Below are 57,671 nucleotides of genomic sequence, written 5' to 3' on the forward strand. Positions count from 1 at the left end.
CCACCCCGTGTGCATTTTCGTCGCGCACGGATCTCGGGTGCCGCCGGCGCCCGGCCTTCCCTGCGCCCTCTGGTAATTGATGGGCGCAAGCAACGAAGCAAAGCTCGGGCGAAACAAGCCGCGAGAATGCGAACCCACGTCTGTCACCACACACTCACTGTCATCGCCCGCCTTGTGCGCACTTGCGCACTGGGGCGGGCGATCCAGTATTCCAGAGACGGCTGTGATTGAACCGAGAAGCCGCGGCGTACTGGATTCCCCGCCTTCGCGGGGAATGACAGTGTTATTGGAGAACGAGATATCGCCTCATACTCCGTCATTGCGAGCGCAGCGACGTGTCCGCCGAAGCCTCGGCGAAGGCGGAAGCAATCCAGAATTTTCTCCGCAGAGGCAGTCTGGATTGCTTCGTCGCATCTGCGCAAAATTGCTACGCAATTTTGTCGCTGAGCTCCTCGCAATGACGGCGTGGAGAGAGCAAGCGACACACTCGCGCCGCGTGCCCCGGACGCAGCGCAGCGTCCCTTCGACGGTGCGCTGCAGAGCCGGGGCCCATGAATCGACACGGCTCGCGGCTGCTGGGTCCCGGCTCTGCGCAGCAGCGCTATGGAAGCGCTGCAGCGCGTCCGGGACATGGTCGGCACAACGGTCCGCAAAGACAAAGGCCCACAAAAGAAAAGGCCCGGTCGCGATCGCGGCCGGGCCTTCGTGGTGAGAGTTGATCGTGCGCGCTTTACGCCGCTGTCGAAGCCTTCTGTGCGGCCTTCGCGGCAGCGGCTTCGGCCTCGTCCTTGCGGATCTCCGACAGGCGCTTCTGCACTTCCGCCGAGAAGATGTACTGCGCCGGGCGCTGCTTGCTCATGTCGATCTCCGGCGCCATCGGACCGGAGGTCCTGATGCCGCGCAGCGACACCCACATCGCCTTCAGCGGGTTGTTGAGAGCCGCCGTCGCCGCGGTCGGCTCGTAACCGCAATGGGCCATACAGTCGGCGCACTTCTCGTAACGACCGGTGCCGTAGGTCTCCCAGTCGGTGGTCTCCATCAGCTCCTTGAAGGTCTTGGCGTAGCCTTCACCGAGCAGGTAGCAGGGCTTCTGCCAGCCGAAGATGTTGCGCGCGGGCATGCCCCAGGGCGTGCACTCGTATTCCTGGTTGCCGGCGAGGAAGTCCAGGAACAGGCCGGAATGCATGAAGTTCCACTTCTTGCCCTTGCCCATCGCGAAGACGTCGCGGAACAGCTTCTTGGTCTTGGTGCGGTTGAGGAAGTGCTCCTGGTCCGGCGCGCGCTCATAGGCGTAGCCCGGCGACATCGAGACGCCGACGCCGAGCTCGACGGTGAGGTCGAGGAATTTGGCGATCTCCTCGGCCGGGTGGCCGTCGAAGATGGTGGCGTTGACGTTGACGGTGAAGCCGCGCGCCTTGGCCGCCTTGATCGCGGACACCGCACGGTCGAACACGCCCTTCTGCGACACCGCCTTGTCGTGGTGGTCACGCAGGCCGTCGAGATGGACGGAGAAGAACAGGTAAGGGGAGGGCTCGAACAGATCGAGCTTCTTCTCGAGCAGCAGCGCGTTGGTGCAGAGCGAGACGAACTTCTTGCGCGCGACGAGGCCGCGCACGATCTCGCCGATCTCCTTGTGGATCAGCGGCTCGCCGCCGGGAATCGCGACCATCGGCGCGCCGCACTCGTCGGCGGCGTCCCAGCACTCCTGTGCGGTCATGCGGCGGTTGAGGATCGCATCCGGGTAATCGATCTTGCCGCAGCCGACGCAGGCGAGGTTGCAGCGGAACAGCGGCTCCAGCATCAGCACGAGCGGATAGCGCTTGCGGCCAAGCAGTTTCTGCTTGAGCAAATAGCCGCCGATACGCATTTCCTTGAAGAAGGGGATAGCCATTACAAAGTTTCTTTCTGGGCTTTGAATTCAGGTGGGTCAGCTCGCAGCCAATTGGGCCGGAAGCCGGAATTCGATGTTTTCCTCGCGGCCCGGCAGCACCTGGACCTTGACCGGTCCGATCCGCCGCATCGCTTCGATCACGTCATCCACGAGTACCTCAGGCGCCGAAGCGCCGGCCGTAACACCGACCGTCCTCGCACTCTTCAACCACTCCGGATTGAGCTCGCTGCCGTCGGCAATCAAATAACTCGCGACGCCGGCCTCGGTGCCGATTTCGCGAAGCCGGTTCGAATTCGAGCTGTTGGCAGCGCCCACCACCAAGATCACGTCGACCAGCTTGCTCAAGTCCCTTACCGCAGATTGGCGGTTCTGTGTCGCATAGCAGATATCCCGGATATCCGGACCTTGAATATCTGTAAAGCGCGCCTTGAGGGCGGCGATGATGTCCTTGGTGTCGTCCACCGACAGGGTGGTCTGGGTAATATAGGCCACTGGCCGATCCGCGGGCAGGGTGAGGGCCTTAACCTCTTGAACGCTTTGAACAAGCAGCACGGGGGCGGGAACCTGGCCCATCGTGCCCTCGACCTCGGGGTGCCCGGCATGGCCGATCAGGATCAGCGTGCGGCCGGTGCCGACGTAGCGCTTCCCCTGATTGTGAACTTTCGTGACCAGGGGACAGGTCGCATCGAGCACCGGAAGGCTGCGTGCGGCGGCCTCTTCCTCGACGGTGCGGGCGACGCCATGGGCGCTGAAAACCGTGACCGCCTTCGGTGGAACCTCGGACAGCTCCTCGACGAAGATCGCGCCTTTGGCTTTCAGGCTCTCGACGACGTATTTGTTGTGCACGATCTCGTGGCGCACGTAGACGGGCGGGCCGTATTTCTCCAGCGCCCGTTCCACGATCTCGATCGCACGCACCACGCCCGCGCAGAAGCCGCGCGGTTGCGCCAGATAAACTTCCATGGGACGCCCGTCACGCAAGTTGCACCAATCCGCTTTCCAGTTCCCGGCGGCACCCGATACTGACCAATGAGTTGCAATATCCGCACCATTGGTTCGCGCACGCGGTAGCCACCCACCCCCGTGGGGCTCCGGCGCATGGAGGCGCAATTCTTTGTGTCAAAAAATCGGCAGCAAGGAAAGGTCGAATGAAACCGTTAGCCCCGGACGCGGTTGATTCCAAGGTATTATAGTAGGGGGGTGGGTGCCGGCAAGACGTGCGACACAGCTGCTCAACCTTTCGTCACTTTCCCGCCTCAACTCCCCGGCTATACCGACCGCCCCGCATGAATTTGCCCGGTCTCCCGCCATTTACTTCGAACCTTGTTCCCGGGAGAGCCACCCAAAACAGCAATAGGTTTCGCCCGGGAACTCCGATAAACAGCGGGCGTTTCCGGCAAGCTGTTAACCGCAGAAAGAAAAGAAGTGCTGCAAAGCGTCGTCGTTGCCATCGTCAGGGCCTGCACCCGGTTTGCCTCCCTCGTCGTCGTTCTCGGGCTGCTGCTCTCGGTGGCTGCGGGCTATTACGCGTCCCAGCACTTTGCCATCAACACCGACATCAATTCGCTGATTTCTCAAAACCTCGACTGGCGCAAGCGTGACCAGCAATTCGACAAGGCATTCGACCAGAATGAGCTCATCCTTGCCGTGGTCGAAGCCCGAACGCCGGAGATGGCGAGCGCCGCCTCGGACGCGCTCTTTGCCAGGCTGAAGGGCGACAAGACCAATTTCCAGTCGATGCAGCAGCTCGGCAGCGGCGAGTTCTTCGAAAGAAACGGCCTGCTGTTCCTGCCGACCGAGGAGGTCGGCAAGATCACCGGCCAGTTCGAATCCGCAGCGCCCCTGATCGAAATCATGGCCGGCGATCCCTCGATCCGCGGTCTGACCGGCGCACTGGAGACGGGACTTGCCGGCGTCAAGCGCGGCCAGGTCAAGCTCGACAACACCGCGCGGCCTTTCAACCAGATCGCAGAGACCGTCGAGACCGTGCTGGGCAAGGGCAATGCGAGCTTCTCGTGGCGCGGGCTCGTCAGCGACGAGCCGCTGTCGGACAGCGACAAGCGCGCCTTCATCGAGTTCAAGCCGATCCTCGACTACAATGCGCTCGAGCCCGGCAAGGATGCCACCGACGCGATCCGCAAGGCCGCGGCCGATCTCGATTTTCCGACCAAGTACCAGGCGCGGGTGCGGCTGACCGGCCCAATTCCGATCGCCAACGAGGAATACGCCACCGTCCAGGAGGGCGCCGTCATCAACGGCGTCGGCACGGTTCTCGTCGTGCTGGTCATCCTGTGGCTCGCGCTGCACTCGTCGAAGATCATCTTCGCCGTGTTCGTCAATCTGTTCGTCGGTCTTGCGATCACGACCGCAGCCGGCCTGATGATGGTCGGATCGTTCAATCTGCTGTCGATCGCGTTCGCGGTGCTGTTCGTCGGTCTCGGCGTCGATTTCGGCATCCAGTACAGCGTCCGTTATCGCTCCGAGCGCTACAAGCACAACGATCTCGCGGGCGCGCTGGTGCTGGCGGCGAAGCGCTCGGCGGTGCCGCTGTCGCTCGCGGCGATGGCGACGGCCGCCGGCTTCCTCTGCTTCATGCCGACCGACTACAAGGGCATCGCCGAGCTCGGCCAGATCGCCGGCGTCGGCATGCTGGTGGCGTTCCTGTCGTCGATCACCGTCCTGCCGGCCATGCTGAAGCTCCTGAACCCGCCCGGCGAGAAGGAGCCGGTCGGCTATGCCTTCCTGGCGCCGGTCGATCACTTCCTGGAGAAGCACCGCGTGCTGGTCGTGGGCGGCACGCTGCTGCTCGCGCTCGCCGGCCTGCCGCTGCTCTATTTCATGAAGTTCGACTTCAACCCGATGAACCTGCGCAATCCGAAGGCCGAATCGATCGCGACCTTCCTCGATCTGCGCAAGGATCCCAACACCGGCGCCAATGCCATCAACGTGATGGTCACGTCCGAGGAGCAGGCAAAGCAGGTCGAGGCGAAGCTGGAGAAGGTGCCCGAAGTGCTGCGGGTGATGTCGCTCGACAGTTTCGTGCCGCAGGACCAGCCGCCGAAGCTGAAGCTGATCGCGCAGGGCGCCAAGGTGCTGGGCCCCGCGCTCAATCCCGAGCAGATCGACGAGGCGCCGACCGACAAGGAGAACGTCGAGTCGCTGAAATCCTCGGTCGACAATCTCAGGCGGACTGCGGGTAACGAGAAGGGCGCGGGCGCCGTCGCCTCGCGCCGCCTGGCGGACGCGCTCGAGAAGCTCGCCAACGGCGACGAGGCCACGCGCAACAAGGCGCAGGACGTGTTCGTCGCGCCGTTGAAGATTGCGTTCGGCCAGCTCCGGAACGCGATCCAGGCCGAGACGGTCACCCTGAAGTCGCTGCCGCCGGAACTCGTCAGCGCCTGGAAGAGCAAGGACGGCATCATCCGCATCGAGGCGCTGCCCAAGGGCGATCCCAACGACAACGACACGCTGCGCAAATTCGCGGCGGCGGTGCTCGTCGCCGAGCCGACCGCGATCGGCGGGCCAGTCTCGATCCTGAAATCCGGCGATACCGTGGTGCGGGCGTTCATCCACGCCGGCATCTATGCGCTGCTGGTGATCGGCCTCCTGCTCTGGATCACGCTGCGCCGCTTCGTCGACGTGCTGATGACGCTGGTGCCGCTCCTGGTTGCGGGCGCGGTGACGCTCGAGATCTGCGTGTTGATCGGCCTGCCGCTCAACTTCGCCAACATCGTCGCGTTCCCGCTGCTGCTCGGCGTCGGCGTCGCCTTCAAGATCTATTATGTCGTCGCCTGGCGCTCGGGCAGGACAAACCTGCTGCAGACCAGCCTGACGCGCGCGATCTTCTTCAGCGCGCTGACGACCGCGACCGCGTTCGGCAGCCTGTGGCTGTCGAGCCATCCCGGCACGTCCAGCATGGGCAAGCTGCTTGCCCTCTCGCTGGTGACGACGCTCGCGGCCGTGCTGCTGTTTCAGCCGGCCCTAATGGGCAAACCCCGCAATCTCAGGGAGTAGGCAGATGTCGCCGACCGGATCAGTGGCGCCCTTCTGACCGGGCTTGGCGGCGCCGGCGGGCTTCGGGGCTGCAGGTGCGGGCGCGGGCGCGGCGGCGACCGTCGTGCCTGCAGCTTTGGGCGCCGCACCGGCGGGCTTCGCTGCGCTCTTGGCCATGGCATTGGCCGGGCTCAAGGGAATCGGCGGTCCAACGCGGGTCCAGGTCTCGCCTCCGCACAGGAATCCCATCACGCAGCCCTTGATTTCGAGCTGGTCGGTCCCGACAGGCGTGATGGTCGCGCTGTAAATCTGGCCGTCCTGGGCGTTGTAGACCTGTCCTTCCCACTGATCGGCGCCGGGCTTCTTCTTCATGTCGATCAGCGTCGCCATGCCCAGGGTGGGCCTGTTCTTTTTCGAGACATCCGGATTGTTCTCGTCACGCCCGCCGGGCTGCTTTTCCCAGGCAACGGCGCCCCACATGCTGCCATTGCATTGGGCGACACGGATGTTGGCGACGCCGTCGGCGACGCGCCAGTCGCCGGTGGGATCGGCGGCGAGCGCCGGGGTCAGGCAGGCGTAACCGCCAGCCAGTATTAGTCCGGTGTAAAGGGCTAAACGCATGATAGTTCCTCGGCAGTGCAACATGGTTTAAAGCTGTGCTTGCGAAGATGGTCCGAAAAAGGGCAAAAGGCCGCACAGACCGTTTTCAGTGACGGTCCCTTTTCAGTTGACGACACGACCCTCAACCGAAGTATGTAACGGATGCACAGCCCAAATCCAGACATGTCTCAGCTATTCGCGGACCGTCAGGCCCAGCGCAGCACCCTGCATAATCGGTATCTGAACGAGCAGTTCGTTCGGGTCCTCAAGACCATCGGCTACGATGTCGGCTTCCAGAAGGGGCAGGGGCAGTATCTCTACGATCGCGACGGCGCGCGCTATCTCGACCTGTTGTCCGGCTTTGGCGTGTTTGCGATCGGCCGCAATCATCCGGTCATGCGCGAGGCGCTCAAGAGCGTGCTCGATGCCGACCTGCCCAACCTCGTCCAGTTCGACGTCTCGGTGCTCGCCGGCGTGCTGGCCGAGCGGCTGCTGAAATACGTTCCCTATCTCGACAAGGCGTTCTTCGCCAATTCGGGCGCCGAATGCGTCGAAGCCGCGATCAAGTTCGCGCGCGGCGCGACGGGCCGTCCCGGCATCGTCTATTGCGCCCACGGCTATCACGGCCTGACCTATGGCGCGCTGTCGCTGACCGGTGATTCGAACTTCCGCACCGGCTTCGAGCCGCTGCTGCCGGGCTGCACCTCGATCCCGTTCAACGATCTGGCCGCGCTGGAAAAGGCGCTGGCCTCGCGCGAGGTCGCGGCCTTCGTCGTCGAGCCGATCCAGGGCAAGGGCGTCAACATGCCCACCGACGAGTTCCTTCCGGGCGCTGCCGCACTCTGCAAGAAATACGGCACGCTGTTCGTCGCCGACGAGATCCAGACCGGCATGGGCCGCACCGGCCGCTTCCTCGCGGTCGAGCACTGGAACGTCGAGCCCGACATGGTGCTGCTGTCGAAGTCGCTGTCCGGCGGCCACGTGCCTGTCGGCGCGGTGCTGACGCGCAAGGCCATCTTCGACAAGATCTTCAACCAGATGGACCGCGCGGTGGTGCACGGCTCCACCTTCTCCAAGAACGACCTCGCCATGGCCGCGGGCATTGCCACGCTCGATGTCATGGAGTCCGAGAAGCTGATCGAGGCCGCCGCCAAGCGCGGCGCCGAGTTGCGCCTCGCGCTGACGCGCATGGTGCCCGGCTACGAGCTGCTCAAGGAAGTGCGCGGCAAGGGCCTGATGATCGGCATCGAGTTCGGCCCGCCGAAGTCGCTGCGCCTGCGCGCCTCCTGGAACGTGCTGGAGACCGCCAACAAGGGCCTGTTCTGCCAGCTCATCACCGTCCCGCTGTTCAAGGATCACAAGATCCTGACGCAAGTCGCCGGCCACGGCAGCCATACCATCAAGCTGCTGCCGCCGCTCACCATCACGGAAGAAGACTGCACCTGGATCGAGAAGGCGTTCGACGACGTCATCGCCGGCAGCCACAAGGTCCCCGGCGCGATCTGGTCGCTCGGCAAGACGCTGGTGGACAACGCGGTGCGGCGGTCGGCGTAAGGCTGGTCGCTCAAGCGGTGATCGGCTTCTTCGCCGCTTCGATGTGATCGAACGCCATGGCGGCGTGCGTCCGCTTCAGTGCCCAAATACCGTATTGAAAAGCGGTAGAACGTCGCCGTCCTTTTCGACCGCGAGGATGGCGCGGCGTTGCATTGCATAGAGGATCGGGATGTCCATCCAGGCTCGGCTTCGGATCAGAAGCGAGTTGTTGGATGCATCTTGTGGCACAGCGGACAGGCCGATCAGGAAATGGCTGTCGTCAATTCTCACCGTCAGCGCGGCGATGGGCGCGCCTTTGGCCTGTTCGTTGACCTTCATCAGCAGGCCCATCACCTGTTTGATCTTGCCGGCCGCGAAGTCTGGGGCGACATCGATCTGCATCGTGTGAGTGGCAGGCAGCGTGGGGTCGAAATTACGCCGGATGGAGAGCGTCATCCGCAGATTTCGCGAAGGCACCTCGATGTCGCCGCGTATCGTGACGTCGCCTGACGGTGCGGCAGCATCGGTCGTCGGTTCTACCCGCCAGATGATCTTTCCGTCTGCGCGGTTACCCTTCGGATTGCTGAGATCTTCCTCGTAGAGGACGGCACGCATCGTGGTGGCGAGTCCGTCGCGGGCTGTTGCCGGCAGGGAAGCGGCGATCGTCCAGGCAAGAGCGGCGGCAAGGAAAAGAGGGCGCATCATGGCGCTGAATTAGCAGCCCCCTCCTGGCCTCGCAATCAAAAGTTGTGAGCCGGTCTTGCGGGAAGCGTCGCTCTTTCTCCGCATCCGTCTTCATCGCCGCCTCGAACTTCTCGACGTACTCGTCGCCGCCGACAGCGCTGACGGCCCAGAAGTTCAAGCTGCGATCGCCCCGGCGCGATCCGGTCGGTATGAAGGTCGGCTTGACCTTCCGCCGACTGCGCCTCAGCAACGTCCGGCGTATTCCCAGATGTGAAGCATGTTCAGCGTGAGCAGGCCGGCAAAGCCGGCAATGACGGACAGGAGCGCGAACCAGATCCATTGCTTGCGCTCCCTGAAGGCCAGCAAGGCAGCGCAGCCCGCAGCGAACATCGACGGCAGCGTGGCGCAGATAATCAATAGCGGAACCATGTCTGTCCTCCCAGTGGAGCTGCAATCTGCCGAATTGCGCTCGCGAGGACTGTGAGAGGCATCACCTCTGAACCATGACGCGGAGCTTCATCCGCTGCCGGCGGTTACCCCTCCACATTCGACTTCATGGCCGCTTCGAACTTGTCGACGAACTCGGCGAGCTCGTCGGCGCCGATGTCGCTGACGGCCCAGAAATTCAGGCCGCGCTCACCCCAGCGGCGGCAGTTGAAGCCCTGCATGGTCTGCGTCTTCGGCGGCCGGTGTTCGGTGCTCGAGGTCTGTGACACGAACAGGTTGATCACGTGCTGCCGGCGCTTGTAGACGACCGCGCCGATGGCGCGCGCGTCGATATAGTCGAGGCGGCCGCCGACCAGCGTAAAGCCCTGTGCGGTGAGGTCGATCACGGGCGGGGCGACATCCAGCTTGCCGTTGAACCAGGGCTTGACCGTGTGCTGGTCGGTGGAGACCACGTCGATGAGGTGACCGGCCTGGAGCGAGCGCAGATGCGCGGAGACGACCTCCGAGAGGATGCGCTGCTGGTCGTCCTGGCGCAGCACCACGGCGACGACGCCTGTGGCGGCGAGCGCGGAGACGGCCGAGCCCATCGCAAAGCCGCGCAGCACGGAGCGGCGGGTCGGCTGCTGGCGCTGCGGCTGCGGCAGCGAGGCCTCGATCCTGTTGCGCAGGCTGGCGGGCGCGGCGTAGCGCAAATTGGTGTCGGCGAGCACGCGCTGCATGTCGCGCTGTGCGGCCAATTCCGCAGCGCAGCCGGGGCAGCCGGCAATATGGGCTTCGACCTCGCGCGCATGGCCGGCGTCGAGCTCGCCGTCGAGCAGCGCGTGAAGCATGATCCTTGCTTCGTCGCAGGTCATCTGGAGTGCTCCTCTTCCGCCGTCCAGGCCGCGCGCAGCATGGCGCGGGCGCGGGCGAGGCGGGACATCACGGTGCCGACGGGGGCGCCGACGGCCTCGGCGATTTCACGATAGGACAAATTGTTGATCTCGCGCAGCACGAAGGTTTCCTTGAACGGTTCGGCGAGCGCGTCGATCAGCTTGCGGATGGCGCCGGCGTCGCGGCTGCGCAGCACCTCGGTTTCCGGGCTCGCTTCGCTCTCCTGCCAGATCGGCGTCTGCTCGGCGGCGCCGGGGGTATCCTCGATTGCACTGGGCCTGTGTGCGCGCCTTGCGTATTCTGCGTTGCAGACGTTGCGCAGGATCGCGAACAGCCAGGGTTTCATGGCCGGGCCGCGATAGCTGTCGAAGTGCTTCAGCGCGCGCAGGTAGCACTCCTGCACCGCATCTTCCGCATCGGAAGCGTCCCGCAGCAGGTAGCGCGCGAGCGTATAGACGTCGTCGAGATAGGGCAGCGCCGCCTCGCGGAAGCGCTGCGCCTTCTGCATATCGTCGTTGGCGGGCATCGCTCCTCGCTTTGCCTCTTGGTCCGCGCGTTGCGCTGTTTCGTCCCTGTTCGTTGTGTCGGCGCGTGTGACCGAGGGCACACGGGCCCGGCCGGCGTGGGACCACCGGCCGGGCAAGACGTTGATGCCTTGGTTGGAGACGTTACTCAACCTTGATCATCCCCGTCATGTGCGGGTGCAACGAACAAAAATATTTGTAGTCGCCCGCATTGGTGAAGGTGAACGAGAACTTGTCGTCGGTATCCAGGGTCTTGGACCTGAACTTGCCGGCCGACACCACGGTGTGCGGGATGTCGTCGCGATTGGTCCAGGTCACGGTGGTGCCGACCTTGATCTTGAGCTCGGCCGGCTGGAACACGAAATTGTCGATATGAACTTCCAGATCGTCGGCACGGGCTGTCGTTGCAGGCAGCAGGATGGCCGCGGCCAACGCGAGACCGAGGTCGACAGCGAAGTCGCGGCGGTTGAGAGTCTTCATTGTCAGCTTCCGCACCTTAGCCCTGGAGCGGCGTGTCGATGATCGCCAGCCGCTGCTCGTTCTGCTTGAAGTTGATGCTGGCAACGCCGAGCATGCTCCGGAGCCTTGCGTCCTCGACCTTCATCGGACCGGGCGAGGGGGCGGCGCCCGGCGCCGGCTGCGGGAAGGCGGTGGAGCGCGCGGTGTGGAAGGTGACGTTGCCCTCGACCTTCTGCATCACCTGGTGGATGTGTCCGTTGAGCACGGTGACCGAGCCAAAACCCTTGACGTATTCGAGCGCACGGCCGCCGTCCTCGGTGCCCCAGCCCCATTCGGGATAGACCGTCCAGAGCGGGATGTGCGCGAACAGCACGATGGGCGTCGATTTCGACTTGCCGCGCAGATCGTCCTCGAGCCAGGCGAGCTGCTCGGCGCCGAGATTGCCGAGGCCGCCGGCCTTGAGGTCGACGACGTTGACGAGGCCGACGAAGTGCACGCCGCCGGCGTCGAACGAATACCAGCCGTGGCCCTTGGTGCCGCGGCCGTAGCGCTCGCGATAGAGCTTCACCTCCTCGTCGATGAAGTCGTGCTCGCCGGGCACGTAGTGCACGTCGAGCTTGGTCTGCGAGATGATGCGCTCGGCGTTGTCGAACTCGGCGGCTTTGGACAGATGCGTGATGTCGCCGGTGTGGATCATGAAGGACGGCTTGGCCGGCATCGCGTTGATCTTGTTGACGGCCTCCTCCAGCGTACCGAGCGCGTTGGGATTGGCCGGCTTGTCGAAGCCGACATGGCTGTCGCTGATCTGCAGGAAGCTCATGCCGGGCGCCGCTGCAGTCGCGGCCTCAGCCGAATCGATGATGCCGAGCGAGCGCGGCACGCCCCCCGTGACGGTCCAGAGCACCCCGGTGCCGGCCCAGGTCATGCATTCCAGCACCTTGCGGCGGCTGACGCCGTCGCCTTCGTGATCGTGTCCGCTCATCGCAACGTCTCCACTTCACCCGGAATTGGGCTTCGGGGAGCTGATCGGGGGAGGGAGGGACTTATTCCCGGATGCGATGACGTTTTCGTGAGGCGGCTCTCATGTCCCGGACGCGCTGCAACGGTGAGATGGGCCCCGGCTCTGCGCAGCAGCGTTGCACGCTGCAGCGCGTCCGGGGCACGAGACCTAGTTCGCGAAGTCCAGCACGGCTTCCACTACAGCCGCCGGCACTTCCTGAGCCACGCAGTGGCCGGCGCCTTCAAAGACCAGCGGGCTCACCTGCGGAATCAGCGAGACCGCCCGCGAGGCCATCTCCTTGTAGATTGGCCCCGACTTCGCGGCCGTCGTCACCCGCACCGGGCAATCGATCTCGGCGAGCATGCCAAACGGATTGCCACGGGCATCGCCAATGTAGACCTGCTCCATCGCCTCGTAGATCGGACGGAGGATTGCGGATTCGATCTCGGGCGTGCAGCAGAGCCTCACCCGGCCATCGTCGAGCGTCGTGAAACCGTGACGCACATATGCCCGCAACGATGCTTCTGTCCAATCCGCGAACGCCGGCGCCGTTCGGTAGCGCTCGTACACCGCCTCGGCACTCTCGAACTCGGCACGCCGGCGCAACGTACCCTGCACGCGGGCGATGGACTCCTCGTTCAACTCTCCGGCGCGCGCCGCGCGCGGGTCCATGATGGTGGGCTCCATCACGAACAGGCGCGTGAAACGCCCGGGCAAGAGCTTGGCCGCAAGCAGGAGATCAGTCGCGCCCGCGCTGTGGCCGATGCCGTAGACGTCGCGCAGCCCGAGCGCGTCGATCACCCGGCAGACATCCTCCGCATAGTCCAGGAAGTGATAGGCGCCGGGCTTGTGGCTGGCGCCGTGGCCGCGGCGGTCGAGCCCATAAACGGTGTAGGTCGACGCCAGCTCGCGCGCGACCTCGTCCCAGACGTCGGCGACGAAACCGGTACCGTGCACGAGCAGGGCAGGCGGCTTCCCGCTCTCGCCCCACTGCAACATGGCGATCTCCGTGCCGGCGGGGCCGATGGAAAAGCGGTGCGGGGTGATCATGAAGACACGATGCTACTTCGCATCCTCCAGGATCATCGTCGCACCCTTCTCGGCGATCATCGCGGTCGGCGTGTTGGTATTGCCCGACGTGATGGTCGGCATGATCGAGGCATCGACAATGCGCAGGCCGTCGAGGCCGTAGAAGCGCAGGCGCTCGTCGACCACCGCCATGGGATCGCTCACCGCACCCATTTTCGCGGTGCCGACGGGATGGAAAATGGTGGTGCCGATATCGCCGGCCGCCTTGGCGAGCGAGGCGTCGTCGTCACCGACGGTGGGGCCGGGCAAATATTCGCTGGGGCGATATTTCGCCAGCGCCTTCTGCTGCATCAGGCGTCGCGTGGTGCGAATGGCATCGGCGCCGACCTGGCGGTCGTCGTCGGTCGAGAGGTAATTCGGCGCGATGATCGGCTTCTCGTCGGGGCTCGCCGAGCGCAGCCGCACGGTGCCGCGCGAGGTCGGCTGCAGATTGCAGGCGCTGACAGTGATGGCGGGGAAGCGGTGCAGGGGATCGCCGAACTTGTCGAGCGACAGCGGCTGCACGTGGAACTGGATGTTGGCGCGCGCCCGCGTCGCGTCGGAGCGGGTGAAGATGCCGAGCTGCGACGGCGCCATGGTCAGCGGACCACGGCGGCGGAAGGCGTAGTCGAGGCCCATCAACCCGCGGCGAAACAGATTGTAATAGGTCTCGTTCAGCGTGCGCACACCCTCGACCTTGTAGATCGCGCGCTGCTGCAGATGGTCCTGCAGATTGCGCCCCACACCGGGCTTGTCCATGACGATGTCGATGCCGAGCGGCGACAGCCAGTCGGCGGGACCGATGCCGGAGCGGTGCAGCACCTGCACCGAGCCGATCGAGCCGGCAGAGAGCACCACCTCGCGCTTCGCACGCGCCTCGATGACCTCGCCGTTCTGGATGAAGCGCACGCCGACGGCGCGGCCCTGCTCGATGATCAGGCGGTCGACCAGCACATGCTTCTCGAGCCGCAGATTGGGGCGGCTCAGCGCGGGCTTGAGGAAGCCGCGCGCCGAGGACCAGCGCCGGCCGCGCTTCTGGTTGACGTGGAAATAGCTGGTGCCTTCGTTGTCGCCGGTGTTGAAGTCCGGAATGCGCTTGATGCCCATTTCTTCGGCGGCATCGCCGACGGCATCGAGAATGTCCCACGACAACCGCGGCGCCTCGATGCGCCAGCCACCGCCGGCGCCATGATGCTCGCTGGCGCCGAGGAAGTGGTCCTCGAGCCGCCGAAACAGCGGCAGCACTTCGTCGTAGCCCCAGCCCGTCATACCGAGCTGTCGCCAATGATCGTAATCGGCGGCCTGGCCGCGCATCGAGATCATGGCGTTGATCGCCGAGCAGCCGCCGATCACCTTGCCGCGGGGATAGGAGAGCGCGCGGCCGTTCAGGCCCGGCTCGGCCTCGGTCTTGAACATCCAGTCCGAGCGCGGATTGCCGATTGCGAAGAGGTAGCCGACGGGAATGTGGAACCAGATCCAGTTGTCGTCGCCGCCGGCCTCAAGGACGAGCACGCGGTTCTTGGGCTCGGCCGAGAGCCGGTTGGCGACGATGCAGCCGGCGGTCCCGGCTCCGACGACGATGTAGTCAAATTCACCTTCGAGCCGCCTTGGCATCTTGCTTCCACCCAGATTGGCGTGTGTCCGGGCTTGTCCCGGGCGTCCACGCGCTTTCTGTCCTAATAGTCAGACGGGGATGGCCAAGACAAGTTGGAGACAAGCCCGGCCATGACGAGAGGACAGGGCTACCCTCGATCTGCGGGAGTTAGGTGGACTGGCGCTTGCATGGTAGACAGTCCTGTATTTTCAACCAAGCTTGAGACCCCTTCATGCCCATCGTGAACCGCGTCGCCGACCTCCAACCCGATATTCAGGCCTGGCGCCGGGACATCCATGAGCATCCCGAGCTGCTGTACGATGTTCATCGCACTGCAGCATTCGTGGCCGATCGGCTGCGCGAGTTCGGCTGTGATGAGGTCGTGACCGGCATGGGCCAGACCGGCGTGGTTGGCGTGATCAAGGGCAGCAAGCCCGCCGGTGACGGGCTCAAGGTGATCGGCCTGCGCGCCGACATGGACGCACTGCCGGTCGAGGAGCAGACCAACCTGCCTTATGCCTCCAAGACCCCGGGCAAGATGCACGCCTGCGGCCATGACGGCCATACCGCGATGCTGCTGGGGGCAGCCCGTTACCTCGCCGAGACCCGCAACTTCGCCGGCGATGCGATCGTGATCTTCCAGCCGGCCGAGGAGGGCGGCGCCGGCGGCGCGGCCATGGTCAAGGACGGCCTGATGGAGCGCTTCGGCATCGAGCAGGTCTACGGCATGCATAATGGCCCCGGCATTCCGGTCGGCTCGTTCGCGATCCGCCAGGGCCCGATCATGGCGGCGACCGACGAGGTCGACATCATGATCGAGGGCGTTGGCGGCCACGCTGCGCGTCCGCACAAATGCATCGATTCCTTGCTTGTCGGTGCGCAGGTGATCACGGCGCTGCAGTCGATCGTCGCACGCAGCGTCGATCCCCTGGAATCGGCGGTGATCTCGATCTGCGAATTCCACGCCGGCAACGCCCGCAACGTCATTCCGCAGACGGCGACGCTGAAGGGCACCATCCGCACACTCTCGCCCGAGGTGCGCAAGCTGGTCGAGAAACGCGTGCACGAAGTGGTCGCGGGCGTCGCCCAGATCACCGGCGCCAAGATCGACCTGCGCTATCAACGCAATTATCCCGTCGTGAACAACCATGCCGCGGAGACCGAGGTGGCGCGGCGCATCGCCAGGCAGGTCGCTGGCGATGCCAATGTGCACGAGATGCCGCCGCTGATGGGGGGCGAGGATTTCGCCTATATGCTCGAAGCGCGGCCCGGCGCCTTCATCTTCTGCGGCAATGGCGACAGCGCCGGCCTGCATCACCCCGCCTACAATTTCAATGACGAGGCGATCGTCTACGGCACGTCGTACTGGGTGAAGCTGGTCGAGGAATCGCTCGCGGCGTCATAAGGCCGAGGCGGAAGCACAAATTGGAAAGGGCCCGTGCATCGCGCGGGCCCTTTGTTTTTGCGGGATCTGGTATCTTCTCAGAAGATCCGCGAGAAGATCACGTACAGTGTGGCCGACAGCATGATCGCGCAGGGCAGCGTCAGCACCCAGGCCATCAGCAGGTTACGGATGGTGGACCATTGCAGGCCCGAGCCGTTCGCGGCCATGGTGCCGGCGACACCGGACGACAGCACGTGGGTGGTGGAGACCGGCAGGCCGAACACGTCGGCGGCGCCGATCGTGGCGGCCGCCACGAGCTCGGCGGAGGCGCCTTGTGCGTAGGTGAGGTGGCTCTTGCCGATCTTCTCGCCGACGGTGACGACGATGCGCTTCCAGCCGATCATGGTGCCGAGACCGAGCGCGATGGCCACCGCGATCTTCACCCAGGTCGGGATGAACTTGGTAGCCGCATCGAGCGAGCCCTTGTAGGCGTTCAGGGTCGCGATCTCCTCCTTGCTGAGATCGTTCTCCTTGTCCTTCATCAGGAAGCGGATCGCTTCCGAGGTCATGTACATGTCGTTGCGGGTGTTGCCGACGGCTTCGGCGGGCACCTTGTTCAGCGTGCCGTATTTGGCGACCTGATCGCCGACGTCCTTCACCAGCACGGCGAGCGAGGGGTAAGTGCCTTCGTTGATCTGACGCAGCGCGATGTACTGCGTCACGGCCGGGCGGGGATCGCCGATGATGCTGTGACCGGCGCCTTTGGCCGCGACCACCTTGGAAGCGGCATCCGAGGTCTTCTGGAACTGGGCGACCTGGGATTCCGGCAGGGCACGGTTGAGCGCATAGGCGGTCGGCACGGTGCCGATCAGGATCAGCATGATCAGGCCCATGCCCTTCTGGCCGTCGTTGGAGCCGTGCGCGAAGCTGACGCCGGTGCAGGTGGCGATCAGGAGGCCGCGGATCCACAGCGGCGGCGCCTTGTTGCCTTCCGGCGCGGCATAGAGCGCCGGGTTGCGCACGATGAACTTGAGCACGAGCAGCAGCGCGGCGGCGCAGGCAAAGCCGACCAGCGGCGACAGCAGCAGCGCGTAGCCGATCTCGGTGGCCTTGCTCCAGTCGACGCCCGAGGTGCCGTCGCGGCCGCGCATGACGGCGTTGGCGATGCCGACGCCGATGATCGAGCCGATCAGCGTGTGCGAGGAGGAGGCGGGCAGGCCGAAGAACCAGGTGCCGAGGTTCCACAGGATCGCGGCAATCAGCAGCGCGAACACCATCGCGAAGCCGGCGCTGGAGCCGACCTGGAGGATCAGCTCGACCGGCAGCAGCGAGACGATGCCGAAGGCGACCGCGCCTGAGGACATCAGCACGCCGAGGAAGTTGAAGAAGCCCGACCACATCACCGCGACTTCAGCCGGCAGCGAGTGAGTGTAGATCACGGTCGCCACCGCATTGGCGGTGTCGTGGAAGCCGTTGACGAATTCGAAGCCGAGCGCGATCAGCAGCGCGACGAGGAGCAGGATGTAGGGCAGATAGGTCGTCACCTTCGTGCCGGTGGCATTGACGTCGGCATAGATGCTGTAGGCGACGAACAGCAGGCCCGCGGCGAGGATGCCGAAGAACAGGATCATCGTCAGCGGATTGAAGCCCTTGTCGAGATTCGGCCGCGAGGCCGGCTGGACTGGCGCGGGATCGGCTACCGCGCGGTCGAATGCAACATCGGTCATGTCTGGACGCCCCTTCACTTGCAGTTGAGGGGCATTGTCTGCGATGGATTTGAAGGCTGGATGACAAGCGGCGGTTGAAGGCCGTTTTCCCACCACTCTTCAGGCGGCGCGCGCAGCTTTCCTCTGCAGCCCGGCGGCAATCTTCAGGTCTTCGACAAAGCGCCGATATTCCAGCACCTTGGCTTCCGGATCGGGAAGCCGCAGCAGATAGGAGGGATGCACGGTCACCAGCACCTTGCGTCCGTCTTCGAGGTCGATGAGCCGGCCGCGGGTCTTGCCGACCGGGGTGATCTTGCCGAACACGCTTTGCGCTGCGGTTGCCCCCATCGCCACGATCAGATCGGGCTGGATCGCCGCGACTTCCCGCTCATACCATTGCCGGCATGCCTTGATCTCCGGCGTTGCCGGCTTCTGGTGCAGGCGGATCTTGCCGCGCGGCACGAATTTGAAGTGCTTCACGGCGTTGGTGACGTAGACCTTCTTGCGGTCGACGCCGGCTTCCTCCAGCGCACGGTCCAGCATCTGGCCGGCCGGGCCGACGAAGGGGTGGCCGGTGAGGTCTTCCTTGTCGCCGGGCTGCTCGCCGACCAGCATGATATTGGCGTCCTTCGGGCCCTCGCCGAACACGGTCTGGGTCGCGTCCTTGTAGAGCGGACAGGCGCGGCAATGGGCTGCCTCCTCGCGGAGCGCGTCGAGATCATCGGCGGCAGGCTTGCGCGTCATCGGGGCCTCCGGTCGCTTCTGAGGCTTGTGCGGATCGGTTGCGGCGTTGGCGATCATGGCGCCGGTCATGCGCTCGGCGTCCTCGATCAAGGGCTTAATGATCGAGGCCTCGGGCAGGTTCCTCCAGTATTTCTTCGGCATCTCGGCCTGCATCGCCTTCACTTTGAGCCGCGCCGGATTGAAGATGCTGGCGTAATAGCGCCGCCAGGTCTCCTCCAGCCGGTCTTCGCCCGGCGCCTCGCTCTTGCTGACGCCCGGCGTGAACGAGAGCGCGTGGCCGTCCCAATGCGCGCAGAGGTCCGGCGTCAGGATCGACCAGGGCATGTCGGCAAATCGCTTGGCGAAGAACGGCGCTGCTAGCTCGACGATGTGATGCTCCGGCTCGAACCAGGCGACGTAGTGCGCTTCGCGTTCCCGGCCGATCTCGCGGAAGCGGACGAAGGCATGCATCTTGTGCTCGTCGCGATGAACCGCTCGCGCCATCGCAATGACCTGCGCGACATCGACGTCGGTCGCGACGTCGATGAGATCGTGATGGTCCTTCAGGCGCCAGAGCAGGCGATAAAGAATCGCAAAGCGCTCGGGATCGCGGTGCAGGATCGCGGCCCTGGCGAGATCGACGAATTTGCCTGACACATTGAAGGTGCCGTCATTCACCTCGAGGATCGGAGACGGCGCTTGCGGTGCGAACAGCTCCGCATCGCGGCCTTGCACGGTCCAGGTGACATCGGCGGGCTGCACATGATGCAGCACGAGGCTGCGTGCTGCTTTCCGCCAGCCGTCGAAATCGGTTTCGGTGTCGAGGGTGATGTACTGCATCAGAAGCCAAATCCCAGTTGCGTTGCTTTCGGCTTGAAACGTTCGATCAGCCCGGCGGCATCGAGGCGATGCGGGGAGGGGCGGTGATCGCTGAGAACGATGAACGGCAGCGCCTTGTGCTTGGGTACGTGCAGCCGCGCCAGATCGGAGAGGCGGATCGTGGTGGTGCGACGCGTTGCGATGATGCGCTCGACCGCCTTGGTGCCGAAGCCCGGCACGCGCAGCAGCTCCTCGCGGCTGGCGCGGTTGACGTCGAGCGGGAAGCGATCGCGGTGGCGCAGCGCCCAGGCGAGCTTCGGGTCGATGTCGAGCGGCAGCATGGCGCTGTCGTCGACGATCTCGCCGACATCGAATCCGTAGAACCGCATCAGCCAGTCAGCCTGGTAGAGCCGGTGCTCGCGCAGCAGCGGGGGCTGCACCAGGGGCAAAGCACGGCTCGCATCGGGGATCGGGCTGAAGGCGGAGTAATAGACGCGCCGCAGCTTGTACGAGCCATAGAGATTGGAGCTGGTGTGGAGAATGGTGTGGTCGGAGGCCGCGTCGGCGCCGACGATCATCTGCGTGCTCTGGCCTGCGGGCGCAAAGCGCTGCGGCCTGGCCTTCGTCTTCGCTATGCGGTTCTCTTCGGCCTCGTCGAGTTTCAAGCGCAACCGGCCCATGGTGCGGCGGATCGCGCGGACGTCCTTCTCGGGGGCGAATTGCTGCAGGCTCGTCTCCTCGGGCATCTCGATGTTGATGGAGAGGCGATCGGCATATTTGCCGGCCTCCGCGATCAGCGCATCGTCGGCCTCGGGAATGGTCTTCAGGTGAATGTAGCCACGGAAGTGATGCGTCTCGCGCAAGGTTCGCGCGACGCTCACCACCTGCTCCATGGTGTAGTCGGGGCTGCGGATGATGCCGGAGGAGAGAAACAGTCCCTCGATGTAATTGCGCCGGTAGAAGTCGAGCGTCAGCTTGACCACTTCGTCGATGGTGAAGCGGGCGCGGGCTACGTTCGAGGAGGCGCGGTTGACGCAATAGAGGCAGTCGTAATTGCAGGCGTTGGTCAGCAGCACCTTGAGCAGCGAGATGCAGCGTCCGTCCGGCGCGTAGGAATGGCAGATGCCCATGCCGGGCGCGGTCGAGCCCATGCCCTTGCGATCGCTGGAATCCCGCTTTTCGGTGCCGCTGGAGGCACAGGACGCGTCGTACTTGGCGGCGTCGGCCAGGATCTCCAGCTTGCGTTGCACGTCCATTCTTGAATCCCTTTGATTCCACGTATGAATCCGGGAGAGCACCAATTCGATTGACTCCCCGGCCGGCGTTAGCTTTATATTAGAACATATCATGAACAAATGAGCCAGCCGCTGGTTCTTATTTTTGAGAGCCACGGCCATCATCTCTGAAGGAGCGGCCTTGTATGAGCGGCGCACGAACAAGCGCGCTTGCGAGCTTGCGCGGCCAGATCGAGCGCATCGAGACGGCGGAGATCGTGCACCAGCACGATCGCGTCGCGCTCGGTCATGGCGAGGCCGACGCCGTGCTGAAGGGCGGGCTCGCGCGTGCGGCGATCCACGAGGTGTTTTGCGAGGGGCGTCAGGGCGCGGCCGCGACGGGTTTCGTCATGGGTCTTGCGGGGCGCGTCTCGGCGCAGCGGCCGCTGCTGTGGGTGCGGCAGGATTTTTCGGAACTCGAAACCGGCGCGCTGTCGATGAGCGGGCTTGCCGAGCTCGGCCTCGATCCGCGCCGCGTGGTGATGGTGCGCGCCGCCGATGTCGAGAGCGCGCTGCGCAGCTCGGCCGATGCGCTCGCCTGCGACGCGCTGGGCGCCGTCGTGCTCGAGCTCTGGGGCGATGTCAGGCAGTTCGACCTCGTGGCGAGCCGCAAGCTGACGCTGGCCGCGCAAGGCTCCGGCGTCACCGGGCTGATGCTGCGCATGGCCGCGCAGCCGCTACCCTCGACCGCGGAGACGCGATGGATGCTGCGGGCAGCGCATTCGCCGCCGGGGCCAGTGTGGGACGCCTGGGGCGCGCCGCGCTTCGATGCCGAACTCTTGCGTCATCGTCATGGCCAATGCGGCCGGTGGATCATGGAATGGAATTGTGATGAGTGCCAGTTCAGTGAACCGTCGACGTATTCTCAGCCTGTGGCTGCCGCGCCTGCCGATCGACCGGATCCAGCGGTTCTTTGGGAACGTCGGACTGCATAAAAACAATGAGCCCAGCATCGTCGTCATCAAGGACAACAATGCGCTGGTGATCCATGCGCTCGACGAGGCCGCCGAGCGCCTCGGTCTGTACATTGGTCAGCCGCTCGCCAATGCGCGGGCGATGTGTCCGGATTTGCGTGTGTTCGACGCCGATACCGTGGCCGATGCCAAGACGCTCAGCGACATCGCCGACTGGTGCGACCGCTTCACGCCGCTGGTGGCGCTCGATCCGCCGCACGGGCTGTTTCTCGATATCACCGGCTGCGCGCATCTGTTTGGCGGCGAGGCCGCGCTGCTCAAGACGCTGGTTCGTGCGCTCGGCCGTCAGGGCTTTGCCGTGGGGGCGGCGATCGCCGGCACCTCGGTCTGTGCCCGCACGCTGACGCGGCAGGCCTCCGGCAGCATCGTTCCCGATGGCGGCGAGGCGGCGGCGATCGGCCGGTTTCCGGTGTCCGCGCTCGGCGCGGAGGAGGCCGTCACCACCGGCCTGCGTCGCGCCGGCCTGAAGACCATCGGCGATGTCGCATCGCGCAGCGCCTCCGAGATCACGGCGCGGTTCGGCGCCCGCTTCTCCACGCTGCTTGCGCATGCGCTGGGGCAGGGCGATGCGCCGATCAACCCGCGCAAGCCGCTGCCCGATTACATCGTCGAGAAGCGCTTCGCCGAGCCGATCGCGACCGACACCATGATCGCGATGACGCTGTCACGGCTGGCGGACACGCTTGTTACGTCCATGGAGAAACAAGGCAAGGGCGCGCGGCGGCTCGAAGCCGCCTTCTTTCGCACCGACGGCGTGGTGCGCGCGATCATGGTCGAGACCGGACGTCCCGTGACGCGTAGCGCGGTGATCGACCGCCTGTTCCGCGAGCGGCTCGATGCGCTGGCCGATCCGCTCGATCCCGGCTTCGGCTTCGACATGGTGCGTCTGTCGGCGAGCCGCACCGAGATCGTGGTTCAGGAGCAGCGCGATCTCGACACCCATATCCACGACAATGACGAGCTCACCGCATTGATCGACCGCATCGCCGCGCGGATCGGGGGAAAGCGCGTGATCGTGCATCTGCCCGAGGATACCCATATCCCCGAGCAGGCGGTGCTGGCCGCGCCCGCGCAGCAGCATCTCACGGCTGCCATGCAGGCCGAATGGCCCGCACGTGCCGAGAGCGAGCCGCCGCTGCGCCCTTTAAGGCTGTTCGACAAGCCGGAGCCGGTCACCGTGCCGTTCGCGACCGTGCCCGACGGGCCGCCGCATCAATTCACCTGGCGGCGCGCCAAACACGCGGTGGTGCGGGTGGAAGGACCCGAGCGCATCGCGATGGAATGGTGGCGGCAGGACGGCAAGCAGCTGACGCGGGATTATTTCCGTATCGAGGATGCCGAGGGCCTGCGTTTCTGGATCTTTCGCGACGGTCTCTACGAGGGCGAGGTATTCGACGCCGACGGCAAGCCCGCGCCGCCCAACTGGTATGTGCACGGTCTCTTCGCATGACTGCTCCCGCCTATGCCGAGATCGGCATCACCACCAATTTCTCTTTCCTGCGCGGCGGCTCGGATCCGCGCGCCTATGTGCATCAGGCGAGCAGGCTCGGCATTCCCGCAATCGGCATTGCCGATCACAACACGCTCGCCGGCGTGGTGCGGGCCTGGAACGAACTCGGCAATGAGAAGGTGCTGCACAAGCCGAAACTCCTGATCGGCGCCCGCATCGTCTTCGTCGACGGCACGCCCGACATTCTTGTTTATCCGCGCGACCGCGCGGCCTATGGCCGGCTGTGCCAGCTTCTCACCCGGGGCAAGCGCGGGGACGACATCACGCGGATCGAGAAGGGCGAGTGTCATCTCGGGCTTGCCGATCTTCTCGAATTTTCGGAAGGCCAGCTTCTGACCCTGACGCTGCCGCATCGTTTCGAATCCGGGCAGGTGCTGGATATTCTTGCCAAGCTCAGGGCAAGCCGCGCCGAGGGCGTGTGGCTGGCGGCGAGCCTCGTTTATCGCGGCGACGACCGCCGCCGCCTGGCGCGACTCGACGATCTCGCGGCAAAGGCAAAGGTCCCGCTGCTCGCGACCAACGAGGTGCTCTATCACGATCCCAGCCGCCGCCCGCTTCAGGACGTGCTGACCTGCATCCGCGAGAAGACCACGATCGCGGCGGTCGGGAGGCGGCTGGAAGCCAATGCCGAGCGTTTTCTGAAGACGTCTCGCGAAATGTCGCGGTTGTTCCGCGATTTTCCTGATGCGATCAGGGAGACGATGCGTTTTGCGGGCAAGATCGAGTTCTCGCTCGATCAGCTCAAATACCAGTATCCTGACGAGCCGGTGCCGCCGGGCAAGACCGCGCAGGGGCATCTGGAGGACCTGACCTGGGCGGGCGTCGGTAAATACTTTGGTGGTATCGAGAACATTGATGCGAAGCTGCATGCGACCCTCAACAAGGAGCTCGCGCTGATCGCCGAGCTGAAATACGCGCATTATTTCCTCACCGTGCACGACATCGTCCACTACGCGCGCAGCCAGAACATCCTGTGCCAGGGCCGCGGCTCGGCGGCGAATTCGGCCGTGTGCTACGTGCTCGGCATCACCTCGGTCGACCCGACCAAGGTCGACCTGCTGTTCGAGCGCTTCATCTCCAAGGAGCGGCTGGAGCCGCCCGACATCGACGTCGATTTCGAGCATTCGCGGCGCGAGGAGGTGATGCAATATGTCTACCGCCGCTACGGCCGGCACCGCGCCGCGATCATCGCCACCGTCATCCATTATCGCCCGCGCAGCGCCATCCGCGACGTCGGCAAGGCGCTGGGCCTGACCGAGGACGTCACCGCCGCGCTCGCCGACACCGTCTGGGGCAGCTGGGGCAAGGGCCTCAACGACATGCAGGTCCGCCAGGCCGGGCTCGATCCCAGGAATCCCATGATCAATCTCGCGGTCGAGCTTGCGACCGAGCTGATCGAATTTCCGCGCCATCTGTCCCAGCATGTCGGCGGCTATGTGCTGACCCAGGACCGGCTCGACACCTATGTCCCCATCGGAAATGCCGCGATGGACGACCGCACTTTCATCGAATGGGACAAGGACGACGTCGATGCGCTGAGCATGATGAAGGTCGACGTGCTCGCGCTCGGCATGCTGACCTGCATCCGGAAATGTTTCGATCTGATCGACCGGCACAAGGGCGAGCGTTGGGTTCTGGCGAGCGTCCCGCAGGACGATCCCAAAGTCTATGACATGCTGTGCGCGGGCGAGTCGCTCGGCGTGTTCCAGGTCGAGAGCCGCGCGCAGATGAACATGCTGCCGCGCCTGAAGCCGCGGACCTTCTACGATCTCGTCATCGAGGTCGCGATCGTGCGGCCCGGGCCGATCCAGGGCGACATGGTGCATCCTTACTTGAGGCGGCGGAACGGCCAGGAGAAAGTAAGCTATCCCTCGCCGTCGCCCGAGCATGGTCCCGCGGACGAGCTCTACAAGGTGCTGCACAAGACCAAGGGCGTGCCCCTGTTTCAGGAGCAGGCGATGCGCATCGCGATCGAGGCGGCGAAGTTCACTTCCGAGGAAGCCAACGGCCTGCGCCGCTCGATGGCGACCTTTCGCAATGTCGGCACCATCGGCCAGTACGAGGAGAAGCTGATCGGCAACATGGTGGCGCGCGGCTACGATGCCAATTTCGCCAGAAGCTGTTTTGACCAGATCAAGGGCTTTGGCTCCTACGGCTTCCCGGAGAGCCATGCCGCGAGCTTCGCGCAGCTGGTCTACGTCTCGTCATGGCTGAAATATCATCACCCCGACGCCTTCTGCTGCGGCCTTCTGAACTCGCAGCCGATGGGCTTTTACGCCCCGGCACAGATCGTCGGCGACGCCCGCAAGAACGGCGTCGAGGTGCGTGACATCGACGTGTCCTACAGCTTTGCGCAGAACACGCTGGAGGAGGGAAGCGGCAGATATTGCGCCGTGCGCCTCGGCTTCCGCCAGATCGACGGCTTTCACTGGCTGGATGAAGATGAAGAGCGTCTCAAACGTTCTCAATCGTCATTCCGGGGCGCGCGCAGCGCGAGCCCGGAATCCATAACCACGATCGGGAGTAGGGATTCTCAGATGCGCAATTGCGCATCAGAGCTCGCGCCAACAGGCGAGCCCCGGAATGACGATGTCGAGAGAGCCGAAGACTGGGCCGACCGCATCGTCGCCGCCCGCGACCGCCGTCCCTTCACCTCGCTCGAAGACTTCGCCCGCGACACCAGGCTGCCGAAGCGCGCGCTGATCCTGCTCGCGGATGCCGACGCCTTCCGCTCGCTCGGGCTCGACCGCCGCGAGGCGCTGTGGCAGGTGCGGCGGTTGCCCGACGACGTGCCGCTGCCGCTGTTCGAGGCGGCGACCGCGCGCGAGCAGCCGGACGAGCATGCAAAGCCGCTGCCCGAGATGCCGCTCTCCGAGCAGGTGGTCGCGGATTACCAGACCATCCGGCTCTCGCTGAAGGGCCATCCGATGGAATTTCTGCGCGAGATGTTTGCGCGCGAGCGCATCGTCGCCTGCAAGGAGATCAGCCACGAGAACGAGCGGCGCCGCGTCCGCTGTGCCGGCGTGGTGCTGGTCCGGCAGCGGCCGGGCAGCGCCAGCGGCGTCGTGTTCATGACGTTGGAGGACGAGACCGGCATCGCCAATGTCGTGGTCTGGCCCAAGGTCATGGAGCAGTATCGCAAGGAGGTGATGGGCGCGCGGCTCATCGAGGTCCAGGGCTATATCCAGAGCAGCCCCGAGAAGGTGACGCACCTGATCGCCCAGCGCATGGTCGACCGCTCGCACGATCTGGTCGGCCTCGCCAACGACGCGCTGAGCCGCAAGCATCCGGTGCCGACAGGGGCCACATTGGTCGAACCGCTCAACGAAGACCCCCGTGCGCTCACGGACATGCCCGCGCAAAAACACCGCCACCCCCGCAACGTCCGCATCCTGCCGCCGTCGCGGGATTTTCATTGAGGGCGTGGCGCAGGATGTCGTCACACTCTCGATGTCATACCCCGCGAAGGCGGGGTATCCAGTACGCCGCGGCCTCTCGGTTCCAGCCGCTGCGTCTCGGAATACCGGATCGCCCGCCTGCGCGGGCGATGACAGCGCGCCTCAAAAATTCACCCGGTTCGAGATCGCGCCGTCGACGACGAGATTGGACCCCGTCGTGAACCCCGACACCGGGCTCGCCAGGAACACTGCCGCGCTCGCGATGTCCTGCGGTGTTGCCATGCGTCCGGTCGGATTGCGCTTCATCGCGTCGTTGTAGCGGTCGGGCATGTTCTTCTCGATCATCTCCCAGACGCCGCCCTTGAAATAGACGGTGCCGGGCGAGACGACATTCACGCGGATCTTCTTCCTGGCATATTGCCGCGCAAGTCCCTTGGCCATGTGGATCAGCGCGGCCTTGATCGGGCCGTAGGAGCTGGCCGTGTCGGCCTGCGCCGCCGAGATCGAGGAGATGATGACGAAGGCGGCGTCGCCGCTGCTCGCGCCGCCCGCTTCGAGGAACGGCCGCGCGGCGTCGAACGCGTGCACGGCGCCGAGAACGTCGAGCTGGAAATTCTGCTGCCACGATGCGGGATCGTGGCCCTGCGCCATCGCGCCGGCATTGGAGAACAGCAGGTCGATGCCGCCGAGTTCCTTGGCGACGCCCTCGATCCAGGTCTTCAGCGCCGCGCCGTCGGTGACGTCGACGGCGCCGCCGGTCGCCTTGATGCCGCTCGCCTTCAACTCGGCGACGGTGGCCGCGACCTGATCGGCATTGCGTGCGCACACCGCGACATTGGCGCCTTCACCGGCCAGCGTTGCCGCGATCGCCCGCCCGATGCCACGCGTGCCGCCGAGCACGACGGCGTTCTTTCCTTTGAGACCGAGATCCATTGTTTGGTAGTCCTTGTTGTTGGTGGTGCGCAGCTTAATTGTTTGAGCGGGGATGTCGAATTCGTTCTCGGTGTCATACCCCGCGCAGGCGGGGTATCCAGTACGCCGCGGCCTAGCGGTTTAATCACAGCCGTCTCTGGAATACTGGATCATCCGCTTTCGCGGATGATGACATCGTGCTTGATGGCGAAGACCTCGCCCGCCTCACTCCGGCGCAGCCCCCACCGGCGGGCCGCCGGGCGGGCGGTGCAGGAAGGTCAGCGAGGCATAGGCACCGGCCCAGGAGCCGATCGCAGCGAAGGCGACGTAGGCGGCGTTTTCGGTGTAGCTGATCACCGCGTAGGATGAGAGCAGGTACCAGACCGCGCTCCAGTTCGCCGCCGGGATGCGCTTGCGGGCGATCACGGCCGAGGTGAACATGACATAGACGGCGTCAGTGGCCGCCGTCGCGATGAACACGGCACCTGCGATGAGGGGATCGATGGCGGCCATTGCATTCCTTTCTGCGATCATGACATGGTCGAGAAAAGTACAGCAAATGACGAGGGAGAGAAGCGGTCATGCAAAGCCCCGCCGATATTCTCGAGAACATCTGGACCTCCGCCGGCGGCGATAAGGCCGCGCTCGAACGCGTGAGGCTGACCGGCGAGCAGCCGCAGATTCCGTCCTCGTTCCGTGTCGCCGTCGCCGGACAGACGACTATCGCCGCCGCTGGCCTCGCTGCGGCCGAGATCTGGCGGCTGCGCAGCGGGCAGGTGCAGGACGTCTCCGTCGACCTGCGCCATGCCGTCGCCGAGTGCCGCTCCGAACGCTATTTGCGTCTCGACGACAAGCCTCCGCCGCCGGCCTGGGACGCCATCGCCGGAGTCTACAGGACCGGCGACGGCCGCTTCGTCCGCTGTCATACCAACTTCCCGCATCATCGCGACGCCGTCTGCAGCGTGCTGGCTTGCGAGCCCGAGCGCGAGAAGGTGCAGGCGGCACTGATGCAATGGAAGGGCGAGGCGTTCGAAACTGCGGCTTATGCCGCGGGCGGTGTGGTCGCGCTGATGCGCTCTTACGACGAATGGTCGGCGCTGCCGCAGGCGCACGCGCTCGCGCAATTGCCGCTGATCTCGATCGAGAAGATCGGCGAAGCCGCGCCGAAGCCGTGGCCGCAAAGATACGCGAACGGCGATCGTCCGCTCGCAGGTCTTCGCGTGCTCGATCTCTCCCGCGTCATTGCAGGTCCCGTCGCGGGCCGCACCCTTGCCGCGCACGGCGCGGATGTGCTGCTGGTGTCGGGTCCGGACCTGCCCGCCATTCCCTGGCTCACCATCGACACCGGCCGCGGCAAGCTCACCACCTTCATCGAGCTGAAGACGGAGACGGGCAGGGCGATGTTGCGCGAACTGCTGAAAGACGCCGACATATTCTCGCAAGGCTATCGCCCGCGTGCGCTCGCAGCGCTCGGTTTTTCACCGCAGGATGCTGCAAGCCTCAATCCCGGCATCGTCTATGTGACGCTGTCGGCGTACGGTCATGCCGGCCCCTGGGCCGAGCGGCGCGGCTTCGATTCCCTGGTGCAGACCACGACCGGCTTCAACCATGCGGAAGGAAGGGCCGCCGGCGTCGACGGCCCCAAGGAATTGCCGGCGCAGATGCTCGACCATGCCACCGGCTATCTGATGGCGTTCGGCGCGATGATGGCCAAGCTGCGCCAGGCCCGCGAAGGCGGCAGCTGGCACGTGCGCGTGTCACTGGCGCAGACCGGGCGCTGGTTGTGGAATCTCGGTCGGCTGGACGGCGGACTGAACATCCCGGATCTTTCGGGAGAGGCCGTACATGCTGCGTTCATCGAGAGCATGCCATCTGGCTTCGGCATGTTGAAGGCGGTGCGTCATGCGGCGCTGCTGTCGGCGACACCGGCGCAATGGTCGCGTCCGGCGATGCCGCTCGGCAGTCATCCGGCACAGTGGCCGGCGCGAAGCTGACGTGAAGCTGACGCGTCGCAAAATTTTAACGCAAACCGAAAGCCGATCGGCACTTTTTAGGTTGTTTGCAATCCCAATTCGGCACTATTAGCGCAACCGATAAGGCAGGGACCTGCCGAGATCGTCGCAGACACGACCGGGCTCCATGGTAGTTGAAAATACCAAGCGATTGCAGGTGTTTACAAAACAACGGGTGATCACATCCGTAGTTCTACTAGCTCTTGCCGGTGCCGGCGCCTATGGCTTCCTCTCTTTGGGGCCCAAGGAAAAGAAGCACTCCGAGATCTCCAGCCAATCGCGCCGGAATGCTCAGAACTTCACGCCGACAGCGTCCGAATGGGCGACGCTGACGATAGAGCCGGTCAAGGCCAGGGCCTTCCGCGCCGAATATGTCACCGAAGGCAAGGTCGCCGTCGACGAGGATCGTTCGACGCCGGTGTTCTCGCCCTATGCCGGCCGCGTCACCAAGCTGCTGGCCAAGCCGGGTGAGATGCTGAAGCAAGATCAACCGCTGTTCACAATCGAGGCCGCCGACACCGTGCAGGCCCAGAACGACTTCATCGCGGCGATGACCTCGCAGAACAAGGCGAAGTCGGCGCTCGAGCTCTCCGACATCCAGTTCAAGCGTGCCAAGGACCTTTATGAGGGCCACGCCATCCCGCTGAAGGATTACCAGCAGGCGGAAGCGACCCAGGTGCAGGCGCGCAACGACATGCGTTCCTCGGGGACCGCGCTGGAAGCCGCACGCAACAAGCTGCGCATCCTCGGCTTCACCGACGAGACCATCAAGACGTTCCAGGACAAGGGCGCTATCAATCCGGAAGTCACGATCTATTCGCCGATCGCCGGCACGGTCGTGCAGCGCAAGATCGGCCCCGGCCAGTACGTCAATTCCGGCGCCAGCGATCCGGTGTTCGTGGTCGGCGACCTCTCCACCGTGTGGCTCACCGCCTTCGTGCGCGAGAGCGACGCGGCCGCGGTGTGTATCGGTCAGGATATCACCGTCAACGTGATGGCGCTGCCGGGCCGCCCCCTGACGGCCAAGATCAACTACGTCGCCGCCGCGATCGATCCCACGACCCGCCGTCTGCTGGTCCGCGCCACCATCGACAACAAGGACGGCCTGCTCAAGCCGGAAATGTTCGCCAACGTCACGATCTACTCGGCCGGCGACCGCGCCGCGCCGGCCGTGCCGAAACAGGCTCTGATCTATGAGGCCGACAAGGTCCGCATCTGGGTCGCGCGCGACGACAAATCGGTCGAACTGCGCGAGATCAAGATCGGCCTCATCAACGGCAACCTCGTCGAAGTCACCAGCAATCTCCGACCCGGCGAGCAGATCGTGGTCAAGGGCAGCCTGTTCATCGACCGCGCGGCGTCCGGTAGCTGATCGACGACCCAATAAACTCAAGACAAACCGAAGCTTGAATGGATCGTCTCGTCGCCCTTGCCGTCAACCGGCGCTTTCTGATGGTTGGGATGTTCGTCGCCGTGCTGATCGGCGGCGTGATCGCATTCAACCAGCTCAACATCGAGGCCTATCCCGATCCGACCCCGCCCATGGTCGACATCGTGACGCAATCGCCGGGTCTGTCGGCGGAAGAGATCGAGCGCTACATCACGATCCCGATCGAGACCCAGGTTGCGGGCCTGAAGAACATCACGACCATCCGCACCATCTCGCTCTACGGTCTGTCCGACGTCAAAATCCAGTTCTCCTTCGCCTACACCTATGACGAGGCGTTGCAGCAGGTGTTGAACCGCCTGGCGCAGCTCGCGCCGCTGCCCGGCAACGTGCAGCCGCAGATCTCGCCGCTCAGCCCGATCGGCGAGATCTTCCGCTACCGCCTCGTGGGTCCGCCGAACTACAGCGTGCTCGATCTCAAGACCATTCAGGACTGGATCCTGCAGCGCCGCTTCCGCGCAGTGCCCGGGGTCATCGACGTCACCGGATGGGGCGGCAAGAGCAAGACTTACGAGCTGCAGGTCGACTTCAACAAGCTGGTCGCCAACGGCCTGACGCTGCCGCAACTGCTGCAGGCGGTCGGCAATTCCAACGTCAATGTCGGCGGCAACACCGTCAATATCGGCCAGCAATCGGCGGTCGTGCGCGGCGTCGGCCTGATCCGCTCGATCGACGACCTCGCCAACACCATGGTGGCGCAGACGGGCGGCAATCCGGTGCTGGTCAAGGACGTCGCCACCGTCACCGTCGGCCAGAAGCCGCGCCTCGGCATTGCCGGCCTCGACGAGGACGACGACATCGTGCAGGGCATCGTCCTGATGCGACGCGGTGAGCAGAGCTCGCCGACCATCAAGCGGGTCCACCACCTCGTCCAGGTCATCAACAATTCCAGCATCCTGCCGCCCGGCGTGCGCATCGAGCGCATCTACGACCGCGGCGATCTGATCGAGCTCACCACTCACACCGTGCTGCACAACATGGTGGTGGGCATCCTGCTGATCGTGCTGCTGCAATGGATCTTCCTCGGCGACCTCCGCAGCGCGCTGATCGTCGGCGCCACGATTCCGTTCGCGCTGTTTTTCGCTGTCATCATTCTCGTGCTGCGCGGGGAATCGGCCAATCTGCTGTCGGTCGGTGCGATCGATTTCGGCCTGATCGTCGATGCCACGGTCATCATGGTGGAGGCGATCTTCCGCCGCCTGACCCAGACGACGCCGATGTCTGAATCCGAGCACATGTCCAACGAGACGCTGTTCGGCATGAAGAGCCACGCCATCCTCAGCGCGGCCGCCGACGTCTCGCGCTCGATCTTCTTTGCCGCGGCGATCATCATCGCGGCCTTCCTGCCGCTGTTCACGCTGTCCGGCGTCGAGGGCAACATCTTCGGGCCGATGGCCCGCACCTACGCCTATGCGCTCGCCGGCGGGCTGCTTGCGACGTTCACGGTCACGCCGGCATTGTCCGCGATCATCCTGCCCGCGCATGTCGAGGAAACCGAGACCAGGGTCATGCGGATCCTGCATCGCGTGTACTCGCCGCTGCTGCAATGGGCGGTCACCCATCGCGCCATCGTGCTCGGCGGCGCGGTCGGGCTCGTGCTGATGACGGTGGCGCTGGCCCGGCTGCTCGGCCTCGAATTCCTGCCGAAGCTGGAAGAGGGCAATCTCTGGATTCGCGCCACGCTGCCGCCGACCATCTCGCTCCAGGAAGGCAACAGCTACGTCAACGAGATGCGCAAGCTGATCCGCGCCCGGCCCGAGGTCGAGTCCGTCGTATCGCAGCACGGCCGTCCCGACGACGGCACCGACGCCGCCGGCTTCTTCAACGCCGAGTTCTTCGCGCCGCTGAAGCCGATCAGCCAATGGCCCGGGACCCGCGACAAGGAAGAGCTGACCGCGCAACTGCTCAAGCAGCTCGACGACCGCTTCCCCGGCGTCGAGTTCAACTTCTCGCAATATCTCCAGGACAACGTCTCCGAGGCCGTCTCGGGCGTGAAGGGCGAGAACTCGATCAAGCTGTTCGGCAGCGATCTCCAGGCGCTCACCGACACCGCCAACAAGATCAAGCAGGTGCTGTCGACCGTGCAGGGCGTCACCGACCTTGCCGTGTTCACCTCGCTCGGGCAGCCGACGGTCCAGATCGACATCAACCGCGCCAAGGCCGCGCGCTATGGCCTCGCGCCGGGCGACATCAACGCCACCATCAAGGTCGCGATCGGCGGCGACACCGCCGGCGACCTCTACGAGCCCGGTTCCGACCGTCACTTCCCGATCATCGTCCGTCTCGCGCCGGAGTACCGCCGCAGCGCCGAGGCGATTCAGAATTTGCGCATCGGCGCCCCCGGACCGAACGGCACCGTCACCCAGATTCCCCTCAGCGAGGTCGCCACCATCAGCCTGGTCTCGGGCGCGGCCTACATCTATCGCGAGCAGCAGGAACGTTATCTGCCGATCAAGTTCTCGGTGCGCGAGCGCGACCTCGGCAGCGCGATCCGCGAGGCCCAGGACAAGATCGCCGAGCAGGTGCAACTGCCGCCCGGCTCGCACATGGAATGGGTCGGCGAATTCGGCAATCTCCAGGATGCGATCCGCCGCCTGTCGATCGTGGTGCCGATCTCGCTGGCGCTGATCGGCGTGCTGCTCTGGTTCAATTTCGGCTCGATGGCCGACACGCTGCTGGCGATGAGCGTGATCCCGATGGCGATCTTCGGCGGCGTGCTGGGTCTCTTGATCTCCGGCACCGCGTTCAGCGTCTCCGCGGCGATCGGCTTCATTGCGCTGTTCGGCATCGCCGTGATGGACGGCATCATCATCCTGTCGCAGTTCAACCAGCTCATCGAGGAAGGCATGGACCGCATGAGTGCGGTGGTGCGCACCGGCGAGCTTCAGCTCCGGCCGGTGCTGATGACCTGCGTCGTCGCCGGCGTCGGGCTTCTGCCGGCGGCGCTGTCGGAGGGCATCGGCTCGCAGGTGCAAAAGCCGCTCGCCGTCGTCGTCGTCACCGGCATGATGCTGGCGCCGGTCGTGATCCTCGTGACCTTGCCGGTCCTGATCTCGTTCTTCTCGCGCCGCGCGCGCTGACGTCAAAAGCCGTAAAGTCGCGCCGGGTTGTCGACCAGGATCTTCTTGCGCACGGCGGCGTCGGGTGCCCACACCGGCAACTGGTTGAGCAGACGCCCGTCGTCGATCTGATAGAGCGGCGCGATGTCGGTGGCCTTGCGTCCTTCGACGCGACTGGAATCCGGATGCGGCCAGTCGGTGCCCCAGACGATGCGGTCGGCATTTGCCGCGATCAGCGCCTGCGCATAAGGCACCATGTCCTGAAAATCGGGCGCGAGCTTCGACGAGCGATAGGCGCCGGAGATCTTCACGTAGGCCTTGCCGGATTTGACGAGCGCGATCAGGTCGGCAAATCCCGGCTGCTCCAGCCCGAGCGAAGCCTCGAGGCCGCCGAAATGGTCGAACACGACCGGCACCGGCGCCGCCAGGGCGAGGTCCTTGATCGCCGAGATCATGGCGAGCGTGGTGTAGAGCTGCACGTGCCAGCCGCGCGCCTTCATGCGCTCGACGGCTGCGGTGAAGCGGGGGCGGCCGACATTGGGGTCATTGACGCCCCCGGTCGCGAGATTGAGGCGGATGCCGCGGAAGCCTTCCTGGTGCATCGAGTCGAGCTGCGCCTCGGTTGTCTTGTCGTCGATCACCGCCACGCCGCGCGCGGTCGCGCCGCGTGCCTTCATGCCGAACAGGGTGGAGGAGTTGTCGGTGCCGTAGACGCTCGGGGTCACGATCACCACGCGCTCGATATGCAGCGCCTTGTGCAACGCGGCCATTTCCTCCGGGCTCGCCGGCTCCGGCGTATAGACGCGTCCTGCGAAGAACGGAAACTTCTCGACGTCGCCATGGATGTGGGTGTGGCAGTCGCAGGCGTGCGCGGGCACGTCGAAATTCACCGGCGTTGAGGGTTGCGACGCACGGGCGTGGGCTTTGCTGGTCATGGCTACTCCGGCGGCAAGGGAGGCAAGCAGGACGCTGCGTCGGTTGAGCACGGTTTCTCTCCCTGTTCTGTTTTTTGATCGTCGTGCGGAACAGTATCACATCAGCCCGGCAGCCGCCGCTGCGCTTCGCTGCATAGCTGCTCGACAAGGTCCGCAAGCGGCCGTGAGCCGTCGACGCGTACGACCGGGCAGGCGAGGCCCGTGAGCCAGGCTTCGTGCTTGGCGAGGCTGCGGCCCTCGCGATCTCCGGCCTCGTAATGGGAGGCCCAATCGATGAAGGCTTCGGTCTCCTCGTGACGCCAGCCGCCGGGTGCGACGGCATCAGCACCGAAATGCGCGGCCTCGCGGGCGCGCAAACGCTGCATCCGCAGCTCGCGCGGCGTGACCACGAAGATGACGAGATCGAAATACGCGACGAGTTCGTCGCCCCAGCCGGTGGCGGTTCCGCTCAGCACCCAATCGCGGCGCGGCAGGAACATCTCGCGCATCAGGCGCAGCCGATCCGCGGCCGGGCGCGTGGTCTGGTAGGGCGGCACGGTTGGCAGCCAGAAATAGTCGTCGCTGTCATGATGCGGCAGCGCAAGCTGGCCCGCGAGCGCGCGGCCGAGCGTCGTCACGCCGGCCCCCGAAGCTCCCGTCAGATGGATGCGGCGGCTTTTCATCGGCCCCGTCCAGATGATTTGAGACTACTGCCCCGATGGCGTGCGCAGGCCGTGCCAGGCATCGCGGACCTGGTGGTAGTGCACCTCCGGCAGGTAATCCGGCGTGTTCAGGTTCAGCGTCTTGACGTCGAGATGGCCGATGGCGCTGAGCAGCGTGTAGGAGGCGATGACGCGGTCGCGTTGCGCGCCGATCAGGCGCGCCTTGGCCTGGATCAAGTCGGCCTGCGAGTTCAAGACATCGACTGTCGTGCGTTGCCCGCCGGCGGCCTCGCGCTGGACGCCCTGCAGCGCGACGGTCGCGGCCTTGACCTCGGACTCCGAGGCGGAGACCGCGACCCTGGCCCCCTCATTGGAAACCCAGGCGCTGATCGCCGCCGTGCGCGCCTGATTGCGGACCTGGTCGAGCACGAGCCGGCTCTGCGCCGTAATCTCCTTGGCCTGTCGGGTCTGCGCGGCGGCCTGTCCGCCGTCGTAGATCGGCGCGGTGACGCTGGCGACGATCGAGGCCTGGTCCTCGGCGAAGGTGCCGAGCGTGGGATCGTTGTTGCGGCTCTTGCTGGCGCTGCCCTGGATGGTGGCGCTCGGCAGCAATGCGCCTTCTGCGATGCGGATGTTGGTGGAGGCGACATCGACGTCGAAACCGGCGGCCATCACCGCCGGGTGCTGGCGGATCGCCATCGTCATGGCGTCTTCGCGGCTCTTCGGCAGATAGCGGTCGACGACGTCGGCGGGCCGCAGCTGCGACGGCGAATTGCCGATCACTTGCGCATAGGTCGCCTGGCTCACGGCCAGCGCGACTTCGGCGGCGTTGAGATCGGCAAGACCGCGATTGAGGCGCGCCTCGGCCTGCGCGCTGTCGGTCGGGGTGACGTCGCCGGCATTGAGGCGGCGCTGGGTGACCGCGAGCGTCTCGCGCAGGAAGGCGACGTTGGAGCGCTGCGCCTCGACCAGCGACTGGTTGGCGAGCACGTTGGTATAGGCGGTGACCGCGTCGAGCAGCACGCCCTGGCCGACATTGCGCAGCGCCTCGCGGCCCGACTGCACCTGGAGCTCGGCGGCGCGCACGTTGTTGGCGGTGCGGAAGCCGTTGAACAGCGTCTGCGTCACGGTGACGCCGATGATCCACGGCTTGAGGTTGCCGGTCTGGATCGTGTTGTCGGGCAGCAGATTGCGAACCGTTTGCAGGCCGGCGCTGAGGCTGGCCACGATCTGCGGGCGGTAACCGGCGAGGGCCGCCGGCACGTTCTCGTCCGTGGCGCGCTGCCGCGCACGTTCGGCATTGAGCTGCGGATTGGTCTGGTAGGCCTTGGCGAGCGCCTCCGGCAGGGCTTCAGCCCGCGCGGCGGCGGGCAGGGCGCAACAGAGCGCCAGCGTGGTCCATGTCGCAAGCACCGGACCCACGCCCGATCGACGCCGCGTCATCACGCGACCAGCTCTGGCGGTACGCCCAATCATGTAATCCCGCTTAACCCCGGCTGTCCGCCCCCGCCGACGGGGCCTCTTAACTGTTTAACCAGCCGAGGTCCCGCAGGCAAACTGCCGCGGGGGAAACCCCCATGAAATCGGTGCTTGTTGCAGCTTCGTCACAGGGATTTTGCGGGAACGCGGCCGAGCCTTACACCAGCCTGACCGTTCGCCGACATTACCGGTTCTTGTTCACCGGCTTGCGCTTCTCGATGAACGCCGCCATGCCCTCGGAGCGGTCCTCCAGCGCGAAGGTCGCGTGGAACAGGTTGCGCTCGACGCTCATGCCCTCGGCGAGCGTGGTCTCGAAGGCGCGGTTCACCGCTTCCTTGGCCATCGCGACCGCGGGGCGCGACATCGACGCGATCTTCTCGGCTGCCGCCATCACTTCGTCCATCAGCTTGTCGGCGGGCACGATGCGGCTGACGAGGCCCGAACGCTCGGCTTCCGCCGCATCCATCATGCGGCCGGTGAGGCACAAATCCATCGCCTTGGCCTTGCCGATCGCGCGCGTCAGGCGCTGGGTACCGCCGATGCCGGGAATGGTGCCGAGCGTGATCTCGGGCTGGCCGAACTTGGCAGTGTCGGCGGCGATGATGAAATCGCACATCATGGCGAGCTCGCAGCCGCCACCGAGCGCGTAACCGGCGACCGCCGCGATCGTCGGCTTGCGGCAGCGCGCGACCCGGTCGCCGCCGATCGCGGCAAAATCTTCGGAGAACATGTCGATGAAGCCCTTCGGCTGCATCTCCTTGATGTCGGCGCCGGCGGCAAAGGCCTTCTCGCTGCCGGTCACGACGATGCAGCCGATGGCGTCATCGGCCTCGAGATCCTCGACCGCCGCGGCGATCTCGCGGAAGACGCCGAAGGAGAGCGCGTTGAGCATCTTCGGCCGGTTCAGCTTGATGATACCGACCGCGCCTTTGCTTTCGACGATGATGTGTTCGAACGTGCTCATGCTTCACCCACGCTTTTGATTGGGCGGGCAATGTGCCCGCTGGCGCGGATGCCTTCAAGAGGGGCCGGGGACGCCGGACGCGTCGGCGCGCGTCCTGGTCGAACCGGCAATCAGGCCATGAACATGCGTGCGGCGGAGGCCAGCGTCAGCAGCGTGCCGACGCCGATGAAGATCTTGCCGATCAGGGAGCTCTGGTCCCAGGCCGAGCTCTGCTGGCTGCTCGCCATCACCGGCGCGGGCCGGGGCTGGGCCTCGGTTGCGGCAATGACCGTCTTCTGCGCCGGCGGGCTGTCCTGTTGCAGGGCGCGATCGATGTCGTTGAGCTGATCGGCTGCGACGACCTGGCTCTCGGCGCTCGGGGCGTTGGTATTGTCGGCGGCCGCCTGGACGTTGTCGTTGGCGCGATCCGTCATCGCGGAGGCCGCAGCCGCGGTCGGCGTATCGGTGGCGGCGAGCTGCGCATTGGCGTTGGCGATCGCCGGCGGTATCTGGCTCGACGCCGGCACGTCATTGTCGGCCTTGTTGTCGGCCGTCTTGCCATCAGACTTGCTGCTATCAGACTTGTTGTGATCAGACTTGCCCTCGTCGGCCTTTGCCGGCGCGTCGGTCTTGTCGCCCGACTTCTGTGCCGTCTTGCTGCTGCCGGTGCGGCGTGACTCGTGGCGGCGGTGCTTGCTGGGCTTGGCGGTGTCGGCCTGCTGACCCGCGCTGTCTGATTTGCCGGTGGCTGAGCTTGGGGCCGCCTGTGCAGGGCCTCCGAACAGCAACAAAAGACCGGCCAGAACGATCAGGGCCGCGCGCCCGCTGGCTTTCATCATGGTGATGATCTCCCCAATTCCGCCCGTCCCGGGAACGAACAGAGACCCTGGGGCGTGACGACAGCGGGGCAGAAAATGGGAATCTTCGGGCTACACCGGGCAAAAACGGGGCAAACCGGCCCCATGCCGCCGGCCGCCGGGTGCGGGGCGAGCGGATCGGTGTTATGAGCCGTCGCAGAAATTGACGGCCGTATCGGTCGCGAGGTCCGGTCTTGATCACGAATTTGTGATCTCGTGCCGATCCGCGTAACAAATTGAACGAACGGCCGAATTGCATGGTGAGGGGCGCGCGTGCGCGGACGTGAGGACGAATGGACCGGCCTGATGCGGTCGGCCATGGCAGGCGATGATGCGGCATATCATCGCCTGTTGAAGGCGGTCACGCCGGTGCTGCGCGCCGCGGCGAGGCGCGGCTTGGCGCGGGCCGGGCAACCCCCTGATCAGGCCGAGGATATCGTGCAGGAGATTCTGTTGGCGGTGCATCTGAAGCGGCACACCTGGGACAGCGAAGCACCCTTCGCGCCCTGGCTGTTCGCGATCGCCCGCAACAAGCTGATCGATGCGCTCAGGCGGCGCGGCAGGCGGGTCTTCGTCAACATCGACGATTTCGCCGAGACGCTGCCGGGCGAAGCGCCGCAGGAGACGGCCTCCGCGGGCGAGGTCGCAGCCCAGCTCAACACGCTGCCGCAGCGCCAGCGCGACGTGCTGCAGTCGATCGCGGTTGAGAGCGCCTCGATCAAGGACACGGCGACGAAGTTTTCGATGAGCGAAGGCGCGGTGCGGGTCGCACTGCATCGCGGACTTGCCGCGCTGACGGCCAAACTGCGGGACCGCTAGTCATGGATACCGATCAACTGATCCGCTCGCTCGCAGCCGACAACGCCCACCGCGCGCCGCGCGTCGGCACCATGCTGACCACGGCGCTGCTGGTCGCCGCGCCCCTGTCGATCCTGATTTTCGCGACCTTTCTCGGCGTGCGGCCCGACGTGATGACGGCCATGCGCAACCCGTTCTTCGACATGAAGTTCGCGGTCACGCTGTCGCTCGCGATCCCCGCGATCATCGTCAGCCTGCATCTGTCACGTCCCGAAGCCTTGATGCGCGGTTGGGGCTGGCTGCTGTTGCTCCCCGTCGGGCTGCTTGCGGTTGCGATCGGGAGCGAGGCGATGATGGCGCCGGCCATGCCGATGACGATGCGGCTGATGGGGAAGAATTCCAGGGTGTGCCTGATCGCGATCCCTGCGATGTCGCTGCCGCTGCTCGCAGGTGCGCTGTTCGGCCTGCGCCATGGCGCGCCCGCGCACCCCGCGCTGGCCGGTGCGCTCGCCGGCCTGGCGTCGGCCAGCCTTGCCGCGACGCTCTATGCCTCGCACTGCACCGACGATTCGCCTCTGTTCGTCGCGACCTGGTACACGCTGGCAGCGGCGTTCGTCGCGGCGGTGGGCGCGTTGGCCGGCTCGAAGGTCCTGAGATACTAGAGCGTTTTCGAGCGAAGTGGGTACCGGTTCGCGTTAAGAAAACGCGTCAAACAAAGAGTCTAGAGAACCGTTCCGATTCCATCGGAACGGAAAAGGCTCTCGACCCTGCGACCTCACGCCGCCGGCGTGGCGGTCTGCTGCATGCGGTGGAAGCGCAGCGCCTGCTGCGCGGTCGATGAGCGCAGCGCCTCGTAAGTGTCGCGCAGCGTCAGCATGTCGGTCTGCGAGCCGCCCGAGAGCTTCTCGCGCATGGCGATGATGGCGCGCACGCTCGGCCAGGACATGCCCGCGACCTTGGCGAGGATCATGACGCCCTCGGTGCGGCTTTCGATCATCATGGTCTCGGCCGTCTCGACCGCGACGCCGGCGAGCGCGGCGAGCCCCGCATTGGTTTCGTCGAACTTGCCCTGCTCGGCAAAGGTGGTGACCTGGAATTCGTTGAGACGGCCGTCCGCGTGCAGCGACTTCACCAGCGCCCGCGCCATCTCGGTCTGCTTCGACATGGCGGCGGCGCGCACCCGCTGGGCCACTTCCTGGACTACGCTCGACACTTCGTCCGCGAGCTCCGGATGCGCCGCTTCGAGCTTCCTCCGCACGCTCAGGGAGGCTTTCGCGACCAGCTTCAAATAGTGATGACGCGGCAGGTCCTTGCGCAGGCCGATGCAGGCGGCGAGGTCGTCGTCGCGTTCGGCGCGGGTGACGAGGTCGGACAGGCTTTCCTCGGAGAGCCGCGCGCCGGGATTGCCGACGGTCGACTGCACCACATCTTCATCGCCGCGGCTCACCAGCACGTCGGTCAGCGCTTCCGACAGCACCCGCCGCAGCGAAATCGCCTTGAGATGCGCCTGGCCCCTCGTGCGCGCGATCTCGATCAAGGTCGTCTCGTCCAGCCGTTCCGATTTCGACAGCGCGGGGCCGGAGACCTCGATGACTTCGTCGAGCGCGAGCGTGCGGATGATGTTCGGAGGCGCGGCCGCGATCGGCGCGAGGCGGTCGGCGAGTAGCGCCCTGGCCGAAACCTCGATCTGCTCGATCAGGCACTGGAACACGTCGTCGAACACGCGGATATGGTCGTCGGAATAGTCCACCGCGTTGCCCACGAAGAGGTCGGTGACGCGGCGCAACGTCTCGACGCGGCGCGCCACGGTGCCGTGCGACAGCGCAGCCTGCAATTCCTCGAGCAGATTCTCGGATGATTTTGCGGATTTGGATCTCATTGCCCTGTCCTGGAGCGTTCGGTCCGGCGTCGGCTTTCGTCGCACCGGGGAAAATGGATTGGTCAGCTCGCTGCGATGCGGTTGCGCCCTTGCGCCTTGGCGGAATATAGCGCGCGGTCGGCGCGCGCGAGAAACGTGTCGGCAGTATCGGTCTCGCGCAGCGTCACGACGCCCGCTGAAATGGTCACGCGCATGCCCGGTGAGAAGGCGCTCCAGTCGAGATCGGCGACGATGCTGCGCAAGCGTTCCAGCATGCGCTGCGCGGCCTCGCCCGAGGTGTCCGGCAGCAGCAGCAGGAATTCCTCGCCGCCGTAGCGGCCGAAGCTGTCGACCGGGCGGATGTTGGCGAAAATGGTGATCGCGAAGGTGCGCAGCACCTCGTCGCCGACGGGATGGCCGTGGGCGTCGTTGATGCGTTTGAACCAGTCGAGATCGATCAGCGCGATGGCGCAAGGCGCCGAAATCTGCCGCGCCTTCTCGATCTCGGCGTCGAGCAGGCGCATGATGCAGCGGCGGTTGTAGGAGCCGGTGAGCTCGTCGAGCTCGGCCAGCTCCTCGATGCGCTGATAGGCGGCCTTCAGCTCGATGCTGCGCCGATACAGGATCTTGCGCAGGGTGGCGCCGAACAGGCCGAGGAAGGCGCATTGGCCGATCACCAGCGCGAAGCACAGCATCGAGGCGGTTCGCTCCAGGCGGGTCCTGACCGGCAGTCCGATCGGCAGGTCCGAGCCCAGGAAGACGACGGCGAGCCCGCAGGTGGCGAGGCCCCAGGTGAGCATCGCCTGGCTCGAGGTCATCCGCAGCGTGCCGAACGCGAAGATCAGAAACAGCACGGCGATGAACGCGACCCCGACCGTCGGCACGGCGAGCAGGAACACCAGTTGCAGCGCCATATGCGCCGAGATCTGGAAGACGGTGAGATAATGATCCTCGAAGCGGTCACCGAAGCCGGCTTCCGACAGCACGGTAAACGTGCCGATGATCAGGAGGCCGCCAAGCCAGAACAGCGATGGAACGGCCATGGCGACCACGCCGGCATAGGCGTAGAGCAGCAGGACCGAGGCCCCCAGCGAATAACTCGCGACCTGGCCGATATACATCTGGCGGCGCTGCCGGGCCCGGCGCGCCAGGACTTCGGGCGCCGCCGCCTCGGGCGCGAGCACGAGATCCGCGACCTCAGCAGCATTCCTCTCGGGAAAGGACGTCGCGGCCGTGCTCATGGTCCCGCCAATGGTGGATGTCAGCGGAAAAATCTACGTGGCAAGCCTTTAGGTTTGGTATCCTTTGAAATCGAATCCGAACCGTGCAGCGCGGAACAAGGTGATGGGCCGGCGGAAGAAATTTGCCGGCGGCAGGGCATCAGTTTGCGATGCGATCGAGCCTAATTCGGGCTTGGCGAGACATATGTCGTGCAGGGCTGCTATGGAACCGGACGAGGCCGGGCCGCCTGTGCCAGACAGGCATTCCGCAGGGAAGTATCGCAGTATTATGTTACCGATATGGATGATGGCGGCCGACTGCCGCAAGGGCGACAACAAAAGCGGGCGTATGTGGGGTGGATCACACAGATGCCCGTATGACTGCGGTAGCCTGAACAATTTTGCACCCCCTGTCGAACCGTCCGCCGCGCCGACCCGACCAACTTTGCGAGACGGGCATTGAGCGTGACACAGGCGGCTTCGGACGAGGTCCTCATCGCCAGGATCGCTCAAGGTGACCGGCTCGCCATGCAGGTGCTGTACGGGCGGCACCATGTCAGGGTGTATCGTTTCGGGCTGAGGCTCGTGCGGGACGAGCAGGCGGCGGAAGACCTCATCAGCGAGGTATTTCTGGACGTCTGGCGTCAAGCCGGCAAGTTCGAGGGCCGATCCGCCGTTTCCACCTGGCTGCTGGCAATTACCCGGTTCAAGGCCCTGTCTGCGCTCCGGCGCAGGAAGGATTTTGAACTGGACGAAGACGCCGCGAACGCGATCGAGGATTCGTCCGACAATCCGGAAACGGTGGTGCAGAAGAAGGATACCAGTGAAGCGTTGCGGGAGTGTCTGACGGGCCTCTCGCCGGACCATCGGGAAATCGTCGATCTCGTCTACTACCACGAGAAGTCCGTGGAAGAGGTGGCTGAAATCGTCGGCATTCCGGAGAACACTGTGAAGACGCGCTTGTTCTATGCGCGCAAGAAACTGGCCGAACTGCTGAAGGCAGCCGGCGTTGAGCGAGGCTGGCCATGATGGCTTTGAGCAAGAAGATGCTGGAGCAAGAGCCCAGTGAAATTGAACTCCTGCTGCCGTGGCACGCGGCCGGCACGCTGAACGCGCGCGATGCGCGCCGGGTCGAGGAAGCGCTGGCGCGCGATCCGGATCTGGCGAAGCAATATGCGGCGATCCGCGGCGAGTACGAAGAGACCATCCATCTGAACGAGAGCCTCGGGGCTCCGTCGGCGCGCGCGATGCAGAAGCTGTTCGCCGCGATCGACGCCGAGCCTGCGCGGGCGAGCGGTTCGCTGCCGCTGTCGGCGCGCATCGCGACCTTCTTCGCGAGCCTGTCGCCGCGCACGCTGGCCTGGTCGGCCAGCCTTGGCGCCGTCGCGCTGGTGCTGCAGGCCGGCATCATCGGCGCCGTGCTGATGAAGAAGCAGCCCGCGACCTTCCAGACCGCCTCGCTCTCGACCAGCGCGCCGATCACGCGCGAGCTCGGGTCATCCGCCGCACCGGCGCGCGCATTGGTGCGCTTCACGCCCGAGGCGCGCGTCGCCGACATCACCGCGCTGCTCGACAGCTATCAGGCCTCGATCATCGGAGATGCCAAGGGCGGCATGTTCCGCCTCCAGTTCGACAGGGCCCTGAGCCAGGACGAGCTTGCCTCGCTGCTCGGCAAGATGCAGCGCGAGAAGTTCGTCAACCTCGCCGTCGCGGCGCCCTAGGCGCGCCGCTGAGCCGATGACAGGCAAGTCCAAGAGCAGGTTGCGCGCCGGGGCCCACGCTTCGTCGGTGGGCGCCGCGCTTATGATCGCCGCCTGTCTCGGCGTCGAGATCGCGCAGGCGCAGGCGATCATGCGCACGCCCACGATCAGCTTGCCCTCGCGAGCGCCGACCATCACCCCGCGGATCAGTCCCAATATCGCCGCGCGTGCGGTCAGCGTCGATCGCGGACCCCGCACCATCGCGGTCATCCCCCACACCACGACCTCGCGCATCCGGCCGACGCCGGTGCTGCCCTATGCGCGCTACTCGCCGAACCTGTATCCGGCCTGCACCGCGCCCTATCGCGCTGCCGATGGCGAATGCCTCGCGCAGCCGAATGCCGGCGGCGAGGGCACCGGGAAATCCGGCAAGAAGAGCGCCGGCAAGGGGCGCGGCAGCAATAGTGCGGCTGCGATGATTTCGACCAGCTTCGCCAATGAATTCGTCGCCGAGATCGACGGTGCGTTGTCGCCGGCAGAGGCCGACGAGCTGGCGCGGCGGCACGGCTTGACGCGCATTTCCTCGGAGAATTTCCCGCTGATCGGTGCCACCTTCGGCCTGTTCCGGATCACCGACGGCCGGCCCGCCGAGACGGTGCGGCAGGAATTTGCAGCCGACGGCAGCGTGCGCTCGGTGCAGCCGAACTTCCGCTATCTGCTCCAGGACCAGAAATCGACCGCTTTAAGCGAGGGCGATCCGGCGCAATACGCGCTGGCCAAGCTTCGCCTGCCGCAGGCCCATACGCTGGCGCACGGCGCCAACGTCACGGTGGCCGTGATCGACTCCGGCATCGACGCCGGACATCCCGAGCTTGCCAATTCCGTCTCGGACAATTTCGATGCGCTCGGCAGCGCCGAGGGACCGCACATCCACGGCACCGGCATCGCCGGCGCGATCGTGGCGCATTCCCGGCTGATGGGCAGCGCGCCCGAGGCCCGCATCATCGCGATCCGTGCCTTCGGCGGCGCCAATGGCGGCGCCGAGAGCTCGTCCTACATCATCCTGCGCTCGCTGAATTATGCCGCCGAGCACGGCGCGCAAATCGTCAATATGAGCTTTGCCGGTCCCAAGGACGCCGTGATCGAGCGCGCCATCGCGGCGACCGCCGCGCGCGGGCTCGTGCTGATTGCCGCTGCCGGCAATGCCGGCGCGAAATCGCCGCCGCTCTATCCGGCCGCCAATCCGAACGTGATCGCGGTCAGCGCGACCGACCAGCAGGACCGGTTGTTCAGCGCGTCCAACCGCGGCAATTACATCGCCGTCGCAGCGCCTGGCGTCGACATCTTCCTGCCGGCGCCTGATGGCAAGTACCAGATGACGTCGGGAACCTCGTTCTCGGCCGCCTATGTCTCCGGCGTCGCGGCCTTGCTGCTCGAGCGCAACTACGCCTTGAAGCCGGAAGCGCTGCGCACGACGCTGACGAAGACCGCGCGCGACCTCGGTTCGCCCGGGCGCGACGAACTCTTCGGCGACGGCCAGACCGATGCTTTTGCCGCGGTCATGGCTATTCCCGCCGACAGCACGACGCCGGTTGCGGCTGCGTCCGGTACAACAAAACGTGAAGATGCCGCGAAGCGTCGCGATGAGCCCAATAGCCGCGCGATCGAACAACCCTCGCTGTCGAGTGCGGACGATAAAGCCACGATTTCTCAGGCGGATAGGCCTGCGACGCGATAGCCGCTGCGGCGAAGATGCGCGCAGGATCGAAGACCAAAAAAGCGAACCCCGCGTTGAACGTTCAGCTGGCTGCCACGACCAAATTATGTGGGAGCGGTCATCCCTCCCCATCAGTCATATCAGGCGCGAGCGCCCATCCACCCCAAGCGCCCATATGGCTCGACCCGTCCGGTTGTCCCCCCGGACGGGTCTTTTCTTTTTGGGCTTCCGATTCTTTGAAGTCTCTTGTTCGTTCAGCTTGCGGTTGAAAGACCGCAGCCGCGTTCGAGTCGATCGTTCGCTCGGCGCGCCGCAGGCCCGTCATGCTTGTGCGAAGCTTGACTCGAAAACGCGGCAAATCTCCGCACGACTACGGTGTCTGGCGACGAGCGCCGCGTCGTTGCTGGACAAGTCAAAACTTTTCCACAAAATATTCATGTCGCGTCTAAATTGATTCGTGTGCGTTGCGTCCCCCGCGTCCGTGTTTTCTCCTGACGGGCTGGTTTATGACACTTCGCCAAGAATCTGACTGCACGTCTGTGCGTGCCGTGGCTGCTGGCCGCGACGTTGTGGAGCGCTGGTGCGCTCTCGCCGAGCAGCGACTGCAGCATCTCTCCGAAATGTTCGAGACCGGCCGCTGGCGGCGCTATCATTCGGAGATCGCATTCCTCGAAAACATCCAGGAAGCCAAGCGCGCCGTCCAGACCTGGCGTGCGCTCGCAACCGGCGCTGACGTTGCCGAGGCGGCTGCAAGCGTGACGCCCGCCTTCGGTTGGTCGCCGGCGACCATGCCCCGCGTGTTTCCGCGTGAGCCGCAGGCGCAGACCGTGCAGCCCAAGACCTTGCAGCCCAAGACCTTGCAGCCAAAGGCCGTCCACATCGCCCCAGAGACCGCCGTGCCGGTCAGGCTCGATCCGAAGCCGGACGTTCTCGCCGAGATCACCGAAGCCCCGATCGCGCCCCTTGCCACGCCCGTGGCGGCGGCGCCTGCCGAAATGCCGCCGCTGAAGGCTCCCGCTGCGAGGGCACCGCTCGTCGCGCCCGCCGTGAGGTCGCCGCTCGCCGCGTCCGCGGCAATGACGTCTCTCACCGCGCCCGAAGTGAGGCCGCCCCTCGCGGCGCCTGCCGCGAAGCCGCCGAAGGCCGCGCCTGCCACGATGGCGGCGCTCCTGCCGCAATTCGCTCCGCCGGCCGAGGAAATCGTCGCAGCCCCCGAGCGCGTCGTCGAATTCACTTTCAGCCTCGACGGGCTGGAAGCCAAATACCCGCTGCTCAGGAACGCGTTCTAAGGCTTCCGAAGCGTGGGCAAAGGGGAGGCAAACGCCCCTCTCGCCCCGCCATCCCAAGGAGGCATAAGACGCAACGCGTCCCATGGGGAGCCCCGAAGGAGGCTTAGGCCGGCTGCCAGCCGCACGCCTACCTTCGCCCCGCGTTCCCGCCGACCACCACCTGTGCGAACCGCTGCGCGCCGTCGGCCGACAGGTCCGACGTCACCGCGCGCGCATGGTCAAGCCCGACCACGGCGCCGCGCGGGGTTTCCGAGATCATGTTGTTGTTGACCAGCGCGATCCCGGCGCCCGGCACGACGGAGACGCCGACGCCGGCCAGCGCCTTGCGGATCACGTTGCCGGTGATGACGACGTCGCGCAGATATTTGCCCCAGCCGGCGACGATGCCGTAGGAGGGCGCGTTTTCGATCACGTTGCCGGTCACGGATGTATCGGCCTCGACGTAAATGCCGACGCCGGCGTCGTCGTCGGGTGCGGTGCCTATGGGGCGCTTCGGGATCAGATTGCGGATGATGTTGCCCTGAACCACCGCGATGCGGCCGCCTTCGTTGAAATTGCAGACGGAGACGCCGACGGCGGCGCCGTCGACCGTGTTGTTGGCGATCACCGCGGCTTCGAACGAAAACTCCGAATAGAGCGCGACCTCGCGCACGTCGCTGACGCTGTTGCCCGATATCTGGATGTTCGAGGCGGAGTTGCCGCGCACCGCGGAGTAATCACAGTTCCTGATGCGGTTGCCGCGCACGATCACGTTGCCGGCGCGGAAGGCGTTGATGGCGTTGCCGTACTGGCCGGAGCCGCCGGGGCCGGCCTTGATGTTCTCGATGCGGTTGTCGGCGACCAGCGTGCCGTCGTCGCCGATCGCGGTGCGCAGGATCTCGATGCCGTTGTCGTTGGTGCCGAGAATCGTGTTGCGGCAGACGCTGAGGCCTTTGGCGTCGAACGAGACCACCGCCGTCACGGCGATGTCAGTGAAGATGTTGCCGGAGATGTCGCCCGAGACTTGCTCGAGCCAGATGCCGCTGCCGCCCGAGTTCGTGATCTCGCAATCGGTGATGCGAACGTCGCGGCCGCCGAGGATATGGATCAGTCCGCGCCGCGCGGCCAACGGAACACTGCCGCCGTCGAAAGTGATGCCGGTGAGGCCGATGGAATCCGCACCGTCGCTCTGGATCGCCGAGGCCCCGCCGGTGAAGATGAATTTGGTCGCGCCGCGGACGCCGATCAATTGCGCACCGTTCGGCAGCCGCAGCAATCCGCTCCGATAGACGCCAGGCGGCAAGGCCAGCGGCATTTGCGTTCGCGCAGAGTCGTCGATCGCGCGCTGGAGCGCGCGCGTCTGGTCCTCGCTGCTGCCGGGCCGCACACCATATTGCGTGGCATCGCGGCCGAGCAGCGAGGTCAGCGGCGCCCCGCGCGCGGCGTCAGCCGGCATGGCGAACGCGCCGGCGATGCCAGCGGTGGAAGCTCCGATGAGGTGACGGCGATTGAGGTCCATGACGCGTCCTCCGGCGGACGCGGGGGTCCGCGAGGACTAGGTAGCGCAGGGCAGGCGAAGGCGCGGAGATTGTTCGCGGTAGGGTTAAATGTTTACCGCAAGGTGGTGCCGTAGGGTGGGTTAGCCGCAGGCGTAACCCACCATGTCGCCGCGAGCACGGAACACGTTGATGCAGAAGAGGTGGATTACGCCTCGCTAATCCACACTACGAAGCGCGCCGCTTCCGCGCCAACCCCACCAGCTCCATCAGCATCGCTTCCCCCGCGTCCACCAGCTCCTCCAGCGTGATCCGGGGCGCGCCCTTGCGGCGCACGGCACCGCTGCGTGCCAGCAGGGGGATGTGGATGAACGCCGCAAGCTGCGGCCCACCTGCGCGCACGTTCTCGATCGCGCGCCAGCTCAGATAGTTGCACAGATACGCGCCGGCATCGCGCGAGGCACGCGCGTCGATGCCGGTGAGGCGGGCGGCGCGCAGCAGCCTTGCCGTATGCGGGCCGAATGTCATGGCGTCGGCATGGCCGGCGATGCCGCGCTTGCTCGAACGGGTGTTGGCGGCGTCGGGCCAGAGCATGGTGACGGCGTTGCGGGCGCGGGTCTCGATGCGCAGGTACGGCGTGCGTGCGGCGAGACCGAACATCAACACCGCGTCCGGCTTCACCTTCGCGAGCACGTCAGGCAATTGCCGGTCCACCGCGGCATAGGTGACCGGGAAGATGTGGCTCGACAGCTCGACGTCATCGAGCGCCGGCCGCCGCAATTGCGTCAGCCGCGCCACCAGCGGCTGGGTCGGGTTATAGGGCGCGCCGGGGAATGGCCCAAAACCGGTGAGGAGAATGCGGAGCTTGTCGCTCATTGCAGCAACTCCAGGATCTGCTCGGCGGCGAGCGCCGGGGTGAGATGACCGTCAGCCACTTCGGACTCGATCTTGCGAACCTTGGTCCGTACCGAGGCCTCGCTACGCAGTCGCGCCAGCATGCGCTGCTCCAGCATCGACCACATCCACTTCACCTGCTGTTCGCGCCGCCGCGCCGCGAACTCGCCGGATGCGTTCATCGCCTTGCGATGATCGAGGACCTTCTGCCAGAGCTCGGCAATGCCGGTGCCGGCCAGTGCCGAATAGGTCTCGACCGGCGGATGCCAATGCTCGGATCGTGGCGCCAGGATATGCAGGGCGCCGCGATAATCCGCCGCCGTGATCTTGGCGCGCTTGAGGTTGTCTCCGTCGGCCTTGTTGATGGCGATCATGTCGGCGAGCTCGACCAGGCCCTTCTTGATGCCCTGCAGCTCGTCACCGCCGCCCGGCAGCATCAGGGCGAGGAAGAAATCGGTCATGTCGCAGACCGCGGTCTCGGACTGGCCGATGCCGACGGTTTCCACCAGCACGACGCCAAAGCCGGCCGCCTCGCACAGCAGCATCGCCTCGCGCGTCTTGGCCGCGACGCCGCCGAGCGTGCCGGACGACGGCGAGGGTCGGATGAAGGCATCGTCCGAGGCCGACAGCCGCGCCATCCGCGTCTTGTCGCCGAGGATCGAGCCGCCGCTGCGCGCCGAGGACGGATCGACCGCGAGCACCGCGACCTTGTGGCCCTGCTCGATCAGATAGGTCCCGAGCGCGTCGATGGTGGTGGACTTGCCGACCCCGGGCGAGCCGGTGATGCCGACGCGGAACGCCTTGCCGGTGTCCGGCAGCAGCATCTGCACCAGCTCGCGCGCCAGCGCCTGATGATCGGCGCGGCGGCTTTCCACCAGTGTGATGGCGCGGGCAAGGGCCGCGCGGCTGCCGGCGCGCAAGTCTCGGGCGAGGGATTTGATGTCCAGCGAGGCCTTCTTCTCAGTCATGCCCCTGCTTTACAACGCCGAGCCGGAGCATGCGAGAGCTGCCCGCCCGATATCACCGGCTCGTGGCCGCCGCGGCTTGCGGCGGTTTCACCTTGCGCCAGACCCACACCATCACCGGCCACAGCAGCGCTCCGATCGCCATCGCGGCGAGGATGGCGGCGACCGGGCGCTCGAAGAACGGCAGGATACTGCCGTCCGACTTGATCAGCGAGGTGACGAAGGCCTGCTCGACCATGGTGCCCATGACGATGCCGAGCACCATGGCGGCGACGGGATAGCCGTTCGCCTCCATGACGTAGCCGATCACGCCGAAGGCGGCGACGGTGACGACGCCGAACATGTTGTTGCCGATTGCGAACGAGCCGACCGCGCAGCACAGCATGATGACCGGCATGATCGCCGAGCGCGGCGCCAGCAGGATGTAGGCCGCGATCCGGATCATGGCGATGCCGAGCGGGATCATCATGATGTTCGCGATGATGAACATCAAATAGATCGCGTACATGCTCGACGCTTTCTCGGTGAACAGCGTCGGGCCCGGATTGAGGCCCTTCATGTAAAGCACGCCGATCGCGATCGCGGCGATGGTGTCGCCGGGAATGCCGAACAGCAGCGAGGGCACCCAGCCCGAGGCGATGCTGGCATTGTTGCTGGCGCCAGCCTCGACCAGGCCTTCGACGTGGCCGGTGCCGAATTTTTCCGGCTCCTTGGAGAAGCGCTTCGACATAGCATAGGAGACCCAGGCCGCCATGTCGGCGCCGGCGCCCGGCAGCACGCCGATGATGATGCCGACGATGTTTCCGCGCGTCATCTGCCAGTGATACTTCTTGGTCAGCTTCCACTGGCCGGCCATGATGCTTCCGAATTTTCGCCGCGGCAGCGGCGGCGGCTCGGGCGTCAGCATCGCGCGCATCACCTGCGCCACCGCGAACACGCCGACCAGCGCCGGGATCGGCTCGATGCCGCCGAAGAGATCGGTGAGGCCGAATGTGAAGCGCGGCACGCCGCCGGGATTCTCGATGCCGACGCAGGACACCAGCAGGCCGAGGAACATTCCGGCGATCGCCTTCACCGGCGAGGAGCGCGCCACCAGGGTGGCGCACATCAGGCCGAGCAGCGCCAGCCAGAAATATTCGAAGGTCGAGAACGACAGCGCGATCTCGGCGAGCGGCGGCGCCAGGATCATCAGCGACAGCACGCCGGCAATGCCGCCGACGGCGGAGAACCACACGCCGGCCCCGAGCGCGAGCTCGGCCTGGCCCTTGCGCGTCATGGCGTAGGCTTCGTCCGCATAGGCGGCGGAGGCGGGCGTGCCGGGAATGCGCAGCAGCGCGCCAGGGATATCGCCGGAGAAGATCGCCATCGAGGACGCCGCCACGATGGTTGCGATCGCCGCGATCGGCGACAGATAGAAGGTGACGGGGACGAGCAGGGCGGTCGCCATCGTCGCCGACAGGCCCGGCAGCGAGCCGATCACGAGGCCGTACACGGAGGCTGCGAACATCGCGATGATGACCTCCCAGGTGGAGATCAGCGCGAAGGCTTCAATCAGGGTCTTCAGCATGGGATTACCAGGGCGTCGGCAAGAGGCCGGCAGGCAGCGGCACGCGGAGCAGCTTGCCGAAGATGAGGTGAATGGCGAACGGCGAGAGCGCCGCGAGCGGAAGCGCCAGCTTCCACTTGGCCCCGAGCGCGGTCGAGGTGACGTAGACCATGATCGCCGCGGTAATGATGAAGCCGAGCCGGTCGGCTGCTAGCACGTAGAACAGCAGCAGCGCCGGCGGCAGCAAGGCGCGCAGGCCGTAGAGCTTGCCCTGCGGCGGTGGAGCGGCAGCCGCCTGGCCGTCCTCCAGCGGGATCAGCTCTTCCTCCTCCTCGAAGGAGTGCCCGATCCCGAACACGATCGCGAGCCCGCATAGCGCGAGCCCCGAGCCGATCACGAGCGGAAACACGTTGGGGCCGACCGGCTGCCCCGGCACCGGCGGCAGCAGCCAGCCGCCATAGGCGGCCGCAGCGCCGAGCACGACGAGAAACGATCCCGTAACGGAGTCGGGAAGACGCATGGGGAGAGGTCCTGTGAAAGAAATTCTCCCTCTCCCCGCGTGCGGGGAGAGGTGAAGGAGTGCTCGGCGCTATCGCCGGAAACGTTTCAACGAGAGCAGCGAAAGGTCACGCCTTGCTCAGGCCGGCCGCCTTCATCGCCTCGCCCATCTGGGCGTCGCCCTTGTCCATGAAGCCCGCGAACTGGTTCGCATCGCCCCAGACGGTGCCGAAGCCGCGATTGCTCATGAAGTCCTTGAACTCGGCGGAGTCGTAGACCTTCTTCAGCGCCGCCGTGAGCTTGGTAGCGATCTCCGGCGGCAGGCCCTTCGGTGCGCCGATGCCGCGCCAGGCGCCGGTTGCGTAGTCGATGCCCATCGCTTCCTTCAGGGTCGGCACGTCCTTGAACACCGGATTGCGGGCCGGCGCCATGATGGCGAGGCTCTTGGCCTTGCCCGCCTCGATGATCGCGCGCGCCTCCGGCACCGAGCACGTCGTGAGGTCGAGGCCGCCGGCGGCGAGGTCCTGCATCGCGGGCGCCGCGCCGTTCGACGGCACCCAGGCGACCTGATTGGCGGGCAGGCCCATCGCCTGCATCCAGCCGACCAGCGCCAGATGCCAGATGCCGCCCTGGCCGGTGCCCGATGCCTTGAACTTGCCGGGAGGCGCAGCCTTGATCGCTTCTGCGAGCTCCTTGACCGTCTTGTAGGGTGAGGAGGAGGAGACCTGGATGCCCGGGGGATCCTCGTTCATCAGGGCCAGTGGCGTGTAGCTCTTCGGCGTCAGCTCGGTGAGGCCCTGCCAATGCATCATCGAGATTTCGACGGTGAGCATGCCGATGGTGTAGCCGTCGGGCTGTGCGGTCGCGATCGCGCTATGGCCGACTACGCCGGAGCCGCCGGTGCGGTTGACCACGTTGAAGGGCTGGCCGAGGTCCTTTTCCAGCAGTGCCGCGACAATGCGCGCGGTCGCGTCGGTGCCGCCACCCGCGCCCCAGGGCACGATCACGGTGACCGGCCGGGCCGGATAGGCTTGTGCGCGTGCGGGCTTGAAGCCGAATGCGGCGGATGCCGCGACTGCGGCGGTCGAAGCCGCAAAGGTGCGGCGCGAAATCTTGGACATTGAATGCCTCCCAGCGGCGCCCGTGATTTCGGGCGCTCTTGTCAATGACGGCATTCTAGTCGGCTTTGCAGCGTCACCGCAAGGTAGCGCTACCAAGGAGATCGGCATGTTGTGTGAAAACAGCATGCCCATCAGACGGGCAGTCGGAAATCGGGTGGGTTTTGCCTGCGCGCTTCGCCAACCTCAGCGCGTAACGAAAGCCAAAGGCCATCGATGACCCAAGCCTATTACAGTGCCGTGCTGGAACGCCCGCTGGACGACGTCTGGTCGCTGATCCGCGATTTCAACAACTACCCCGCTTACATCGACGGCGTGAGCGAGAGCGCGATCGAAGACGACAAGCGCGGCGACGAAATCGGCGCCGTCAGGCGCTTCTGCTATCTCGGAAACTGGATCCGCCAGAGCCTGGTGGATCACTCCGACGAGCAGCACACCCTGACCTATGCCGGTCTCGAAGCATTGCCGTATCCGCTGTATGACGGAAGCCGGACGCCGGCACCGACGCGCTATCAAGGCACCATGCATTTGCGGCCTATCGTCGAAGGCGACCGCACCCTGATCGAATGGTCGGTCGCCCTCGAGACCGAACCTGCGGACGCCGATCGCTGGCAAGCCCTGTTTGCGTCCTGGATTCCGGATTGGACGGATTCACTGGCGCGAACGCTGGCGCGATCCGGCTAGAGCGTTTTCGAGCGAAGTGGACACCGGTTCGCGTGAAGAAAACGCGTCAAAACAAGAATCTAGAGCTTCGGTTCTGATTCAATCAGAACCGAAACTCTAGCGATCGTTCACGGCTCTTCCGCGTCGCCCTTCGGCCGCGCGCCGCCGAAGATGCGTGTGCCTTCCGCGGTGAGGTAAGGCTTCAGCGTTTCCCAAGGCACGAAGGCGACATATTCGCCCTCGGCGTAGGGCCCGACCGCGTAGGGCGGGTAGTGGAAGGTGAGGCCGGAGCTCTTGCCCGCTTCCGTGGACGGCGCGAGCGTCACCGCGCCGATCTTGAGCAGGCTCGGCTTCAGCTCCTTGAACCATTCGTCGGTCGCGGTCTCGCTGGCGTCGCGCTTCTTCTTCTCGGCCTTGAGCGAGGCGATGATGGCCTTCACCATCGCCTTCATGGCCGCGCCGTTGTCGGCGGTCTCGGTGAAGAACGGGCGGATCGAGATGCGCTTGTTGTCGGCCTTGTCCCACAGGATCGTGTTCACGTCCGAATTGGGATGCGCGCCGCGGGTGTTCATGTAGTCGTTGCGCAGGATGCTGACATAGCGGTCGGCAACGACGGAGCGGATCTCATATTTGCGCTCGAACTCCCAGCCGCCCTCCTTGAAGAACTGCGGATCGGCCTTGCGCGCGGCGGCCGCCTCCGCGGCATTCTTGTCGATCCATTTCTTGCCCTCGGCGAGGCAATCCGCCGCCAGCGCCGCATCCGCCTTGATCCTGTCGTCGAGGAACACGCGCGCCTCGATGCTCTTGGTGTTCACGACGGCATCGGGCTTGGGGTCGGCGGCGAGGGCGGAAAACACGCATGTTACGCTCAGCGCCAGGGCGACGCTCAAACGAGTCATGAATTTCAAGGATGATGCTCCTGCGTGGGCGTCAGAATATTTCGACAATGTCGTCTGCGCTGTGCGGCGAAAAGCCGGGGGACGTCGAGCGGCGAACGGTTGCCTGGGCCTGTAGGCCGGTCGCATCTTCGATGATGTGCTCGACATCGATCAGATTGAGCAGCGAGAACGAGGTTTCCGGTTCGACCTCGACCATAATGTCGATATCGCTGTCGGCGCGGTAATCTTCGCCGGCTCGCGAGCCGAGGATGGCGAGCCTCGACACGCCCTTGCCCTTGATGGCATCTGCGTTCTTGCGGATCGCCGCGATGATTTCTTCGCGTGTCATGAACACAATCTGGCCGGTTGCGCGGCCAGTGTATCATCTACTCCGCCGCCTCGCTATGCCCGAGCCGGGTGTTCAGCTTCCGGATCAGCTCCTCGGCCGCGTCCGCGATCACGGTGCCGGGCGGGAAGATCGCTTCCGCGCCGGCGGCGTAGAGCGCATCGTAATCCTGCGGCGGCACCACGCCGCCGACGATGATCATGATGTCGTCGCGGCCCTGCTTCTTCAGCGCGGCCTTCAGCTCCGGCACCGCGGTGAGGTGGGCGGCGGCGAGCGAGGAGACGCCGAGGATGTGCACGTCGTTCTCGACCGCCTGCCGCGCGGCTTCGTCGGCGGTTGCGAACAGCGGCCCGATGTCGACGTCGAAGCCGATGTCTGCGAACGCCGAGGCGATCACCTTCTGGCCGCGATCGTGGCCGTCCTGGCCGATCTTGGCGACGAGGATGCGCGGGCGACGGCCCTCCGCCTCCTCGAAGGCGTCGATCAGCGCCTGAACCTTCTCAACCTGGTTGCCCATGCTGGACGCCTCCCGCTTGTAGACGCCGGTGATGGATTTGATCTCGGCGCGGTGCCGGCCGAACACCTTCTCCATGGCGTCGGAGATTTCGCCGACGGTTGCCTTGGCGCGCGCAGCATCGATGGCGAGCGCGAGCAGATTGCCGTTGCCTTCACCGGCCGAACGCGTGATCGCGGCGAGCGCGGCATCGACGTCCTTCTGGCTGCGCTCGCTCTTCAGCCGCGTCAGCTTGTCGATCTGCAGGCGGCGGACATTGGTATTGTCGACCTTCAGGATCTCGATCCTGTCCTCGTCGGTCGGCTTGTACTTGTTGACGCCGATCACGGCCTGCTTGCCGGCATCGATCCGCGCCTGGGTCTTGGCCGAGGCCTCCTCGATGCGCAGCTTGGGCACGCCGGCCTCGATGGCCTTTGCCATGCCGCCGAGCTCCTCGACCTCCTGGATGTGGCCCCAGGCCTTGGCCGCGAGGTCGCGCGTCAGGCGCTCAACATAATAGGAGCCGCCCCAGGGATCGATGATGCGCGTGGTGCCGCTCTCCTGCTGCAGGAACAGCTGGGTGTTGCGGGCGATCCGCGCCGAGAAGTCGGTCGGCAGCGCCAGCGCCTCGTCGAGCGCGTTGGTGTGTAGCGACTGGGTGTGGCCTTGCGTCGCCGCCATCGCCTCCACGGTGGTGCGCATCACATTGTTGAACACATCCTGCGCGGTCAGCGACCAGCCCGAGGTTTGGCTATGCGTGCGCAGTGACAGCGAGCGCGGGTCCTTCGGATTGAAGGGCTTGAGCAGCTTCGCCCAGAGCAGGCGCGCGGCGCGCAGTTTTGCCACTTCCATGAAGAAGTTCATGCCGATCGCCCAGAAGAACGACAGGCGCGGTGCGAAGCGGTCGACGTCGAGGCCGGCGGCGAGACCAGCGCGTAAGTATTCGACGCCGTCGGCGAGCGTATAGGCGAGCTCGAGATCCTGCGTCGCGCCGGCTTCCTGCATGTGATAGCCGGAGATCGAGATCGAATTGTATTTCGGCATCTTCTGCGAGGTGTAGGCAAAGATGTCCGAGATGATCCGCATCGAGGGCGCGGGCGGATAGATGTAGGTGTTGCGCACCATGAACTCTTTCAGAATGTCGTTCTGAATGGTGCCCGACAGCTTCTCCGGCGGCACGCCCTGTTCCTCGGCCGCAGCGACATAGAGCGCGAGGATCGGCAGCACCGCGCCGTTCATGGTCATGGACACGCTCATCTGGTCGAGCGGAATCCCTGCGAACAGCGTGCGCATGTCGTAGATGGAGTCGATGGCCACACCGGCCATGCCGACGTCGCCGCCGACGCGCGGATGGTCGCTGTCATAGCCGCGATGGGTGGCAAGGTCGAAGGCGACCGAGAGGCCCTTCTGGCCTGCCGCGAGGTTCCGGCGGTAGAACGCGTTGGAATCCTCCGCCGTGGAGAAGCCGGCATAT

Annotated in this window: 48 protein-coding genes (1 of these 48 running past the window's edge); 16 read left to right on the top strand and 32 right to left on the bottom strand. The window is 65.4% G+C overall.

All coding sequences use genetic code 11. The features are described 5' to 3' along the window. Window positions 1-730: 730 nt before the first annotated feature. Window positions 731-1,891, bottom strand: coding sequence for an adenosyl-hopene transferase HpnH (hpnH, locus tag CO669_RS26375; protein ID WP_097662869.1), 1,161 nt, complete (start codon window positions 1,889-1,891; stop codon window positions 731-733). Window positions 1,892-1,927: 36 nt separating this feature from the next. Next, entirely contained in the window at window positions 1,928-2,854 is a 927-nt protein-coding gene (gene ispH, locus CO669_RS26380; RefSeq protein ID WP_097662870.1) for a 4-hydroxy-3-methylbut-2-enyl diphosphate reductase, read from the bottom strand. A gap of 462 nt (window positions 2,855-3,316) precedes the next feature. Here ispH and hpnN point away from each other — a divergent pair, with 462 nt between their 5' ends. Next, window positions 3,317-5,905 (top strand): hopanoid transporter HpnN, encoded by a 2,589-nt coding sequence (hpnN, locus tag CO669_RS26385; protein WP_097662871.1) that lies wholly within the window; start codon window positions 3,317-3,319, stop codon window positions 5,903-5,905. Here hpnN and CO669_RS26390 read toward each other — a convergent pair. Then, a complete protein-coding gene (locus CO669_RS26390) occupies window positions 5,873-6,505 on the bottom strand; it encodes a DUF2147 domain-containing protein (protein ID WP_198964273.1) in 633 nt (210 codons plus the stop codon). The genes hpnN and CO669_RS26390 overlap by 33 nt on opposite strands. A gap of 141 nt (window positions 6,506-6,646) precedes the next feature. Here CO669_RS26390 and hpnO point away from each other — a divergent pair, with 141 nt between their 5' ends. Beyond that, on the top strand, window positions 6,647-8,038 hold the full coding sequence (hpnO, locus tag CO669_RS26395) for an aminobacteriohopanetriol synthase HpnO (RefSeq protein WP_097662873.1): 1,392 nt from the start codon (window positions 6,647-6,649) through the stop codon (window positions 8,036-8,038). Window positions 8,039-8,113: 75 nt separating this feature from the next. Here hpnO and CO669_RS26400 read toward each other — a convergent pair whose 3' ends face one another. The 8 genes from CO669_RS26400 to CO669_RS26435 form a co-directional block, all read right to left on the bottom strand. After that, complete coding sequence (locus CO669_RS26400; RefSeq protein ID WP_097662874.1) at window positions 8,114-8,722, bottom strand: hypothetical protein; 609 nt, start codon at window positions 8,720-8,722, stop codon at window positions 8,114-8,116. A gap of 222 nt (window positions 8,723-8,944) precedes the next feature. Next, on the bottom strand, window positions 8,945-9,130 hold the full coding sequence (locus CO669_RS26405; protein ID WP_097662875.1) for a hypothetical protein: 186 nt from the start codon (window positions 9,128-9,130) through the stop codon (window positions 8,945-8,947). Window positions 9,131-9,234: 104 nt separating this feature from the next. Further along, complete coding sequence (locus tag CO669_RS26410; RefSeq protein ID WP_097662876.1) at window positions 9,235-10,002, bottom strand: anti-sigma factor family protein; 768 nt, start codon at window positions 10,000-10,002, stop codon at window positions 9,235-9,237. Next, the gene (locus tag CO669_RS26415; RefSeq protein ID WP_198964287.1) at window positions 9,999-10,547 is read right to left on the bottom strand and encodes a sigma-70 family RNA polymerase sigma factor; all 549 of its coding nucleotides are present in this window, start codon (window positions 10,545-10,547) and stop codon (window positions 9,999-10,001) included. The genes CO669_RS26410 and CO669_RS26415 overlap by 4 nt, the downstream gene beginning before the upstream one ends. Before the next feature lie 142 nt (window positions 10,548-10,689). Continuing rightward, entirely contained in the window at window positions 10,690-11,025 is a 336-nt protein-coding gene (locus CO669_RS26420) for a cupredoxin domain-containing protein (protein WP_097663016.1), read from the bottom strand. Window positions 11,026-11,041: 16 nt separating this feature from the next. Beyond that, the gene (locus tag CO669_RS26425) at window positions 11,042-11,986 is read right to left on the bottom strand and encodes a metallophosphoesterase family protein (protein ID WP_097662878.1); all 945 of its coding nucleotides are present in this window, start codon (window positions 11,984-11,986) and stop codon (window positions 11,042-11,044) included. A 186-nt stretch (window positions 11,987-12,172) separates the two neighbouring features. After that, window positions 12,173-13,054, bottom strand: a complete 882-nt coding sequence (locus tag CO669_RS26430) for an alpha/beta fold hydrolase (RefSeq protein WP_097662879.1) — start codon at window positions 13,052-13,054, stop codon at window positions 12,173-12,175. A gap of 12 nt (window positions 13,055-13,066) precedes the next feature. Beyond that, a complete protein-coding gene (locus CO669_RS26435) occupies window positions 13,067-14,686 on the bottom strand; it encodes a GMC family oxidoreductase (protein ID WP_097662880.1) in 1,620 nt (539 codons plus the stop codon). A 212-nt stretch (window positions 14,687-14,898) separates the two neighbouring features. Here CO669_RS26435 and CO669_RS26440 point away from each other — a divergent pair, with 212 nt between their 5' ends. Continuing rightward, on the top strand, window positions 14,899-16,071 hold the full coding sequence (locus tag CO669_RS26440) for a M20 aminoacylase family protein (RefSeq protein WP_097662881.1): 1,173 nt from the start codon (window positions 14,899-14,901) through the stop codon (window positions 16,069-16,071). Between the two features lie 77 nt (window positions 16,072-16,148). Here CO669_RS26440 and CO669_RS26445 read toward each other — a convergent pair whose 3' ends face one another. The 3 genes from CO669_RS26445 to CO669_RS26455 form a co-directional block, all read right to left on the bottom strand. Further along, the gene (locus tag CO669_RS26445; protein WP_097662882.1) at window positions 16,149-17,777 is read right to left on the bottom strand and encodes an inorganic phosphate transporter; all 1,629 of its coding nucleotides are present in this window, start codon (window positions 17,775-17,777) and stop codon (window positions 16,149-16,151) included. A 99-nt stretch (window positions 17,778-17,876) separates the two neighbouring features. Next, complete coding sequence (locus tag CO669_RS26450; RefSeq protein WP_097662883.1) at window positions 17,877-19,319, bottom strand: UdgX family uracil-DNA binding protein; 1,443 nt, start codon at window positions 19,317-19,319, stop codon at window positions 17,877-17,879. Continuing rightward, window positions 19,319-20,554, bottom strand: a complete 1,236-nt coding sequence (locus tag CO669_RS26455; protein WP_097662884.1) for a putative DNA modification/repair radical SAM protein — start codon at window positions 20,552-20,554, stop codon at window positions 19,319-19,321. The genes CO669_RS26450 and CO669_RS26455 overlap by 1 nt, the downstream gene beginning before the upstream one ends. A gap of 164 nt (window positions 20,555-20,718) precedes the next feature. On the opposite strand from CO669_RS26455, the gene CO669_RS26460 reads away from it, so the two are divergent. From CO669_RS26460 to CO669_RS26470, 3 genes are read left to right on the top strand one after another with little or no spacing between them, the layout of a single operon-like run. After that, a complete protein-coding gene (locus tag CO669_RS26460) occupies window positions 20,719-21,507 on the top strand; it encodes an ImuA family protein (RefSeq protein ID WP_097662885.1) in 789 nt (262 codons plus the stop codon). Continuing rightward, window positions 21,404-22,996, top strand: coding sequence for a Y-family DNA polymerase (locus CO669_RS26465; protein WP_198964274.1), 1,593 nt, complete (start codon window positions 21,404-21,406; stop codon window positions 22,994-22,996). The genes CO669_RS26460 and CO669_RS26465 overlap by 104 nt, the downstream gene beginning before the upstream one ends. Continuing rightward, a complete protein-coding gene (locus tag CO669_RS26470; RefSeq protein ID WP_097662886.1) occupies window positions 22,993-26,475 on the top strand; it encodes an error-prone DNA polymerase in 3,483 nt (1,160 codons plus the stop codon). Before CO669_RS26465 ends, CO669_RS26470 begins: the two co-directional genes overlap by 4 nt. 141 nt (window positions 26,476-26,616) lie before the next feature. Here the strand turns inward: CO669_RS26470 and CO669_RS26480 are convergent, their stop codons facing one another. Together CO669_RS26480 and CO669_RS26485 are read right to left on the bottom strand one after the other, a co-directional pair. Next, window positions 26,617-27,387, bottom strand: a complete 771-nt coding sequence (locus CO669_RS26480) for an SDR family NAD(P)-dependent oxidoreductase (protein WP_097662887.1) — start codon at window positions 27,385-27,387, stop codon at window positions 26,617-26,619. 204 nt (window positions 27,388-27,591) lie between these two features. Next, the gene (locus CO669_RS26485) at window positions 27,592-27,879 is read right to left on the bottom strand and encodes a hypothetical protein (RefSeq protein WP_097662888.1); all 288 of its coding nucleotides are present in this window, start codon (window positions 27,877-27,879) and stop codon (window positions 27,592-27,594) included. A gap of 68 nt (window positions 27,880-27,947) precedes the next feature. Between CO669_RS26485 and CO669_RS26490 the strand changes: the two genes are divergently transcribed. The 3 genes from CO669_RS26490 (at window position 27,948) to CO669_RS26500 (ending at window position 33,905) form a co-directional block, all read left to right on the top strand. After that, entirely contained in the window at window positions 27,948-29,360 is a 1,413-nt protein-coding gene (locus tag CO669_RS26490) for a CoA transferase (RefSeq protein ID WP_097662889.1), read from the top strand. Between the two features lie 145 nt (window positions 29,361-29,505). Next, window positions 29,506-30,750, top strand: coding sequence for an efflux RND transporter periplasmic adaptor subunit (locus CO669_RS26495; RefSeq protein WP_097662890.1), 1,245 nt, complete (start codon window positions 29,506-29,508; stop codon window positions 30,748-30,750). A 38-nt stretch (window positions 30,751-30,788) separates the two neighbouring features. Then, window positions 30,789-33,905, top strand: coding sequence for an efflux RND transporter permease subunit (locus tag CO669_RS26500; RefSeq protein WP_097662891.1), 3,117 nt, complete (start codon window positions 30,789-30,791; stop codon window positions 33,903-33,905). A 2-nt stretch (window positions 33,906-33,907) separates the two neighbouring features. Here CO669_RS26500 and CO669_RS26505 read toward each other — a convergent pair whose 3' ends face one another. The 5 genes from CO669_RS26505 to CO669_RS26525 all read right to left on the bottom strand — a co-directional run bounded on the left by CO669_RS26505 (window position 33,908) and on the right by CO669_RS26525 (window position 38,721). After that, the gene (locus CO669_RS26505; RefSeq protein WP_097662892.1) at window positions 33,908-34,870 is read right to left on the bottom strand and encodes an amidohydrolase family protein; all 963 of its coding nucleotides are present in this window, start codon (window positions 34,868-34,870) and stop codon (window positions 33,908-33,910) included. 50 nt (window positions 34,871-34,920) lie between these two features. Next, complete coding sequence (locus CO669_RS26510) at window positions 34,921-35,481, bottom strand: P-loop NTPase family protein (protein WP_097662893.1); 561 nt, start codon at window positions 35,479-35,481, stop codon at window positions 34,921-34,923. 24 nt (window positions 35,482-35,505) lie between these two features. Beyond that, window positions 35,506-36,903 (bottom strand): TolC family outer membrane protein, encoded by a 1,398-nt coding sequence (locus CO669_RS26515; protein ID WP_198964275.1) that lies wholly within the window; start codon window positions 36,901-36,903, stop codon window positions 35,506-35,508. A 220-nt stretch (window positions 36,904-37,123) separates the two neighbouring features. Next, window positions 37,124-37,903, bottom strand: coding sequence for an enoyl-CoA hydratase (locus CO669_RS26520; protein ID WP_097662895.1), 780 nt, complete (start codon window positions 37,901-37,903; stop codon window positions 37,124-37,126). Window positions 37,904-38,013: 110 nt separating this feature from the next. After that, window positions 38,014-38,721, bottom strand: a complete 708-nt coding sequence (locus CO669_RS26525) for a hypothetical protein (protein ID WP_097662896.1) — start codon at window positions 38,719-38,721, stop codon at window positions 38,014-38,016. 291 nt (window positions 38,722-39,012) lie between these two features. On the opposite strand from CO669_RS26525, the gene CO669_RS26530 reads away from it, so the two are divergent. Together CO669_RS26530 and CO669_RS26535 are read left to right on the top strand one after the other, a co-directional pair. Further along, window positions 39,013-39,558, top strand: coding sequence for a sigma-70 family RNA polymerase sigma factor (locus CO669_RS26530; RefSeq protein ID WP_097662897.1), 546 nt, complete (start codon window positions 39,013-39,015; stop codon window positions 39,556-39,558). 2 nt (window positions 39,559-39,560) lie between these two features. Further along, on the top strand, window positions 39,561-40,199 hold the full coding sequence (locus CO669_RS26535; RefSeq protein WP_097662898.1) for an NrsF family protein: 639 nt from the start codon (window positions 39,561-39,563) through the stop codon (window positions 40,197-40,199). A 113-nt stretch (window positions 40,200-40,312) separates the two neighbouring features. Here CO669_RS26535 and CO669_RS26540 read toward each other — a convergent pair whose 3' ends face one another. Together CO669_RS26540 and CO669_RS26545 are read right to left on the bottom strand one after the other, a co-directional pair. Then, window positions 40,313-41,416 (bottom strand): DUF2336 domain-containing protein, encoded by a 1,104-nt coding sequence (locus tag CO669_RS26540; RefSeq protein WP_097662899.1) that lies wholly within the window; start codon window positions 41,414-41,416, stop codon window positions 40,313-40,315. Between the two features lie 62 nt (window positions 41,417-41,478). Further along, window positions 41,479-42,636 (bottom strand): GGDEF domain-containing protein, encoded by a 1,158-nt coding sequence (locus CO669_RS26545; protein WP_097662900.1) that lies wholly within the window; start codon window positions 42,634-42,636, stop codon window positions 41,479-41,481. A 438-nt stretch (window positions 42,637-43,074) separates the two neighbouring features. Between CO669_RS26545 and CO669_RS26550 the strand changes: the two genes are divergently transcribed. From CO669_RS26550 to CO669_RS26565, 4 genes are all read left to right on the top strand, one after another. After that, window positions 43,075-43,644 (top strand): sigma-70 family RNA polymerase sigma factor, encoded by a 570-nt coding sequence (locus tag CO669_RS26550; protein WP_198964276.1) that lies wholly within the window; start codon window positions 43,075-43,077, stop codon window positions 43,642-43,644. Next, window positions 43,641-44,336 carry a hypothetical protein gene (locus CO669_RS26555; protein ID WP_097662901.1) on the top strand — a complete coding sequence of 232 codons (696 nt, stop codon included), beginning with the start codon at window positions 43,641-43,643 and terminating at the stop codon, window positions 44,334-44,336. The genes CO669_RS26550 and CO669_RS26555 overlap by 4 nt, the downstream gene beginning before the upstream one ends. Before the next feature lie 16 nt (window positions 44,337-44,352). After that, the gene (locus CO669_RS26560; protein WP_097662902.1) at window positions 44,353-46,053 is read left to right on the top strand and encodes a S8 family serine peptidase; all 1,701 of its coding nucleotides are present in this window, start codon (window positions 44,353-44,355) and stop codon (window positions 46,051-46,053) included. A 527-nt stretch (window positions 46,054-46,580) separates the two neighbouring features. Beyond that, a complete protein-coding gene (locus CO669_RS26565; RefSeq protein WP_198964277.1) occupies window positions 46,581-47,321 on the top strand; it encodes a TIGR03809 family protein in 741 nt (246 codons plus the stop codon). A 127-nt stretch (window positions 47,322-47,448) separates the two neighbouring features. Here the strand turns inward: CO669_RS26565 and CO669_RS26570 are convergent, their stop codons facing one another. From CO669_RS26570 to CO669_RS26595, 6 genes are all read right to left on the bottom strand, one after another. Continuing rightward, entirely contained in the window at window positions 47,449-48,819 is a 1,371-nt protein-coding gene (locus CO669_RS26570) for a TIGR03808 family TAT-translocated repetitive protein (protein ID WP_097662904.1), read from the bottom strand. A gap of 205 nt (window positions 48,820-49,024) precedes the next feature. Next, window positions 49,025-49,672 (bottom strand): pyroglutamyl-peptidase I, encoded by a 648-nt coding sequence (locus tag CO669_RS26575; RefSeq protein ID WP_097662905.1) that lies wholly within the window; start codon window positions 49,670-49,672, stop codon window positions 49,025-49,027. Then, window positions 49,669-50,658, bottom strand: coding sequence for a methylmalonyl Co-A mutase-associated GTPase MeaB (gene meaB, locus CO669_RS26580; protein ID WP_097662906.1), 990 nt, complete (start codon window positions 50,656-50,658; stop codon window positions 49,669-49,671). The genes CO669_RS26575 and meaB overlap by 4 nt, the downstream gene beginning before the upstream one ends. A 52-nt stretch (window positions 50,659-50,710) precedes the next feature. Next, window positions 50,711-52,222, bottom strand: coding sequence for a tripartite tricarboxylate transporter permease (locus CO669_RS26585; RefSeq protein WP_097662907.1), 1,512 nt, complete (start codon window positions 52,220-52,222; stop codon window positions 50,711-50,713). 4 nt (window positions 52,223-52,226) lie between these two features. Further along, window positions 52,227-52,721, bottom strand: coding sequence for a tripartite tricarboxylate transporter TctB family protein (locus CO669_RS26590; RefSeq protein ID WP_097662908.1), 495 nt, complete (start codon window positions 52,719-52,721; stop codon window positions 52,227-52,229). Between the two features lie 106 nt (window positions 52,722-52,827). After that, a complete protein-coding gene (locus CO669_RS26595) occupies window positions 52,828-53,820 on the bottom strand; it encodes a tripartite tricarboxylate transporter substrate binding protein (RefSeq protein WP_097662909.1) in 993 nt (330 codons plus the stop codon). Between the two features lie 213 nt (window positions 53,821-54,033). Between CO669_RS26595 and CO669_RS26600 the strand changes: the two genes are divergently transcribed. Then, window positions 54,034-54,501 (top strand): SRPBCC family protein, encoded by a 468-nt coding sequence (locus CO669_RS26600; RefSeq protein WP_097662910.1) that lies wholly within the window; start codon window positions 54,034-54,036, stop codon window positions 54,499-54,501. Between the two features lie 107 nt (window positions 54,502-54,608). On the opposite strand, the gene CO669_RS26605 is transcribed toward CO669_RS26600, so the two are convergent. The 3 genes in view from CO669_RS26605 to scpA are tightly spaced (at most 37 nt apart) and all read right to left on the bottom strand, a layout consistent with a single transcriptional unit that may run on beyond the window. Next, the gene (locus CO669_RS26605; RefSeq protein WP_097663019.1) at window positions 54,609-55,379 is read right to left on the bottom strand and encodes an RsiV family protein; all 771 of its coding nucleotides are present in this window, start codon (window positions 55,377-55,379) and stop codon (window positions 54,609-54,611) included. A 31-nt stretch (window positions 55,380-55,410) separates the two neighbouring features. Beyond that, window positions 55,411-55,707 carry a nucleotidyltransferase family protein gene (locus CO669_RS26610; protein ID WP_097662911.1) on the bottom strand — a complete coding sequence of 99 codons (297 nt, stop codon included), beginning with the start codon at window positions 55,705-55,707 and terminating at the stop codon, window positions 55,411-55,413. A 37-nt stretch (window positions 55,708-55,744) separates the two neighbouring features. Further along, on the bottom strand, window positions 55,745-57,671 hold the 3' portion of the coding sequence (gene scpA, locus CO669_RS26615) for a methylmalonyl-CoA mutase (RefSeq protein WP_097663020.1). The gene runs 230 nt beyond the window's last position; only the last 1,927 of its 2,157 coding nucleotides appear in the window; the start codon falls outside the window, past its right edge; the stop codon is at window positions 55,745-55,747.

The organism is Bradyrhizobium sp. Y36, assembly GCF_002531575.1.
GTDB lineage: Bacteria > Pseudomonadota > Alphaproteobacteria > Rhizobiales > Xanthobacteraceae > Bradyrhizobium.

Bases quoted from the DNA above. Each gene is read 5' to 3' on its own strand.
- CO669_RS26555 (WP_097662901.1), top strand. From the start codon at position 43,641: ATGATGGCTTTGAGCAAGAAGATGCTGGAGCAAGAGCCCAGTGAAATT.
- CO669_RS26440 (WP_097662881.1), top strand. From the start codon at position 14,899: ATGCCCATCGTGAACCGCGTCGCCGACCTCCAACCCGATATTCAGGCC.
- CO669_RS26545 (WP_097662900.1), bottom strand. From the start codon at position 42,636: ATGAGCACGGCCGCGACGTCCTTTCCCGAGAGGAATGCTGCTGAGGTC.
- CO669_RS26470 (WP_097662886.1), top strand. From the start codon at position 22,993: ATGACTGCTCCCGCCTATGCCGAGATCGGCATCACCACCAATTTCTCT.
- CO669_RS26560 (WP_097662902.1), top strand. From the start codon at position 44,353: ATGACAGGCAAGTCCAAGAGCAGGTTGCGCGCCGGGGCCCACGCTTCG.
- CO669_RS26525 (WP_097662896.1), bottom strand. From the start codon at position 38,721: ATGATGAAAGCCAGCGGGCGCGCGGCCCTGATCGTTCTGGCCGGTCTT.
- CO669_RS26405 (WP_097662875.1), bottom strand. From the start codon at position 9,130: ATGGTTCCGCTATTGATTATCTGCGCCACGCTGCCGTCGATGTTCGCT.
- CO669_RS26585 (WP_097662907.1), bottom strand. From the start codon at position 52,222: ATGCTGAAGACCCTGATTGAAGCCTTCGCGCTGATCTCCACCTGGGAG.
- CO669_RS26605 (WP_097663019.1), bottom strand. From the start codon at position 55,379: ATGACTCGTTTGAGCGTCGCCCTGGCGCTGAGCGTAACATGCGTGTTT.
- CO669_RS26480 (WP_097662887.1), bottom strand. From the start codon at position 27,387: ATGGATCTCGGTCTCAAAGGAAAGAACGCCGTCGTGCTCGGCGGCACG.
- CO669_RS26400 (WP_097662874.1), bottom strand. From the start codon at position 8,722: ATGATGCGCCCTCTTTTCCTTGCCGCCGCTCTTGCCTGGACGATCGCC.
- hpnH (WP_097662869.1), bottom strand. From the start codon at position 1,891: ATGGCTATCCCCTTCTTCAAGGAAATGCGTATCGGCGGCTATTTGCTC.
- CO669_RS26600 (WP_097662910.1), top strand. From the start codon at position 54,034: ATGACCCAAGCCTATTACAGTGCCGTGCTGGAACGCCCGCTGGACGAC.
- meaB (WP_097662906.1), bottom strand. From the start codon at position 50,658: ATGACTGAGAAGAAGGCCTCGCTGGACATCAAATCCCTCGCCCGAGAC.
- ispH (WP_097662870.1), bottom strand. From the start codon at position 2,854: ATGGAAGTTTATCTGGCGCAACCGCGCGGCTTCTGCGCGGGCGTGGTG.
- CO669_RS26460 (WP_097662885.1), top strand. From the start codon at position 20,719: ATGAGCGGCGCACGAACAAGCGCGCTTGCGAGCTTGCGCGGCCAGATC.
- CO669_RS26410 (WP_097662876.1), bottom strand. From the start codon at position 10,002: ATGACCTGCGACGAAGCAAGGATCATGCTTCACGCGCTGCTCGACGGC.
- CO669_RS26425 (WP_097662878.1), bottom strand. From the start codon at position 11,986: ATGAGCGGACACGATCACGAAGGCGACGGCGTCAGCCGCCGCAAGGTG.
- CO669_RS26430 (WP_097662879.1), bottom strand. From the start codon at position 13,054: ATGATCACCCCGCACCGCTTTTCCATCGGCCCCGCCGGCACGGAGATC.
- CO669_RS26490 (WP_097662889.1), top strand. From the start codon at position 27,948: ATGCAAAGCCCCGCCGATATTCTCGAGAACATCTGGACCTCCGCCGGC.
- hpnO (WP_097662873.1), top strand. From the start codon at position 6,647: ATGCACAGCCCAAATCCAGACATGTCTCAGCTATTCGCGGACCGTCAG.
- CO669_RS26500 (WP_097662891.1), top strand. From the start codon at position 30,789: ATGGATCGTCTCGTCGCCCTTGCCGTCAACCGGCGCTTTCTGATGGTT.
- CO669_RS26445 (WP_097662882.1), bottom strand. From the start codon at position 17,777: ATGACCGATGTTGCATTCGACCGCGCGGTAGCCGATCCCGCGCCAGTC.
- CO669_RS26520 (WP_097662895.1), bottom strand. From the start codon at position 37,903: ATGAGCACGTTCGAACACATCATCGTCGAAAGCAAAGGCGCGGTCGGT.
- CO669_RS26595 (WP_097662909.1), bottom strand. From the start codon at position 53,820: ATGTCCAAGATTTCGCGCCGCACCTTTGCGGCTTCGACCGCCGCAGTC.
- CO669_RS26535 (WP_097662898.1), top strand. From the start codon at position 39,561: ATGGATACCGATCAACTGATCCGCTCGCTCGCAGCCGACAACGCCCAC.
- CO669_RS26420 (WP_097663016.1), bottom strand. From the start codon at position 11,025: ATGAAGACTCTCAACCGCCGCGACTTCGCTGTCGACCTCGGTCTCGCG.
- CO669_RS26435 (WP_097662880.1), bottom strand. From the start codon at position 14,686: ATGCCAAGGCGGCTCGAAGGTGAATTTGACTACATCGTCGTCGGAGCC.
- CO669_RS26415 (WP_198964287.1), bottom strand. From the start codon at position 10,547: ATGCCCGCCAACGACGATATGCAGAAGGCGCAGCGCTTCCGCGAGGCG.
- CO669_RS26485 (WP_097662888.1), bottom strand. From the start codon at position 27,879: ATGGCCGCCATCGATCCCCTCATCGCAGGTGCCGTGTTCATCGCGACG.
- CO669_RS26510 (WP_097662893.1), bottom strand. From the start codon at position 35,481: ATGAAAAGCCGCCGCATCCATCTGACGGGAGCTTCGGGGGCCGGCGTG.
- CO669_RS26610 (WP_097662911.1), bottom strand. From the start codon at position 55,707: ATGACACGCGAAGAAATCATCGCGGCGATCCGCAAGAACGCAGATGCC.
- CO669_RS26515 (WP_198964275.1), bottom strand. From the start codon at position 36,903: ATGACGCGGCGTCGATCGGGCGTGGGTCCGGTGCTTGCGACATGGACC.
- CO669_RS26450 (WP_097662883.1), bottom strand. From the start codon at position 19,319: ATGCAGTACATCACCCTCGACACCGAAACCGATTTCGACGGCTGGCGG.
- CO669_RS26575 (WP_097662905.1), bottom strand. From the start codon at position 49,672: ATGAGCGACAAGCTCCGCATTCTCCTCACCGGTTTTGGGCCATTCCCC.
- CO669_RS26570 (WP_097662904.1), bottom strand. From the start codon at position 48,819: ATGGACCTCAATCGCCGTCACCTCATCGGAGCTTCCACCGCTGGCATC.
- CO669_RS26495 (WP_097662890.1), top strand. From the start codon at position 29,506: ATGGTAGTTGAAAATACCAAGCGATTGCAGGTGTTTACAAAACAACGG.
- CO669_RS26455 (WP_097662884.1), bottom strand. From the start codon at position 20,554: ATGGACGTGCAACGCAAGCTGGAGATCCTGGCCGACGCCGCCAAGTAC.
- CO669_RS26590 (WP_097662908.1), bottom strand. From the start codon at position 52,721: ATGCGTCTTCCCGACTCCGTTACGGGATCGTTTCTCGTCGTGCTCGGC.
- CO669_RS26390 (WP_198964273.1), bottom strand. From the start codon at position 6,505: ATGCGTTTAGCCCTTTACACCGGACTAATACTGGCTGGCGGTTACGCC.
- CO669_RS26465 (WP_198964274.1), top strand. From the start codon at position 21,404: ATGAGTGCCAGTTCAGTGAACCGTCGACGTATTCTCAGCCTGTGGCTG.
- CO669_RS26540 (WP_097662899.1), bottom strand. From the start codon at position 41,416: ATGAGATCCAAATCCGCAAAATCATCCGAGAATCTGCTCGAGGAATTG.